At 70.7% G+C, this 41,173-nt stretch carries 42 protein-coding genes; 17 read left to right on the top strand and 25 right to left on the bottom strand.

Annotated elements, in window-relative coordinates; genetic code table 11:
* Nucleotides 1-84 precede the first annotated feature (84 nt).
* The 3 genes from VM306_RS29930 to VM306_RS29920 all read right to left on the bottom strand — a co-directional run bounded on the left by VM306_RS29930 (nucleotide 85) and on the right by VM306_RS29920 (nucleotide 2,115).
* Nucleotides 85-297, bottom strand: coding sequence for a DUF5703 family protein (locus tag VM306_RS29930; RefSeq protein ID WP_325521096.1), 213 nt, complete (start codon nucleotides 295-297; stop codon nucleotides 85-87).
* Entirely contained in the window at nucleotides 294-950 is a 657-nt protein-coding gene (locus VM306_RS29925) for a YncE family protein (RefSeq protein ID WP_414672467.1), read from the bottom strand. Before VM306_RS29925 ends, VM306_RS29930 begins: the two co-directional genes overlap by 4 nt.
* Nucleotides 951-1,149: 199 nt before the next feature.
* Complete coding sequence (locus VM306_RS29920) at nucleotides 1,150-2,115, bottom strand: aldo/keto reductase (RefSeq protein ID WP_325521095.1); 966 nt, start codon at nucleotides 2,113-2,115, stop codon at nucleotides 1,150-1,152.
* A gap of 72 nt (nucleotides 2,116-2,187) precedes the next feature.
* Between VM306_RS29920 and VM306_RS29915 the strand changes: the two genes are divergently transcribed.
* Genes VM306_RS29915 through VM306_RS29905 form a run of 3 tightly spaced genes read left to right on the top strand, consistent with a single transcriptional unit; the run spans nucleotide 2,188 to nucleotide 4,764 of the window.
* Entirely contained in the window at nucleotides 2,188-3,237 is a 1,050-nt protein-coding gene (locus VM306_RS29915) for an LLM class F420-dependent oxidoreductase (protein WP_325521094.1), read from the top strand.
* On the top strand, nucleotides 3,234-4,061 hold the full coding sequence (locus VM306_RS29910) for an undecaprenyl-diphosphate phosphatase (protein WP_325521093.1): 828 nt from the start codon (nucleotides 3,234-3,236) through the stop codon (nucleotides 4,059-4,061). Before VM306_RS29915 ends, VM306_RS29910 begins: the two co-directional genes overlap by 4 nt.
* A 10-nt stretch (nucleotides 4,062-4,071) precedes the next feature.
* Entirely contained in the window at nucleotides 4,072-4,764 is a 693-nt protein-coding gene (locus VM306_RS29905; protein WP_325521092.1) for a histidine phosphatase family protein, read from the top strand.
* Here VM306_RS29905 and VM306_RS29900 read toward each other — a convergent pair.
* Together VM306_RS29900 and VM306_RS29895 are read right to left on the bottom strand one after the other, a co-directional pair.
* Entirely contained in the window at nucleotides 4,736-5,914 is a 1,179-nt protein-coding gene (locus VM306_RS29900) for an RNA polymerase sigma factor (protein ID WP_325521091.1), read from the bottom strand. The two genes, VM306_RS29905 and VM306_RS29900, sit on opposite strands and share 29 nt — an antisense overlap.
* On the bottom strand, nucleotides 5,911-6,285 hold the full coding sequence (locus VM306_RS29895; protein WP_325521090.1) for a YciI family protein: 375 nt from the start codon (nucleotides 6,283-6,285) through the stop codon (nucleotides 5,911-5,913). The genes VM306_RS29900 and VM306_RS29895 overlap by 4 nt, the downstream gene beginning before the upstream one ends.
* A gap of 102 nt (nucleotides 6,286-6,387) precedes the next feature.
* Here VM306_RS29895 and VM306_RS29890 point away from each other — a divergent pair, with 102 nt between their 5' ends.
* On the top strand, nucleotides 6,388-6,837 hold the full coding sequence (locus VM306_RS29890) for a YybH family protein (RefSeq protein ID WP_325521089.1): 450 nt from the start codon (nucleotides 6,388-6,390) through the stop codon (nucleotides 6,835-6,837).
* Nucleotides 6,838-6,914: 77 nt separating this feature from the next.
* On the opposite strand, the gene VM306_RS29885 is transcribed toward VM306_RS29890, so the two are convergent.
* The 4 genes from VM306_RS29885 to VM306_RS29870 all read right to left on the bottom strand — a co-directional run bounded on the left by VM306_RS29885 (nucleotide 6,915) and on the right by VM306_RS29870 (nucleotide 11,441).
* Nucleotides 6,915-8,435 carry a M4 family metallopeptidase gene (locus VM306_RS29885; RefSeq protein ID WP_325521088.1) on the bottom strand — a complete coding sequence of 507 codons (1,521 nt, stop codon included), beginning with the start codon at nucleotides 8,433-8,435 and terminating at the stop codon, nucleotides 6,915-6,917.
* A gap of 364 nt (nucleotides 8,436-8,799) precedes the next feature.
* Nucleotides 8,800-9,918, bottom strand: coding sequence for a site-specific integrase (locus VM306_RS29880; protein WP_325521087.1), 1,119 nt, complete (start codon nucleotides 9,916-9,918; stop codon nucleotides 8,800-8,802).
* Nucleotides 9,915-10,961: a threonine aldolase family protein gene (locus VM306_RS29875; protein ID WP_325521086.1), complete on the bottom strand. Its 1,047-nt coding sequence runs from the start codon at nucleotides 10,959-10,961 to the stop codon at nucleotides 9,915-9,917. Before VM306_RS29875 ends, VM306_RS29880 begins: the two co-directional genes overlap by 4 nt.
* 108 nt (nucleotides 10,962-11,069) lie before the next feature.
* The gene (locus tag VM306_RS29870) at nucleotides 11,070-11,441 is read right to left on the bottom strand and encodes a DUF4180 domain-containing protein (RefSeq protein WP_325521085.1); all 372 of its coding nucleotides are present in this window, start codon (nucleotides 11,439-11,441) and stop codon (nucleotides 11,070-11,072) included.
* A 218-nt stretch (nucleotides 11,442-11,659) separates the two neighbouring features.
* Between VM306_RS29870 and VM306_RS29865 the strand changes: the two genes are divergently transcribed.
* Nucleotides 11,660-12,385, top strand: coding sequence for an alpha/beta hydrolase (locus VM306_RS29865; protein WP_325521084.1), 726 nt, complete (start codon nucleotides 11,660-11,662; stop codon nucleotides 12,383-12,385).
* A 63-nt stretch (nucleotides 12,386-12,448) separates the two neighbouring features.
* On the top strand, nucleotides 12,449-13,423 hold the full coding sequence (gene add / locus VM306_RS29860) for an adenosine deaminase (RefSeq protein WP_325521083.1): 975 nt from the start codon (nucleotides 12,449-12,451) through the stop codon (nucleotides 13,421-13,423).
* On the opposite strand, the gene VM306_RS29855 is transcribed toward add, so the two are convergent.
* Together VM306_RS29855 and VM306_RS29850 are read right to left on the bottom strand one after the other, a co-directional pair.
* Nucleotides 13,390-13,704, bottom strand: a complete 315-nt coding sequence (locus VM306_RS29855; protein WP_325521082.1) for a hypothetical protein — start codon at nucleotides 13,702-13,704, stop codon at nucleotides 13,390-13,392. The genes add and VM306_RS29855 overlap by 34 nt on opposite strands.
* A 71-nt stretch (nucleotides 13,705-13,775) precedes the next feature.
* On the bottom strand, nucleotides 13,776-14,336 hold the full coding sequence (locus tag VM306_RS29850; protein WP_325521081.1) for a DUF4240 domain-containing protein: 561 nt from the start codon (nucleotides 14,334-14,336) through the stop codon (nucleotides 13,776-13,778).
* Nucleotides 14,337-14,674: 338 nt separating this feature from the next.
* Between VM306_RS29850 and hrpA the strand changes: the two genes are divergently transcribed.
* Both hrpA and VM306_RS29840 read left to right on the top strand, forming a co-directional pair.
* Nucleotides 14,675-18,541, top strand: a complete 3,867-nt coding sequence (gene hrpA / locus VM306_RS29845; RefSeq protein ID WP_325521080.1) for an ATP-dependent RNA helicase HrpA — start codon at nucleotides 14,675-14,677, stop codon at nucleotides 18,539-18,541.
* A gap of 43 nt (nucleotides 18,542-18,584) precedes the next feature.
* Complete coding sequence (locus tag VM306_RS29840) at nucleotides 18,585-19,091, top strand: hypothetical protein (protein ID WP_325521079.1); 507 nt, start codon at nucleotides 18,585-18,587, stop codon at nucleotides 19,089-19,091.
* A gap of 99 nt (nucleotides 19,092-19,190) precedes the next feature.
* Here the strand turns inward: VM306_RS29840 and VM306_RS29835 are convergent, their stop codons facing one another.
* The 3 genes from VM306_RS29835 to VM306_RS29825 are packed head-to-tail and all read right to left on the bottom strand — an operon-like array spanning nucleotide 19,191 to nucleotide 21,976.
* Nucleotides 19,191-19,958 carry an ATP-binding cassette domain-containing protein gene (locus VM306_RS29835; RefSeq protein ID WP_325521078.1) on the bottom strand — a complete coding sequence of 256 codons (768 nt, stop codon included), beginning with the start codon at nucleotides 19,956-19,958 and terminating at the stop codon, nucleotides 19,191-19,193.
* Nucleotides 19,955-20,956 carry an ABC transporter permease gene (locus tag VM306_RS29830; RefSeq protein ID WP_325521077.1) on the bottom strand — a complete coding sequence of 334 codons (1,002 nt, stop codon included), beginning with the start codon at nucleotides 20,954-20,956 and terminating at the stop codon, nucleotides 19,955-19,957. Before VM306_RS29830 ends, VM306_RS29835 begins: the two co-directional genes overlap by 4 nt.
* A gap of 3 nt (nucleotides 20,957-20,959) precedes the next feature.
* The gene (locus VM306_RS29825) at nucleotides 20,960-21,976 is read right to left on the bottom strand and encodes a sugar ABC transporter substrate-binding protein (RefSeq protein WP_325521076.1); all 1,017 of its coding nucleotides are present in this window, start codon (nucleotides 21,974-21,976) and stop codon (nucleotides 20,960-20,962) included.
* Between the two features lie 144 nt (nucleotides 21,977-22,120).
* On the opposite strand from VM306_RS29825, the gene VM306_RS29820 reads away from it, so the two are divergent.
* Entirely contained in the window at nucleotides 22,121-23,152 is a 1,032-nt protein-coding gene (locus VM306_RS29820; protein ID WP_325521075.1) for a LacI family DNA-binding transcriptional regulator, read from the top strand.
* Here the strand turns inward: VM306_RS29820 and VM306_RS29815 are convergent.
* The 8 genes from VM306_RS29815 to VM306_RS29780 all read right to left on the bottom strand — a co-directional run bounded on the left by VM306_RS29815 (nucleotide 23,136) and on the right by VM306_RS29780 (nucleotide 31,397).
* Nucleotides 23,136-23,912: an alpha/beta hydrolase gene (locus VM306_RS29815; RefSeq protein ID WP_325521074.1), complete on the bottom strand. Its 777-nt coding sequence runs from the start codon at nucleotides 23,910-23,912 to the stop codon at nucleotides 23,136-23,138. The two genes, VM306_RS29820 and VM306_RS29815, sit on opposite strands and share 17 nt — an antisense overlap.
* 16 nt (nucleotides 23,913-23,928) lie before the next feature.
* Nucleotides 23,929-24,351, bottom strand: coding sequence for a hypothetical protein (locus VM306_RS29810; RefSeq protein ID WP_325521073.1), 423 nt, complete (start codon nucleotides 24,349-24,351; stop codon nucleotides 23,929-23,931).
* Nucleotides 24,352-24,400: 49 nt separating this feature from the next.
* Nucleotides 24,401-25,171: a dienelactone hydrolase family protein gene (locus tag VM306_RS29805; protein ID WP_325521072.1), complete on the bottom strand. Its 771-nt coding sequence runs from the start codon at nucleotides 25,169-25,171 to the stop codon at nucleotides 24,401-24,403.
* 19 nt (nucleotides 25,172-25,190) lie between these two features.
* Nucleotides 25,191-26,159, bottom strand: a complete 969-nt coding sequence (locus tag VM306_RS29800; RefSeq protein ID WP_325521071.1) for a PP2C family serine/threonine-protein phosphatase — start codon at nucleotides 26,157-26,159, stop codon at nucleotides 25,191-25,193.
* Nucleotides 26,159-28,306 carry a serine/threonine-protein kinase gene (locus VM306_RS29795; protein WP_325521070.1) on the bottom strand — a complete coding sequence of 716 codons (2,148 nt, stop codon included), beginning with the start codon at nucleotides 28,304-28,306 and terminating at the stop codon, nucleotides 26,159-26,161. The genes VM306_RS29800 and VM306_RS29795 overlap by 1 nt, the downstream gene beginning before the upstream one ends.
* Nucleotides 28,307-28,315: 9 nt before the next feature.
* A complete protein-coding gene (locus VM306_RS29790; RefSeq protein WP_325521069.1) occupies nucleotides 28,316-29,272 on the bottom strand; it encodes a glutamate ABC transporter substrate-binding protein in 957 nt (318 codons plus the stop codon).
* Entirely contained in the window at nucleotides 29,269-30,525 is a 1,257-nt protein-coding gene (locus VM306_RS29785) for a hypothetical protein (RefSeq protein WP_325521068.1), read from the bottom strand. Before VM306_RS29785 ends, VM306_RS29790 begins: the two co-directional genes overlap by 4 nt.
* A 119-nt stretch (nucleotides 30,526-30,644) precedes the next feature.
* Nucleotides 30,645-31,397 carry a TetR/AcrR family transcriptional regulator gene (locus VM306_RS29780; RefSeq protein WP_325521067.1) on the bottom strand — a complete coding sequence of 251 codons (753 nt, stop codon included), beginning with the start codon at nucleotides 31,395-31,397 and terminating at the stop codon, nucleotides 30,645-30,647.
* A gap of 40 nt (nucleotides 31,398-31,437) precedes the next feature.
* On the opposite strand from VM306_RS29780, the gene VM306_RS29775 reads away from it, so the two are divergent.
* Genes VM306_RS29775 through VM306_RS29760 form a run of 4 tightly spaced genes read left to right on the top strand, consistent with a single transcriptional unit; the run spans nucleotide 31,438 to nucleotide 35,672 of the window.
* On the top strand, nucleotides 31,438-33,759 hold the full coding sequence (locus tag VM306_RS29775; RefSeq protein ID WP_325521066.1) for a DEAD/DEAH box helicase: 2,322 nt from the start codon (nucleotides 31,438-31,440) through the stop codon (nucleotides 33,757-33,759).
* Entirely contained in the window at nucleotides 33,759-34,517 is a 759-nt protein-coding gene (locus VM306_RS29770; protein WP_325521065.1) for an SWIM zinc finger family protein, read from the top strand. The genes VM306_RS29775 and VM306_RS29770 overlap by 1 nt, the downstream gene beginning before the upstream one ends.
* Nucleotides 34,514-35,053 (top strand): sugar O-acetyltransferase, encoded by a 540-nt coding sequence (locus VM306_RS29765; RefSeq protein WP_325521064.1) that lies wholly within the window; start codon nucleotides 34,514-34,516, stop codon nucleotides 35,051-35,053. Before VM306_RS29770 ends, VM306_RS29765 begins: the two co-directional genes overlap by 4 nt.
* Nucleotides 35,043-35,672, top strand: coding sequence for a DUF2238 domain-containing protein (locus VM306_RS29760; protein ID WP_325521063.1), 630 nt, complete (start codon nucleotides 35,043-35,045; stop codon nucleotides 35,670-35,672). The genes VM306_RS29765 and VM306_RS29760 overlap by 11 nt, the downstream gene beginning before the upstream one ends.
* Here the strand turns inward: VM306_RS29760 and VM306_RS29755 are convergent.
* Complete coding sequence (locus VM306_RS29755; protein WP_325521062.1) at nucleotides 35,660-36,679, bottom strand: YafY family protein; 1,020 nt, start codon at nucleotides 36,677-36,679, stop codon at nucleotides 35,660-35,662. The two genes, VM306_RS29760 and VM306_RS29755, sit on opposite strands and share 13 nt — an antisense overlap.
* Nucleotides 36,680-36,720: 41 nt before the next feature.
* Between VM306_RS29755 and VM306_RS29750 the strand changes: the two genes are divergently transcribed.
* The gene (locus tag VM306_RS29750) at nucleotides 36,721-37,197 is read left to right on the top strand and encodes a hypothetical protein (RefSeq protein WP_325521061.1); all 477 of its coding nucleotides are present in this window, start codon (nucleotides 36,721-36,723) and stop codon (nucleotides 37,195-37,197) included.
* A 75-nt stretch (nucleotides 37,198-37,272) separates the two neighbouring features.
* Nucleotides 37,273-37,776 carry a DUF2087 domain-containing protein gene (locus tag VM306_RS29745; RefSeq protein ID WP_325521060.1) on the top strand — a complete coding sequence of 168 codons (504 nt, stop codon included), beginning with the start codon at nucleotides 37,273-37,275 and terminating at the stop codon, nucleotides 37,774-37,776.
* Here VM306_RS29745 and VM306_RS29740 read toward each other — a convergent pair.
* Entirely contained in the window at nucleotides 37,758-38,489 is a 732-nt protein-coding gene (locus VM306_RS29740; protein ID WP_325521059.1) for an SDR family oxidoreductase, read from the bottom strand. The genes VM306_RS29745 and VM306_RS29740 overlap by 19 nt on opposite strands.
* 491 nt (nucleotides 38,490-38,980) lie before the next feature.
* Entirely contained in the window at nucleotides 38,981-39,196 is a 216-nt protein-coding gene (locus tag VM306_RS29735; RefSeq protein WP_325521058.1) for a hypothetical protein, read from the bottom strand.
* Nucleotides 39,197-39,310: 114 nt separating this feature from the next.
* Here VM306_RS29735 and VM306_RS29730 point away from each other — a divergent pair, with 114 nt between their 5' ends.
* Nucleotides 39,311-39,889, top strand: coding sequence for a sigma-70 family RNA polymerase sigma factor (locus tag VM306_RS29730; RefSeq protein WP_325521057.1), 579 nt, complete (start codon nucleotides 39,311-39,313; stop codon nucleotides 39,887-39,889).
* On the top strand, nucleotides 39,886-41,139 hold the full coding sequence (locus VM306_RS29725; RefSeq protein WP_325521056.1) for a hypothetical protein: 1,254 nt from the start codon (nucleotides 39,886-39,888) through the stop codon (nucleotides 41,137-41,139). The genes VM306_RS29730 and VM306_RS29725 overlap by 4 nt, the downstream gene beginning before the upstream one ends.
* Nucleotides 41,140-41,173 lie beyond the last annotated feature (34 nt).

The following is a 41,173-nucleotide window of genomic DNA, read 5'->3' as shown; positions in this document are numbered from 1 at the left end:
CGGCCCCGCCCGAGCGGGGCTTTCCGGCGGACTTCGTCGCGGAGTGCGAGGCGAGTCCGTTCGCGTTCGGCGAGGGCGTGGTGGTCAGGTGATGAGACCTGGTACCAGGTCGGGCTGGCGCTTGCGGCGCAGCCAGACCTTGCGGGACCCGTCGCCGTAGAGCAGCGTGCGCGACAGCTCCCAGCCCGCGAACTCGGCATGGATGGCGAGCTGCGTGGTCGCGGTTCGGCGGGAGACACCCGGCGGCAGGCGCAGCGGCCGGTACTCCCAGTCCCCGTCGATCACCCCTTCGTTCATGGCGAGATCACCTGTATCCCTCCGTTGTCGCCGGACGTGACCGTGACTCGTCCGGTTTCCTGGTCGACGCTGACGGTGTTGGGTTGACGCACGGTGGGGAACCGGTGCTTCTCGGTCGGTTCGCCACCGGCGACGTCGAGTCCGACGACCTCGTTGCGCTCGGTGAGCGTGATCCACGCGATGTCGCGCTTGGCGTCGTAGGCGATGCCGTAGGGGGTGCCGGGCACGGGGTAGCGCTGGCGCATGATCAGCGGGTTGATCGAGAACGCGAGGAACTCGCCGCCGCGGGTGTCGACGACGAGAAGTCGTCCGAAGCGGTCGGGGACGGCGTTGGTGGCGCCGTCGCCCGCTCGCAGGCCGGTGCCCCTGGTCTGGGCGCCCTTGTCGTCGGTGGTCATCTCGAAGACGGCGCTGCGCAACCGGTCCAGTTCGACGTTACGGCCGTTGACCTGGAGTTTCAGCGTGGTGTCGCCCTCGGTGAACGTGCCTCCTGGCGTGATGTCGCCGGGGACCGCGCCGGTCTGGGCGGGGGAGTGGGCGGGCTTGGCGGCCTCGAGGGTCTCCGCGACCTGCAGCGGGTCCTGGGAGCTCTCGCTCTGTCCGCACGCTGCCAGGGCGGCGGTGGTCACGAGCAGAGCGGCGAGCCGGCGCAAGATCGGGTCCTCCTGGGAACGTCGTGGACTTCCAGCATCCACGACGTTCGGTCGAAGGTCACGCAAGGGGTGGGGTGAAACTCATCAGCCGGCGTGTAGTAGTTATCTCTATTATTTCAGTGTTGACTAAATTCAATACCAATTGGCGATCCCGTCCACCTGAACAGCAAGACCGACAATCAGCAAAGAACGAACGAGGTCAGAGCATGGGGCGTTCGGGGTAGGCGAGCTCGATGGCGCTGACGTCGTCGAGTGCGGCGCGGATCGCCGGGGGCAGGGTGAGCTGCTCGGCTTCGAGGGAGGCGAGCAGCTGGTTGGTGTCGCGGGCGCCGACGACGGGGGCGACGACGCCGTTGCGGTCGCGGACCCAGGCGAGGGCGACGCACAGCGGGGAGGTGCCGAGTCCGTCGGCGGCGGTGGCGACGGCCTGGACGATGCGGGCGGCGCGGTCGTTGCGGTGTTGTTCGACGTAGCCGGCGAAGTGGGTGGAGGCGCCGCGGGAGTCCGGTGGGGTGCCGTTGCGGTATTTGCCGGTGAGCACGCCACGGCCGAGGGGGGCCCATGGGAGCAGGCCGAGTCCGTGATGCAGGGCGGCGGGGACGACTTCGCGTTCGATGCCGCGTTCGAGCAGGGAGTATTCGACCTGGGTGGAGATGAGGGGGTGGGTGGTGGGGGTCATGGCGGCGGTGGCGAGTTGCCAGCCGCTGTAGTTGGAGATGCCGGCGTAGCGGACTTTGCCGGTGTTGATGGCGTGGTCGAGGGCGGAGAGGGTTTCCTCGACGGGGACGTTGGTGTCCCAGGCGTGGAGTTGCCAGAGGTCGACGTGGTCGATGCCGAGGCGGCGGAGTGATCCGTCGAGGGCGGTGAGGAGGGCGCCGCGGGAGGCGCCGCCGCCGAAGGGGCCGTCGGTGCGGCGGGCGACGGCTTTGGTGGCGATGACGAGTTCGTCGCGGGGGACGATTTCGGCGAGGAGGGTGCCGAGGATGCGTTCGGCTTCGCCGTTGGTGTAGACGTCGGCGGTGTCGACGAGGGTGCCGCCGGCGTCGGTGAAGGCCATGAGTTGGGTGGCGGCCTCGTCGGCGTCGGTGTCCTGTCCCCACGTCATGGTGCCCAGTGCGGTTCTGGAGACGCGGAGGCCGCTGCGGCCGAGGTATCGCTGTTCCACGTGCGGGATGCTAAGGGGTGATCATCGGCTGAGCCTGGCAATCGGTGTTACTGACCGGTAGGGTCTCGCTGCGTGAAGCTCGGACTGAACCTCGGATACTGGGGCGCCGGCAACGACGCCGCGAACCTTGAGCTGGCCAAGGAGGCCGACCGGCTCGGCTTTTCGGTGGTGTGGGCTGCGGAGGCCTACGGTTCCGATGCGCCGACGGTGCTGGCGTGGGTGGCCGCGCAGACCGATCGCATCGACGTCGGTAGCGCGATCTTCCAGATTCCGGCGCGGACGCCTGCGATGGCGGCGATGACGGCGGCGACGTTGGACACGTTGTCGGGTGGCCGGTTCCGGATGGGGCTGGGTGTGTCGGGTCCGCAGGTGTCGGAGGGCTGGCACGGTGTGCGGTTCGACAAGCCGCTGGCGCGGACGCGTGAGTACGTGGAGATCGTGAAGAGGGCTCTGTCGCGGGAGAAGCTGCGGTACGAGGGTGAGCACTACACGTTGCCGTTGCCGGATGGTCCGGGTAAGGCGTTGCAGCTGACGGTGCACCCTGTTCGTGAGCAGATCCCGATCTACCTGGCGGCTGTGGGTCCGAAGAACCTGGAGCTGACGGGGGAGATCGCGGACGGGTGGCTGGCGATCTTCTTCTCGCCGGAGTTCTCGGCGGAGTCTCTGGCCGGCGTGAGGGCGGGCCGGGAGAAGGCCGGGAAGACGTTGGACGGCTTCGACGTCGTTCCGACTGTTCCTCTGGTGGTGGGTGATGACTGGAAGGCGTGTGCTGACCCGGTTCGTGCGTACACGGCGCTCTACGTCGGTGGCATGGGTTCGCGGAAGCAGAACTTCTACAACAACCTGATGGTGCGCATGGGTTTCCCGGCTGAGGCGGAGGAGATCCAGGAGAAGTACCTGGCGCGGGACTATGGCGGCGCGATGGCGGCGATCCCGTTGGAGTTCCTGGACGCGACGGCGTTGCTGGGTCCGAAGGAGCGCATAGCAGACAAGATGCAGGCTCTCGCGGGCGCGGGGGTCACCACGCTGTCCGTTTCGCCGATGCTGCAAGATCTCGAGCAGGGGATCGCGGGTCTTCGCACCGCGGCCGAGGCTTTGGATCTGGCGGGAGTGGGTAGTTGAGCTGGTTGCAGGCTCTGGTCCTCGGACTGGTCCAAGGACTGACGGAATTCCTGCCGATTTCCAGCAGTGCGCACCTGCGCATCACGTCGACGCTGTTCTTCGGCAACGACGCGGGCGCTTCGTTCACCGCGGTGATCCAGCTGGGTACCGAGGTGGCGGTGCTGATCTACTTCGCGAAGGACATCGGGCGTTTCATCAGTGCCTGGTTCCGGGGTTTGTTCGACGCGGAGGCGCGCAAGGAGAAGGACTACCGGCTCGCGTGGTACGTGATCATCGGTTCCGTGCCGATCTCGGTTCTCGGGTACCTGTTGAAGGACGAGATCCGGACGTCGGCGCGGAACCTGTGGATCACGGCGACGATGCTGGTGGTGTTCGGTCTGCTGCTGGGTTTGGCGGACCACTTGGCGAAGCAGCAGCGTGATGAGCTGCGGATGAAGGACGCGATCGGGATGGGGCTGGCGCAGGCGCTGGCTCTGATCCCGGGTGTGTCGCGTTCGGGTGGCACGTTGACGGCGGGGTTGTTCCTGGGGTTGAACCGGGAGTCGGCGGCGCGGTACTCGTTCCTGCTGGCGATTCCGGCGGTGTTCGGGGCGGGGTTGTTCTCGATCCCGGATGTGCTGGAGCGCAGTGGTGAGGGTGTGCAGGCGTCGATTCCGCAGATGGTCGTGGCGACGCTGATCTCGTTCGTGGTGGGGTACGCGACGATCGCGTGGTTGTTGAAGTACGTGTCGAAGCATTCGTACTCGGCGTTCGTGTGGTACCGGCTGATGCTGGGTCTGGTGCTGATGGGGCTGCTGTCGATGGGGTTGTTGCAGCCGATCTAAGGTGGGTGTCGTGGCCACTGTGATCCTGCTCCGACATGCTCGTTCGACTGCCAACGGTTCCGGTGTGCTGGCCGGGAGATCGCTGGGTGTGGGGTTGGACGAGCGGGGGCGGGCGCAGGCCGCGGCTCTGGTGGACCGGTTGAGGGACATCCCGGTCAGTGCTGTCGTGTCGTCTCCTCTGCAGCGGTGTGAGGAGACGCTGGCGCCTTTTCTGGCTGACCGGTCGCTGGAGGCGGTGGCGGAGCCGGACGTGTCCGAAGTGGATTACGGGGCGTGGACCGGTAAGGCGTTGAAGGATCTGCTGGAAGAGCCGTTGTGGGCGGTGGTGCAGCAGCATCCGTCCGCCGCTGTGTTTCCCGAGGGTGAGGGTTTGGCGCATGTGCAGGCGCGTGCTGTTGCCGCGTTGCGTGCGCATGATGCTCGTATCACCGAGGAGCACGGTCCGGGGGCTGTGTGGGTGTTGTGCTCGCACGGTGATGTGATCAAGTCGATCTTGGCGGATGCGCTGGGTGTGCATCTGGACGGTTTTCAGCGCATTGTCGTGGATCCGTGTTCGATCTCGGTGGTGCAGTACACGCAGACGCGGCCGTTCGTGTTGCGGGTGAACGACAACGGTGGTGATCTGGCGGGTGTGGTGCCGAAGGCGGCGCCGCAGGAGGAGCCGTCGTCGGACGCTACCGTGGGCGGCGCGACCGGGACGTGAGGTAGCGCTGTTCCGGTGCGTTGAGCGTGCGTTTCGCGGCTTTCTCGTATTCGTCGCGGGCTTCGTCGTGCTTTCCTTGCAGGTCCAGGAGATGCGCTCTGACGGCGTGCACCCGGTGGTGGTCGAGGTCCAGTGTGGACAGCTCGGCCAGGGCTCGGGCGGGTCCGTGGACCATGGCGACGGCGACGATGCGGTTGAGTGAGACCATCGGGCCGGGTGCGGTGACGGTGAGCAGGTCGTAGAGGCCGAGGATCTCGTGCCAGTCGGTGTCCTGTGCGGTGGTGGCGTCGGAGTGGACGGCCGCGATCGCCGCCTGCAGCTGGTAGGGGCCGATGGGGGCGGTGCGCAGGGCGTTGTGGATGAGGCCGGTGCCTTCGGTGATGGCGGCCCGGTCCCACCGGGTGCGGTCCTGGTCGGCGAGGGGGATCAGGGTGTTGTTGCCGTCGGTGCGGGCGGGGCGGCGTGCGTCGGTGAGCAGCATCAGCGCGAGCAGGCCGGTGAGCTCGCCGTCGTGTGGTCTTCTGCGGTGCAGCCGGCGGGTGAGCCTGAGGGCTTCGGCGGTGAGGTCGACGCGGACGAGTTCGTCGCCGGAGCTGGCGGTGGAGCCCTCGGTGAAGATCAGGTAGAGGACGTGCAGGACGGCTGTGAGGTCTTTCGGTGGCCGGAAGCGGGCGCCGGACTGCCTGATCTTCTGCTTGGCGCGGCTGATGCGTTGCGCGATGGTGGCTTCGGGGACGAGGAACGCGCGGGCGATCTCCGCGGTGGTGAGGCCGCCGACGGCGCGGAGCGTGAGGGCGATCTGGGAGGCCGTGGTGAGGCTGTCGTGGCAGCACAGTGCGAGGATCGTGAGGGTGTCGTCCTGGGCCGGCACGGGATCGGGCGGCGGGGGCGTGAGGGCGGCGACCTTGTTCTCGCGCTGACGGCGCGCGACCTCGGACCGGTACTGCTCGATCCAGCGGCGGCTGGCGGCGGTGATGAGCCAGCCCTGGGGGTTGTCCGGGACGCCGTCGACGGGCCACTGCTGCGAGGCGGCGAGCAGGGCTTCCTGCACGGCGTCCTCGCAGACGTCGAACTGGCCGTGGCGGCGGACGAGCACACCGAGGACCTGCGGCGCGAGGTCGCGCAGCAGGCCGTCGAGTGGTGCGGTCACAGGTCGTCCAGCACGGAGGGGTCCCAGACGGGCCGGACCTCGATGCCGTCGTGGTGGGCGTCGGGCAGTGTGGCGGCGTGGGCGATGACCTGGTCGATCGAGTCGGCCTCGACGAGGTAGAACCCGGCGAGGTACTCCTTGGCCTCGGCGAAGGGCCCGTCGGTGACGACGACCTCGCCGTCGCGGACGCTGACGCCCTTGCCGGTCTCCGGTCCGGGCAGTCCCTCGCTGACGACGAGCTCCCCGGAGGCGCGCAGCCGGTCGGACAGGTCGTAGTGGTCCTGGCCGAACTGGCGCTGCTGCTCCTCGGTGAGCTTGTCCCACGCGGCCCGTGACCTCGGGTTGCTGTAGATCAGGATCAGGTACTTCACTTCGGCCTCCTGCTCGCTGGCGAGAAATCCTCTCACCGCCATGTCGAGACCGCGGGCTCCGTCTCGACACCGGTGTGTCAGTCGATGTGAGGGAGGTTCCTGATGACTCGGACAGTGGTGCAGGACGAGGCGGCGATCCGCGCGTTGTTCATCGAGCACTCGGAGGGCATGCGGCTGCGGTCGCCGGAGCGGGTCGTGGCCCGCTATGCCGATGACGTGGTGACGTGCACGCTGGCGCCTCCGTTGCGCAACGCGGCTGTGGACGCGCGGGACGTGGAGTCGCTGGCGGGGTGGATGGCCGGGTTCGAGGGGCCGATCACGCTGGAGTACCGGGATCTGACGGTCGTCGTGTCCGGTGACGTGGCGTTCGCGCACGGGCTGGCGCGGCTGGCGGCGGTGCCGGTCGGCTACCCGGAGGGGTTCTCGATGTGGATGCGCACGACCGCGGGGCTGCAGCGGCTGGGTGGGCGGTGGCTCATCACGCATTCGCACGACTCGGTGCCGTTCCACATGGACGGGTCGTTCCTGGCGGCGACCGACCTGGAGCCGTGACACGCGGTGGGACCGTGCAGGGGCCCGGACCGTGCAGGGGGATGCGGTCCGGGCCCCGGTCTCGTGCGTCGGTGCCGCTACTTGACGTTCACCGCGGCCCAGGCGCGGTTGACCGCCGCGTACTCGGCCGAGGAGGCGCCGTAGAGGTCGGCCGCGGCGGCGAGGGTGCCGGTGCGGGCGGCGGCGTACTTGGTGCTGGAGGTGAACTTGGTGGTCAGGGCGCGGTACCAGATCTTCTCGGCCTTGTCGCGGCCGATGCCGGTGACGGGCTGGTTGTCGGCGGTGGGGGAGTCGTAGGCGACGCCGTTGATCGTCTTGGCTCCGCTGCCCTCGGACAGCAGGTAGAAGAAGTGGTTGGCGATGCCCGAGGAGTAGTGGACGTCGACGTTGCCGGCGGTGCTGGACCAGTAGTCGAGGCTCTTGCCGTCCTTGGAGGGTTTGTCCATGTAGCGCAGGGGCTTGCCGTCGCCGCGGATGTTGATCTTCTCGCCGATGAGGTAGTCGCCGGCGTCGGTGGTGTTGGCGGCGTAGAACTCGGTGGTGGAGCCGAAGATGTCGCTGGTGGCCTCGTTGAGGCCGCCGGACTCGCCGGAGTAGACCAGGCCGGCGGTGGCGGAGGTGACGCCGTGGCTCATCTCGTGGGCCGCGACGTCGATGGAGGTCAGCGGGTTGCGGTTCTGGGCGCCGTCGCCGTAGGTCATGCAGAAGCAGGAGTCCGACCAGAAGGCGTTGCTGTAGTTGGTGCCGTAGTGGACCTTGCTCAGCGCGCCCTGGCCGTTGTTCTTGATGCCGTTGCGGCCGTGGACGAACTTGTAGTAGTCCCAGGTCTTGGCGGCGCCGAACGCGGCGTCGACGCCGGCGGTGGCCTTGTCGGTGTAGGTGCCGTTGCCCCACTTGTTGTCGGCGTCGGTGAACAGGGTGCCGGTGCCGGAGCCGTTGTTGAGGTTGTTGACGGCCTGGTTGCCGCGGGCGGGGTCCTTGAGCTGGAACGTCGACCCGGACTGGGTGGTGTTGAGGCTGACGGTGCCGGTGTAGGTGGACTGGCCGGTGCCTTCGACGTGGTGGACGTCGTCGTAGGTCAGCAGCGTCTCGCCGGTGCGGGCGTCGGTGACCGTGTGCAGCTCGGACGGCGTCTGGTCGTCCTTGACGCTGTGCTGGACCGTCTCCCACGCCAGCACGGGCGCGTGGTCCAGGGCGAACACGACGAGCTCACCGCCGGCGGCCGAGACGGCGGGTGCGGTGGTGTCGAGGCCCGCGAGGGTGGCCCCGGACGCCTTGGTGACGCTGGTGACCTGGCCGGCCTTCTGGGCGACGACGAGGTCGCCGCCGATGACCTTCAGGCCGTTGAGGGTGCGGTCGAACCGCAGGTGCGCGGTGCCGTCGGCGTCGCGGACGACGTCGCGGGGGACGAGCCGCTCGCCGCCGGACAGGCCGAGTGCGGTGGAGATCGTCCCCGCCTGCTCGGCCGCCGCGTGCAGCGCGTCGGGCTGGGTGAGATCCCGCGGCTGTGGTGCGGCGCTGGCTCCGAGGGTTCCCATGGCGGCCAGGGCCGCCGTGGACAGCAGGGCGGTGGTGACGCCCAGGGTCGTGCGCTTCATGAACGCTCCTGTTCCGGTGCAGGGAGTGATCGCTCCGGCGTTACAGGGGTGCCGGGGCGCTCACCGTGGAACAGCCCGGCCGGTGTCGATGACCGGGCGTGGCGATCGTATTGCTGTGAGTGCATGCGACCAGCTGTTCCCAAGATGCGAGATCAGTTCACAAATGTGGCCGCGCCGCTGGTCAGAGGACCCGATTTTGTCCGGATGGCGGGACAAACCCGCAGCTCACCGCACGGGGAAACAATACGGAAACGATCAGGACCGTTAGCTGCGGTCGGAGCAGTGGGCTGCTCCGACCGGCACGGCCCGACCGGAGGGGATCTTGTTTACGGTCAACCCGTGAACTGAGAGCCCGGTCACAGGTTCACAGGCCCAGGCGGGTGACCGCGTTGTCCTCGAGGGGGTTCGCGGTGCGGATGTAGCGGTGCACCGTGCGCGGGTTGGTCCACCGGCCCTGCCGCATGATCTCCCGATCGCTCGCCCCGCCCAGCGCCGCCTGCGTCGCGAACCCCGCCCGCAACGAGTGCCCGCCGAACAACGCCGGGTCCAGCCCGGCCTTGAGCGCGTAGCGCTTCACCAGCTCCGCCACCGCGCGGCCCGACATCGCCTTCCCGCCGACGCCACCGTGCCGGTTGATCACCGGGAACAGCGCGCCCGAGCGCGCCGAGCCCGCGAAGCCGTGGCAGCGGTGCAGGCCGTTCTCGGTGACCTGCCTGCCGTCGAGCACATCGGACCAGTCCGCGAACGCGCACACCGGGCACGTCGGCCGGCGACTGCCGCGCGGCAGTACCACCGACTGCTGGTGGCGGCCGGTCTGGTCGGTCTTGGTCGTGCCGAGCCGGACCAGCAGCAACGGCTCGTGCGTGCGCGGGTCCACGTCCACCGAGACGTCCTCGAACCCGATCGCCGCCAGCTCGCTGCGCCGCAACGCCCCCGCGAACCCCACCAGCAGCAGCAGCGCGTCACGGGCGCGCGCGGGACCGTCCGCCGGGCGTTCGTTCAGCAGCGCCTCGAGGGTGTCGAGCAGAACGGGGCGTTTGCGGCGGGGCTGCGACTTGCGGCTGCGGCGGATACCGCGCAACGTCAGCCGCACCACGTCGCTGCGCGTCGGGCTCGGCAGGCCGTTGGCCGCGTGCACCGCCGCGATCGCCGCCGACTTGCGCTCCAGCGTCGAGGCCCCGAACGCCGCCGACCCGTCCGGCTTCACCGTGTCCGCCGCGGCCGCCAGGTACACCGCCACGTCGAGCGGGTCCGCGGGCAGCGCCTGGCGCCCCTCGGCCTGGCACCAGCCCGCCCACGCGATCCAGTCCGACCGGTAGGCGCGCACCGTGTTCGGCGACTGAGCGCTGCGCAGATACCCCGACAACGACGCCGCCTGCTCGTCGTCGAACCTCTCGCGCACCCTCGCGAGCGCGTCGACGTCGATCAGCACCGAGTGCGACACCCTGACCAGCGCGTGCTGGACGGGTTCGGGCAGGCTCACACCCGCGATGGTAGCCCCTTGATCAACTCCACCACCTCGGCCGGCGTGAACCCCGTCCCGCTGGTTCCCACGCTCACCTCGAAGCCGCACCGCCGCGGATCCGGGTTCGACCGCGCGTACAGGAACAGCCGGATCCCCGTCTCCTCCAGCAGATCCCGCGCCGCCCGCTGCGCGTCCTCACGCGACAACGGCAGGTGCACGTGGAACAGGGGAGTAGCGGGCACCTCCGGTGTCGTGTGCGCGAACCCGTCGGCGTTGATCGCCTCCGCCAGCGCCCGCGCGTGGGCCCGGAACTCCGCCATCCTCGGCAGGACCTCGTCCAGGCCCATCAACGCGGCCGCCGCCAACGGCCACGCGTCCACGATCGCCCCGCCCAGCCGGCGCCGCCACACCGCCGCCTGCGCGATCGTCTCGTCGTCCCCCGCGAGCACCGCGCCCCGGATCCCCTCGAGTCCTTTGTAGAGCGACACGTACACCGTGTCGAACAACGCCGCGATCTCCGCCAGCGACGCGTCGTAGCCGGTCTGCGCCTCCCACAGCCGCGCCCCGTCGCAGTGCACCGCGGCACCGCTCTCCCGAGCCCACCTCGCCTGCGCCGCCAGGTCCTCGAACGAGGGCAGCAGACCGCCGATGTCGCGCTGCGGCAGCTCGATCACCACCGCCGCGAGCGGTTCACCGGCGGTCTTCAGGTCCTGCAGCGTCATCAGCTCGTGGCGGTCGCCCACCGGGTGCAGCCGCAGGCCGTGCACCGCGCTGTAGCCCTGGTTCTCCCACGCCTGCAGGTGCGTCTGCGGATGCGCCGCGAACGTGCGCCGGCCACTGCGCTCGGCGTGCACCCGCAACGCCACCTGCTGCGCCATCGTCCCCGACGGGAAGAACAACGCCCCCGGCTTGCCCAGCAGGCCCGCGACCCGCTCCTCCAGCTCCCGCACCGGGTCCTCCGGCCGCGTGCCCGGACCGACATACGCGGTCAGGCGGCGCAGCACCTCGTGCGGCGACCGGCCCGGACCGCTGTGGTGCGACAGGGAACGACGAATCTCCATGACCCGGACACTACCTATTGCACATCACTTGCAACAGAGCCGTTCGCCGTGACCAGGCCGCTGTAACTGAGCCGCCGTGACCAGGCCGCTGTAACTGAGCCGCCGTGATCAGGCCGCCGCCGCGAGCCGCGCGTCCAGCTCCGCCTCGTCCGCGACGAACCACAGCTGCCGGCCCCTGTTCGACTCGTAGACGAAGTCCCGCAACGCCGTGCTCGCCGCCACCTGCGCGGTGACGTCCCCGACCACCACGAGCCGGAACCCGTACTGCTGGAACTTCTGCACCACCGCGCCCGCGACCCTCGTGCGCAACACCAGAAAATCCTCGCTCAACCGCGCCAGCGGCAGCACCAGCCACTGGACGTCCTGACCCCACAACGTCCCCACCAGGTCCACAGCGGACTGCTCGTCCACGATCGGCGGACCGTCCGGGGCACACATCAACACCGTCGCGCCATGGCGCGTCTGCACAACATCAGGCATGACACCGCAACCTAATGCCGGACCAGCCCCGGTGTCGCCGCAATTGCGGCGCCGACCACCACGGCTTGATAAGGTCACCGGCACGCGAACGACCCGAGGAGGTGAGTCCCATCAACGCGGTGAACCCGGATGGGCGCTCCTCCACACACACGGCCTGACGCCTTCGGCGCGCGTCGCCACGGGGAGCGCTCCAGCAGCCACCCGAAAGGCGAACGACCATGCGCTACACCTCGGAGACCACCTCCCCGGACGGCACCACCGAACGCGGCTTCGACCACGACGGCGTCCCCGGCGTCCTGTGGACCCCCGCCGGCGACATCACCGGCCTCGTCCTCGGCGCCCACGGCGGCGGCCAGCACAAACGAGCCCCCCGCACCCTCGCCCACGCCCACCGCTGCACCGCGGCCGGACTCGCCGTCGTCACCCTCGACTCACCCGGCCACGGCGACCGCCCCCGCACCCCCGACGACGACCACTTCACCCGCGAGATCCGCGCCCGCATCACCGCGGGCCAGGACCCCGGCCCTCTCCTGGCCGAGTACAACGCCCTGCAGGCCTCGCGGGCGGTCCCGGAATGGCGCTCCGTCCTCGACGCCCTGACCACCCTGGACGCGGTACCGGGCGTCGGCGGCAACGTCGGCTTCTGGGGCATGTCCATGGGCAGCGCCATCGGCATCCCGCTCCTCGCCGCCGAACCCCGCATCCGCACCGCCGTGGTCGGGCTCGTCGGCGCCACCGACGACCTCGTGCGCGCCGCCGCGACGATCACCGTGCCCGTGCGGTTCCTGCTGCAGTGGGACGACCAGCTCATCCCGCGCCACGCCGGACTCGCCCTGTTCGACGCCTTCGCCTCCCACCGCAAGTCCCTGCACGCCAACCCCGGCGGGCACGGCGACGTCCCCGAGCACGAACTCGACAGCGCCGTCCGCTTCCTCGCCGGATAACACCCCTACGCCCGACGAAAATGCCGGGCGCACCGCGGGCGGGCCTGGGTAGCGTCGCGCTCCATGCGTGACCTCGCGACGTTGCCCAAAGCCCACCTGCACGTGCACCTGGAAAGCACCGTGCGCGCCGGCACCCTCGCCGAGCTCGCCGACCACCACGGCGTCGGCGTCCGGGCGCGGACAGGGCCGTTCGACGACTTCACGCAGTTCGCCGCCCACAACGGCCAGGTACGGGACTGCCTGCGGCGAGCAGAGGACTTCCACCGGATCGCGTACGAGTTCTGCGCCGAGGAAGCAGCGCAGGGGACCCGGTACGCGGAGGTGACGTTCACCGCGGCAGCGCACGGAGAACGGCTCTCGGATCCGGACATGCCGCTCGACGCGGTGTTGTCCGGGCTCGCCGCAGGACAGGCCGCCCACGGCATCGAATGCCGTGTGATCGTGGACCACCCTCGCAAGAGGCCGGTCGAACGCCTCGAAGCCTCACTCCGCCTCGCCACGAAGCACCCACAGGTCGTCGCGATCGGGATGGCCGGTGCGGAGGACTACCCCCTCACCCCGTTCGCCGCCGTGTTCCGTGCCGCGCGCGAAGCCGGGATCGGGCTCGTGCACCACGCGGGAGAGTGCTGCGGAGCACCCAGCGTGGCCGAAGCCGTGACCGTCGGGCTCGCCGACCGGATCGGCCACGGGTTCCGCGCCCTCGACGACCCGGAAGTCGTCGCACTGCTGCGCGACCGCGCCACACCACTCGAAGCGTGCCCATCGTCCAACGTCGCGTTGGGACTGGTCGAATCCCTCTCCTCTCACCCGCTGCCACTGCTGCTCGACGCCGGGCTGACCGTCACGCTCAACACCGACATCCCCTCCACCACCGGCACCACGCTCACCGGCGAGTACCAGCTGCTGCGCGACGAGCTCGGCTTCGACGACGACACCCTGGCCACCCTCGCGACCAACGCCGTCGACGCCTCCTTCGCCCCCGCCGCCACGAAAGCGGCGCTGCGTCAGGACATCGCCACCTGGCGCGCCGGCTCGTAGCACACCAGCCCGTGCCGGGCCGCCAGCAACGACACCAGGTCGAGCACCCGCTGCTGCCCCGGCCACACCACGTGCACGATCACCGCGTCCGTGGCCACCGTCAGCGCGTCGTTCCACGACAACGGCGACGACGGATCAGGCGACGTCTGCCGTAACTCGCGCACGAACGCCGCCACCGACGGCTCGAACGCTCCCAGCGGCGAGGACCGCAACTCCGCGTACCGGGCCGCGGCCTCCGCCGACGACGCCGGACCAGGAGCCCGCCACACCACGACGTCCACCGCCACACCCGCAGGGACATCCGCCGGGTCATTCACGGGGTCATCTACTGGGACACCCACCGGAACGTCCATCACGCCACCTTCCCGAACAACGCGCCCAGCCGCGGAACCCGCGCCGAGATCCCGGCCGGATCAGCGAAGTCGAACTGCTCACCCTCCGGCTCCGGAGACGACGGCGGCTCCAGCCCGCGCGCGGCCAGCACCGCCTCCAGATCACCGTCGAACGCCTCACCCGCCACGTGGTCGAGGCCCTCCCAGTCCGGCCAGTCCTCATCCGCCCACGCGTGCACGCCACCACGCGAGGCCAGCAACCGGACGTGCGGCAGATCGGCCAGCGCGTCCGGCTCCGCCGCCACCGCGTCGAACACCGACCGCCCCTGCCCGACCAGCCACGCCTGGAAGTAGAAGAACCCGTCGTCCGAACACAGCCCGCCGCAGATCAGATGCGCCGCCTGCCAGTGCTCCCACGTGTCGACCCGGCGCCGCACCTCGCCCAGCCGCACCGCGAACTCCACCACCTCACCAGGAGGCAGCGCGGCCAGAGCAGCCGTCAGCCACTCCAGCCGCTCGTCCTGGCCGGAGGTCTCCGCAGCGGAGGACTCCACCAGGCCCCAGAACGCGTTCAGGTCCATGCCGAGCACGCTAGCGAGAGGGTCTGACAATTTCGGACGCCCCGGCATCACCGCAGCTCAGACCAGACGACGAGTCACCCGACCGAGGGACAGGCAGACGGGACAGGCAGACGGCGCGGCGGGTGTGAGCGGGCCACGCGGGCATCCGCGAACGTGCCGAGGCCGGCGTCGTGGAGCACCGGCCGCACGACGCACTCCGCCAGTGCACGCACGAGGTGACCGACCGGGCGCGGACCGACCCGCCGCGCCCGCCATCGGCCCAGGTCAGCCCTGTTCGGCCCACCTCACACCGTTATTGGCGCGAACGATTCGCATCGCCTGACTATCCTGGAACCCAAATGGACACCCCGCTCGCTGAACTGCACAAACGCCTGCCCGAGCTCATGCCGCGTGATCAACGCCGGCTCGCCAGGCGCCTCGACGGCGCACGCAAGGTCAAGGACCCGCTCGCCCGCAGGAAGATCACCGAGGAGATCGCCTCGCTGATCGACGAGGCCGCCCTCAAGGTCGCGCTGCGCAGGGAGTCCGTTCCCAAGATCAGCTACCCGCAAGAGCTGCCGGTCAGCCAGCACAAGGACGACATCAAAGAGCTGATCGCGCGGCACCAGGTCGTGATCGTCGCCGGGGAGACCGGGTCGGGCAAGACCACCCAGCTGCCCAAGATCTGCCTCGAGCTCGGCCGCGGCATCACCGGCCAGATCGGCCACACCCAGCCGCGGCGCATCGCCGCGCGCACCGTCGCCGAACGCGTCGCCGAGGAGCTGGGCACCAAGCTCGGCGACACCGTCGGCTACAAGGTCCGGTTCACCGACCAGTCCGGTGACGAGACGCTGGTCAAGCTCATGACCGACGGCATCCTGCTCGCCGAGATCCAGACCGACAGGACCCTGAGCCGCTACGACACGATCATCATCGACGAGGCCCACGAACGCAGCCTCAACGTCGACTTCCTGCTCGGCTACCTCAAGCAGCTGCTGCCGCGCCGCCCCAACCTCAAGGTCGTCATCACCTCCGCGACGATCGACCCGCAGCGGTTCAGCCAGCACTTCGACGACGCCCCGGTCATCGAGGTCTCCGGCCGCACCTACCCCGTCGAGACCCGCTACCGGCCGCTCGAGGAGGACGACGACCAGACCCAGGGCATCATCAACGCCGTCCACGAGCTGCAGGCGGAAGGCCCCGGCGACGTGCTGGTGTTCCTGTCCGGTGAACGCGAGATCCGCGACACCGCCGACGCCCTCAAAGCAGAAGACCTCCGCAACACCGAGATCCTGCCGCTCTACGCGCGGCTGAGCGTCGGCGAGCAGCACCGCGTCTTCCAGCGCCACACCGGGCGGCGCGTCGTGCTCGCCACCAACGTCGCCGAGACCAGCCTCACCGTGCCGGGCATCAAGTACGTCATCGACCCCGGCACCGCGCGCATCTCCCGCTACAGCCACCGCCTCAAGGTCCAGCGCCTGCCGATCGAACCCATCAGCCAGGCGTCGGCGAACCAGCGCAAGGGCCGCTGCGGACGCGTCAGCGAAGGCATCTGCATCCGCCTGTACTCCGAGGAGGACTTCGAGGCCCGCCCCGAGTTCACCGACGCGGAGATCCTGCGCACCAACCTCGCCAGCGTCATCCTGCAGATGACCAACATCGGCCTCGGCGACGTCGCGCGGTTCCCCTTCATCGACCCGCCGGACTCGCGCAACATCAACGACGGCATCGGCCTGCTGCAGGAGCTCGGCGCCATCAACGCCGCCGAGAAGACGCTCACCCCCACCGGCCGCAAGCTCGCCGCCCTGCCCGTCGACCCGCGCCTGGGCCGCATGGTGCTGGAGGCCGACACCACCGGCTGCCTCAAAGAGGTCATGATCATCGCCGCGGCGCTGTCCATCCAGGACCCCCGCGAACGGCCCGCCGACCAGCAGGAGGCCGCCACCCAGCAGCACGCGAGGTTCGTCGACAAGGAATCGGACTTCATCACGTTCCTCAACCTCTGGCAGTACCTGCGGGACAAGCAGAAGGAGCTCAGCGGCAACCAGTTCCGCAAGCTCTGCAAGAGCGAGTTCCTCAACTACTTGCGCGTGCGCGAGTGGCAGGACATCTACCTGCAGCTGCGCCAAGTCGCCAAGCAGATCGGCATGCACCTGGCCGAGCAGCCCGGCGACCCCCGCAACATCCACATCGCCCTGCTGTCCGGGCTGCTCAGCCACATCGGCGTCAAGGACGTCCTCAAGAAGCAGGCGCCGAACGAGAAACGGCGCCCGCTGACGGAGTTCCTGGGCGCCCGCAACGCCAAGTTCGCGATCTTCCCCGGCTCCGCCCTGGCGAAGAAACCACCGCAGTGGGTGATGGCCGCCGAGCTCGTCGAGACCAGCCGGCTGTGGGGACGCATCGTCGCCAAGATCGAACCCGAGTGGGCCGAGCGCCTCGGCGAGCACGTCGTCAAACGCCAGTACTCCGAACCGCACTGGGAGTCCACACGCGGCTCCGTGGTCGCGCTGGAGAAGGTGACGCTGTACGGGGTGCCGATCGTCGCCGGCCGCAAGGTCAACTACGGCCGCATCGACCCCGCGCTGAGCCGTGAGCTGTTCATCCGCCACGCGCTCGTGCAGGGGGAGTGGACCACGCACCACCGGTTCTTCCACACCAACCGCGCGATGCTGGAGGAGGTCGGCGAGCTGGAGAACCGGGCGCGGCGGCGGGACATCGTCGTCGACGAGGAGACGCTGTTCGAGTTCTACGACAAGCGCGTCGCCCCCGAGGTCGTCTCCGCCCGGCACTTCGACTCGTGGTGGAAGAAGCAGAAGGACAAGAACCAGCTCACCTTCACGCTGGACATGCTGGTCAACGACCGCGCGGACGTGCACCCCGACGCCTACCCCGACCAGTGGCGCCAGGGCGAGCTCACGCTGCCGCTGAGCTACCACTTCGAGCCGGGCACCAAGAACGACGGCGTCACCGTGAAGCTGCCGCTGCCCGCGCTCACCGCGATCGACGACGACGCGTTCTCCTGGCAGATCCCCGGCCTGCGCCACGACCTCGTCGTCGCGCTCATCCGGTCGCTGCCCAAGCAGATCCGCCGCAACTTCGTGCCCGTCCCCGACGTCGCCACCGCCGTCCTGGCCCGCATCAAGCCGGAGGAGACGTCGCTGCTCACCGGCGTCGAACGGGAGCTGCGGGCGCTCACCGGTGTCACGGTGCAGCGCGAGGACTGGCAGCTCGACGCCGTGCCCGACCACCTCAAGCTCACCTTCCAGGTCGTCGACGAGCACGACCGCACCCTCGCCGAAGGCAAGGACATCGCGGCGCTGAAGGACAAGCTGCGCGACGAGGTCCGCGAGTCGCTCAGCCAGGCCGCCGGGCACCTCGAACGCACCGGTATCACCACCTGGGACTTCGACGCCCTGCCCAGGACGATCGAGCAACGGCAGTCCGGCATCACCGTCACCGCCTACCCCTCGCTCGTCGACCGCGGCGACACCGTCGCGATCAAGGTCCTCGACACCCCGGGACGGCAGACCTACGCCCACCGCCGCGGCGTGCGCCGGTTGTTGCTGCTGGGTCTCAACTCACCGGTGAAGCACCTGCAGCGCCACCTCGACAACGCCGCCAAGCTCGCCCTGACCCGCAACCCCCACGGCGGCGTCGCCGCGCTGCTGTCGGACTGCATCACCGCCGCCGTCGACCGGCTCATGGGCGAACCCGCCTGGGACGCCAAGTCCTACGCCGCGCAGCTCAAGCGAGTCCAGGCCGCGCTCAACGAGACCACGTGGGTCGTCGTGCAGGAGGTCCGCAAGGTCCTCGAGGCGGCCCACGAGGCCGAGCTGAAGCTCGCGGGCCCCAAGGGCGCCCCCGACTCGGTCAACGACATCCGCGGACAGCTGAACTCGCTGGTGTACAAGGGTTTCGTGACGAACACCGGCTACGACCGGCTGCCCGACCTCGTGCGCTACCTCAAGGGCATCGCCCGGCGGATCGAGAAGCTGCCGGAGAACCCGCGCCGCGACCTCGAGTGGACCGCCAAGATCCACGAGGTCCACGCCGAGTACCGGGACCTGCGAGCCCAGACCCCGGCCGACGAGCCGTCGCCGGAGCTCGACGAGATCCGGTGGATGATCGAGGAGTTGCGGCTGTCGTACTTCGCGCAGACCATCGGCACCCGCTACACCGTCAGCGACAAGAGGATCTTCAAAGCGCTGGACGCCGTGCCGCTGTGAGCCGCTACCGTGGAGCATGACCTTCGCGGGGGATTCCACGTGGGTGATCTCAAGCGGTGACGGCGGCACGTTCGCCCTGTTCGTGCGGGACGCGCTCGGCATCAGCACACCGACGGCCGACGCCATACCTCGGCTGGTGCCGCCGGTCCCGCGCCTGGAAGGCGCCCTGTACCCGCCCGGGCTCGTCGAGGACTGGGACCGGTGGTGGCGCGACTGCACCTCGTCCGGAGCCGGCCGTGAACCGGTGGGCCTGCCCGTGCGGCTGCGCGAGGCCTACCGCGACTGGGGCGCCTTCACCGCACCGGAGAACACCCAGCGCCGTGACGAGGTCCGGCGCGGCTTCACCGACGCCGTCCAGGAAGTCGTCGTCGACCTCGAACACGAACGAGGCCACCGGCCGATCTTCACCCTCGACGTGCTGCAGGTCCCCCTCGAAGGGCAGTTCTGGCGCCGGCTCAGCCGCGGCAAGGTGCTCGTGTCCGAGGAGCTCATGCTCTCCCGCAACGTGATCGCGCCGCTGGAGTCGGTGATCCGCGACCTCCTCCGGTAGGCACACCCGCACGAGCAACGACGGGTACCGCCACCGGCGTCGCCCGCGGGGCAGTGGACGGCCGGTGGCGTACGTGATCGACACCCCGTTCGGCACGGCCTACCCCTGCGGCGGCTCCATCGCCCCGGTCATGATCGCCACCGCGTCCGACATCGACACCGACTTCGGGTCCACGACCGCCTTGCGGCGTCCGAGGCGCTGGATGTGGATGCGGTCGGCCACCTCGAACACGTGCGGCATGTTGTGGCTGATCAGGATCACCGGCAGGCCCCGCTCCCGCACCTGCAGGATCAGGTCCAGCACCGCGCGGGACTCCCGCACACCCAGCGCCGCCGTCGGCTCGTCCATGATCACCACCCGGCTGCCGAACGCCGCCGCCCGCGCCACCGCCACGGCCTGGCGCTGGCCACCCGAGAGGGTCTCCACCGCCTGGCCGGGGTTCTGGATCGTCATGATCCCCAGCGCGTCGAGCTGCCGGCGCGCCTCGTCGCGCATGCCCTGGCGGTCGAGCATGCGGAACACCGAGCCCAGCACACCCGGCCGGCGGCGTTCGCGGCCCAGGAACAGGTTCGCGGCGATGTCCAGCGACGGCGCCACCGCCAGCGACTGGTGCACCGTCTCGATGCCCGCCCGCCGCGCGTCCAGCGGCGTCGGGAACGACACGGGCTCGCCGTCGAGCAGGATCTCGCCCTCGTCCGGCACCACCGCCCCCGACAGGGCCTTGATCAGCGACGACTTGCCCGCGCCGTTGTCACCGATCACCGCGAGGATCTCGCCCGGCAGCAGCTCCAGGTCCGAGCCTGCCAGCGCCGTCACCCTGCCGTAGCGCTTGACCAGGCCTCTGGCCTGCAGGATCGGGGTGGTCATGCCTTCACCTTCCTGATCCACTGGTCCAGCGACACCGCCACGATGATCAGCACACCGACGGCCATCGTCTGCCACAGCACGTCGACACCGGCCAGCGCGAGGCCGTTGCGGAACACGCCGACGATCAGCGCGCCGATCAGCGACCCCACCACCGCGCCGCGGCCGCCGAACAGCGACGTCCCGCCGATCACCACCGCCGTGATCGAGTCCAGGTTGTCGGTCTGCCCCGCCTGCGGGCTCGCCGACGCGATCCGGCCGATCAGCGTCCACGCCGCCACCGCGTAGATCAGCCCCGCCGTCGCGTACACGCTCAGCAGCACCCGCGCCGTGCGGATGCCCGACAGGCGCGAGGCCTCCACGTCGTCACCGGTGGAGTAGACGTGCCGGCCCCACGCGGTGTTCTTCAGCACGAACGCCATCGCCGCCACCAGCGCCACCAGCATGATCGAGCCGTAGGTGATGCGCGTGCCGCCGACGGTGACCGTCTGCCCGGTGAACAGCAGCAGCGACGGCATGTCCGTGCCCCGGATCGTGGCACTGCCCGAGTACCAGAGGTTCAGCGCGAAGAACACGTTGAGCGTGCCCAGCGTGACGATGAACGGCGGCAGCTTCAGCCGCGTCACCAGCAGCCCGTTGAGCAGCCCGCACAGCGTGCCGACGACGAACCCGAGCAGCAGCGCCGGCAGCCCCGGCAGGCCGGTCTCCGACGCGACCTTCGCCATCACGATCGAGGTCAGCACCATGATCGCCCCGCACGACAGGTCGATGCCCGCCGTCAGGATCACGATCGTCTGCCCCACCGCGAGCGTGCCGACCACCGCGACCTGCTGCAGGATCAGCGAGATGTTGCCCGGCGTCAGGAACCGCTCCGACAACAGTGCGAACACGACCACCGACACCAGCAACACCACCGCCGGCCCGATCGTGGCCTGCGCGTGCAGCAGGTGCTGCACGCGGCTGAGCGGCGACCGGTCCCGTTCCTCCACCGCGGCGCTCATCGCTCAGCCCCAGCAGTTCTGCAGGCCGAACGCCGAGTCCTTCGACTCGACGCCCTCGGCCGGCTGGTCGGTGATCAGCGTGACGCCCGTGTCGGTGTTCCGCGGCTTCGAGCCGTCCTTCGCGAACTTCGTGACCGCCTCCACGCCCAGCTGCGCCATCTTCAGCGGGTACTGCTGCGAGGTCGCCCCGATCACCCCGCCCTTGACGTTGGTGACACCGGGACAGCCGCCGTCGACCGACACGATCACGACGTCCTTCTCCTTGCCCGCCGCCTTCAACGCCTCATAGGCCCCGGCCGCCGCGGGCTCGTTGATCGTGTAGACCAGCGTGATGCCGGGGTCGCGCTGCAGCAGGTTCTCCATCGCCGTGCGGCCACCGGCCGGGTCGCCGTTGGTCACGTCGTGGCCCACGATCCGCGGATCGGACTCGTCCCCGATGCGGTTGCGGTCCTTGACGTCGACGCCGAAGCCCTCCAGGAACCCCTGGTCGCGCTGCACGTCCACCGACACCTGGTTCGGGTTGAGGTCCAGCAACGCGATCTTCGCCTGCCTGCCCTCCTTCGCGAACTTCGCCTTCGCCCACCGCCCGATCAGCAGACCGGCCTGGTAGTTGTCGGTCGCGAACGTCGCGTCGGCCGCGTCCGCCGGCTCCAGCGGCGTGTCCAGGGCGATCACCAGCAGGCCCGCCGCACGCGCCTTGTCCACCGACGGCACGATCGCCTTCGAGTCACTCGGCGTGATCAGGATGCCCTTCGCACCCGAGGCGATCAGGTTCTCGATCGCGTCGACCTGCGACTGGTTGTCACCGTCCTGCTTGCCCGCGAACGACTGCACCGTCGCACCCGAGGACGAGGCCGCCTGCTGCGCGCCCTCCTTCATCTTCACGAAGAACGGGTTCGTGTCCGTCTTCGTGACCAGCCCCACCAGCGTCGCACCGCCGGAGGAGCCGCCACCACCCCCGCACGCCGTGACCGCCACGAGCACCGCCACTGCGCTGACAACCCCGACAGTTCTGCGCATGACCACTCCTACGTCATCGTTGACGTAACCGCCCGTCCGCATTCCCTCTGCCGTGAACGGGAGAGCAGCTACGCGAGCTAGTCAATCGGTATACCGTTGCGTCATCGTTGACGCAAGGGTCGTTGGAAGTGGGAGCGGCGGGACATGGCACAGGTGCACGGGCGCCGCGAACCGACGATGCGCGACGTCGCCGCGCTGGCGAAGGTCAGCACCAAGACCGTCTCCCGCGTCATCAACGGACTGCCCGGCGCCGGCACCGAGGTCGCCGACCGGGTCCGCGCCGCCGCCCGCACCCTCGGCTACCGGCCGAACCTCACCGCCAGCAGCCTGCGCCGCTCCGACCGGCGCAGCGCCACCATCGGCGTGCTGTTCGAGGACCTGTCCAACCCCTTCGACGCCGCCCTGCTGCGCGCCGTCGAGGACCGCGCCCGCCACAACGGCGTCCTCGTGCTCGCCGGCAGCAGCGAGGACGACCACCAGCTGCAACGCGAACTGCTCGTGTCGCTGTCCGCGCGGCGCGTCGACGGCGTCGTCGTCATGGCCGCCGGCGGCCACCAGGACGCCCTGCAGCAGGAACGCGAACGCGGCACCCCGATGGTGCTCGTCGACCGGCCCCCCACCTTCGGCGGCACCGACTGCGTCACCACCACCAACCGCGACAGCTCCCGCGACGCCGTCCTGCGGCTCGCCGCCCTCGGGCACCGCGACATCGCGTTCCTCGGCGACCGCCGCACCCTGTGGACCAGCCAGGAGCGCTACACCGGCTACCTCGAAGGCCTCGCCCACACCGGCCTCACCCTGCGCGAGGAACTCGTGCGCACCGACCTGCACGGCGCCGGCCTCGCCGAGACCGCCACCGCGTCGCTGCTCGGCCTCGCACAGCCGCCCACGGCGCTGTTCACCGCCCAGAACCTCGTCACCGTCGGCGCCATGCGCGTGCTGCGCGCCCGCGACCTGCACCGCCGCGTCGCCGTCATCGGCTTCGACGACTTCCCGCTCGCCGACATGCTCGACCCCGGCATCACCGTCGTGCGGCAAGACGTCCCCGGCATCGGCCGCAAAGCCGCCGAGCTCGTCTTCGCCCGCATCGACGGCGACACCTCACCCCCGGTGCACGCCGTCGTCCCCGCGGCGCTGGTGTGCCGCGGCTCCGGTGAGATCAGGCCGCCCGGCTGACCGACAGCACCGCGTCGACGACCTGCGGACCCCAGTTCAGCACCGCGTCGTTGTGGTCCGCGCCGGCGATCTCGACCAGCTTCGCCCGCGCCGCCGTCGCCACCTCACGGCTCTGCGCGGGCGGCACCACCGAGTCGGCCGTGCCCAGCAGCACCACCGTCGGGACGTCCACAGCGGACACCCGTTCCAGCACGGGATACTTGTCCTGCAACAGCATCCGCACCGGCAGCCACGGGTAGTGGTGCGACCCGACCGCCGCCAGCGACGCGAACGGCGAGCGCAGCACCAGGCCCTTCGGCGCGCGGTAGGTCGCGAGCTCCGCCGCCACCGCCGCGCCCAGCGACTCGCCGAAGAACACCACCGGCCCGTCCACCAGGTCCAGCGCCGCCCGCGCGTCGTAGGCCAGGCCCTCCTCGGACGGCTTGCCCGGGTTGTCGCCGTAGCCGCGGTAGTCGAACAGCAGCACCGACAGCCCGCGCGCGGTCAGCTCCCGCGCCAGCGGCGCACGGCCGGCCCGGTTGCCACCGTTGCCCGGGAACACGACCACCGTCGCGGGCGCGCCGGGCACCTCGAAGTGCCAGCCGCCCAGCAGCAGACCGTCCGCCGTCACCAGCCGGACATCCCGTCCGCCGGGCAGCACCTCCCCGGCGGACGGCAGCGGACCGGGGGAGGGGAAGTAGACCAGCTTGCGCTGAAAGGCGAAGACCACGGCGACGATGGTGACAACCACCGCCACCGCGACCAACACCGGCCCTCTCATCACCCCATGATGACGCTCAGCACCGCTTCTCTGTCTTCACCGTGTGCGCGTAGTCCGGGTTGCTCACGAAGTCCACCATCGACCCGGCCGCCCGCGTGCACACCGACAACGTGTCCGTGCCCTTGGACCACACCGCCTGCTGGTTGCGCGGCGCCTTCACGTACCCGTTCATCGTGGTCGTCTCGACCCACGTCGCGATCTGGAAGTCACCGACCCGGTCGACGAACGAGTCCCACACGTACACGTACGACCAGTTCTTGCCACACCCCTTGAACTGCTTCACCGACGCCCACGCACTCGACGAGGTGCCGTTGATGTAGGCGGTGGCGCCGATCTGGGTGACCGGGCCGCAGCCCGGCGCCGACTCCGCGTGCGCGACACCCGAGGACAGACCCGCCAGCACGACCGCGGCCACCGCCGCGACAGGAACGATTCTCACACCGGCCGACCCTGCCGCGCCCCGGTTAGCCGGAGGTTAATCCCACAGGTCAGCCCTGCCGGGGCGTGAGCGTGCGGGAGAACAGGGCCAGCAGCTCGGTCCAGTGGCGTTCGGCGGCCTCGGCGTCGTAGGCGGCCGTGTCGGCCTGGGTGTAGCCGTGGTGCGCGCCCGCGTAGACCTCGCAGCGGTGCCGCACACCCGCGTCGGTGAGCGCCCGCTCCAGGCGCCGCACCTGCTCCGGCGGCATCGAACTGTCCTGGTCGGCGTGGGCGAAGTACAGCTCCGCCGTGACGTCGCCGGCCACGAGGTGCGGGCTGTCGCCGGCCTCGGAGGCCAGGTTCGCGCCGTGGAAACCCGCCGCCGCGGCCACCCGGTCCGGGTAGGTGCCCGCCGTGCGCAGCGCCAGGCCCGCGCCCATGCAGTAGCCGGTGATGCCGACGGGTCCGTCGACGGTGAGCGGACAGTCGTCCAGCCACCGCAGGTACGCCCGCGCGTCGCTCATCAGGCTCTCCGGCGTCAGCGACCGCAGCATCGGCATGATCTGCTCGAACAGCCCCGGCCTCGCCGCCGGGTCGACGTAGTCCGGCAGCTCGACCACCGGGGCCCTGCCGGCCCGGTAGAACACGTTCGGCACCAGTACCAGGTACCCGGCCGACGCGAGCCGGTCGGCCATCGTCTCCAGGTGCGGGCGCAGGCCGAAGGCGTCCATGTAGAGCAACACGGCGGGAAACGGGCCCTCACCGCCGGGATGGACCACGTAGGCGTCCGCGACGCCGTCCGCGGTGGTCACGTCGACGGTCGTTCCGCGCACAGCACTCACGTCGCTTCTCTCCCGGAAATCAGTCCACCGGGGTGAACGGCACCAGCACCACGGTGATGTTGTCGTGGCCGCCCGCGTCCAGCGCCACCTTCACGTACTCCTCCGGCCCCGAGCCCAGCAACGGCTCCAGGTCCTCCGGCTCCGGCCGATAGTTGTGCAGCCCGTCCGAGCACAGCAGGAACACCCCCGGCGAGGTCAGCGGCAGCGTCACGACCTGCGGCACCACCGGTCCCGCGTCCGCGCCGATCCACCGCGACAGCACGTGCGCGCGACGGTCCGTGCGCGCCTGCTCCTCGGTCAGCACACCCTCCGCGACCAGCTGCGCCGCCCACGTGTCGTCCGTCGTGAGCTGCTTCGAGCCCTCCGCCGACAACCAGTACGCCCGGGAGTCACCCACCCAGCCGACCGTCGCCGCGTCCTCGGTGACCAGCACCGACACGAACGTGCACGACGGGGCGACACCCCGGCCGCCCGCCTCCAGCGGCTCGGCCTCCACCAGCTGCTCCACCGCGAAGCACGACGCCGCGACGGCGTCCACCATCGCCTGCTCCGGGTCCGCCGAGTCGATCAACGCGTTGATCAGCACGTCCACCGCGGCGTCCGCGGCGGCCTGGGAAGCCTGCTCGGCGCGTTCCGACGACGCCACACCGTCGCACACCACCGCCGCGACACCCTTGCCCGCGACCGTGCCGAACGCCATCGAGTCCTCGTTGCGGGCCCGGCGCTTGCCCCGGTCCGACACACCCGACACCGCGCCCAGGGCGTACTCGACCCGGTCACGCGCCGAGGGCTGGTGACGGCCGCACTGGGTGCAGTAGTCCTCGTCGTCGATGTCGGGCGAGCCGCACAGGATGCACGACGCCTGCGCGGGACCGGTCGGCCCGCCCAGCGGCGTGCGGCGCACGAGCAGGTTGCGCCCGCACGCCTCGCAGAACCGGTCTTCCGGGGCGACGGGCGCGAAGCATTCCGGGCACTTCAGGGTGTCCATCAAACCAACGTCCTAGGCCTTACCGCGTTCGCGCGGTCCACCAATGCGATCCGTTCCTCCGGCGTGGCCGCGAACCGGGCCAGCGTGCGGTAGCGCCGCTCGAGACCCAGCCGAAGCTCGTGTTCGGAGAGTGCACAGTCCAGCACCCTGCCCTCGGCGGCCTGATTGCGGGTCACGTACTGGTACGCCGCCTCCAGCACCTCCGCCGACAGCTGCGTGTGCGAGTGCACGTCGATGTCCAAGTCCCGCAACCGTTCCCCGGCCGCGACGAGGTCCTCGGCACCGCAGTCCCCCAGCTGCGCGCGCACCGCCGCGATCTGCGCCGGCAAGTGTTGCGAAGATGTGTCCGGGACCGACAGCAGCACCTCGACCGCTCGCGCACGGTCACCACACGCGAGCAGCACCCGCGCCAGCCCGAACGCCGCCGACACGTACGCGTGGTCCGTGCGCCACACCAGCTCATACCAACCGGCCGCGGCTTTCAGGTCACCCGTCGCCTCGCAGCACACGCCCAGCGCGAGCTTCGCCGCCGCCTCACCCGGCACCGCCGAGCACACCGCGTCGAAGAACCGCAGCGCGTCCTGCGGCCTCTGGTCGACCAGCGCCGCCAGCCCCCGGTACCAGTCCGGGCGCCAGTCCTCCGCGGGGTCGAGCTCCGGCTCGTCGAACATCGACGGCGCCGTCAGCGCCTCCAGCTCCCGCATCGCCGCCGCGGTGTCACCGGACTCGATGAGCACCCGCACGATCCGCAGCCGCACCTCGACCGTCACCTCCGGTGCCTTGCGCAGACCCTCCGGGTCCGACGTCGTCGTCGCCGTCGCCAGCCACGACGCGGCCGCGTCGGAGGTGTTCACGCTCGGCGCGGGCAACGCCAGCGCCACCTCCGCCAGGTCCAGCCCGCCCTCCACGCCGAACCGGCGTCGTTCCGGCGTGAACTGCCGCGACGGGCCCGGCCGCGGCACCCCGTCCTGCAGCGCCAGCACCTCGCGCAGCACACCCGTGAGCTGCTCGGCCATGTCCTCGGCACTGCAGAACCGCAGCTCCGGGTTCGGGTTCGTGGCCCGCAGCAGCAACCGGTGGAACGACTCGAACCGCGCCAGCAGCGGTTCCTCCTCCGCCGTGGGCAACCGGTCCTTGCAGCGGCCGCGGAAGTCGAACGGGAAGCTCATCACCGCCAGAGCGCGCCCGACCGTGTAGATGTCGGAGAACACCGACGGCCCGATCGTGCCGATCTCCGGCGCCTGGTAGCCGACCGTGCCGTAGATGGGGGAGTGGTGGTCGTCGATGCGCCGCACCGCGCCCAGGTCGATCAGCTTGAGCTGCTCCTCGGTGTGGATCATGTTGTCCGGCTTGAAGTCGCAGTACAGCAGCCCCACGCCGTGCAGGTAGCCCACGGCCGGCAGGATCTCCAGCACGTAGGCGATGGCCTGCGCCAGCGGCAGCGCCTCGTCCCCGCGGCCTTCCCGGCGGCGGCGCGTGATCATGTCCTTGATGGACTCGCCGCCCACGTACTCCATCACGATGTACTCGACGAGCTTGTCGCCCTCGCGCTGCTCGTGCCGGATGAAGTTGTGGATCTTCACGATGTTCGGGTGCTCGACCTCGGCGAGGAACCGCCGCTCCGCCAGCGCCGCCGCCATCGCGTCGGCGTCACCTGAGTCGAGCAGGCCCTTGAGCACCACCCACCGGTCGCTCACCGCGTGGTCGAGCGCCAGGTACAGCCACCCCAGGCCGCCGTGCGCCAGACACCCCAGCACCTCGTACTGGTCGTGCAGCACCTCGCCCGGCGCCAGCTTCGGCGTGAACGAGTACGCGTGACCGCACTGCGGGCAGAACCCCTCCACCCGCCCCGGCTTGCCGTGCCTGGCCCGACCTACCTTCTTGCCGCACTTCGAGCAGAACCGCTTCGCCTCCGGCACCTCGGGGTTCTCCAGCACCGCCGTCGCCGGGTCCCGGTACGGCACCCGCGGCACCTCGACCAGCCCCGCGCCCAACCGGCCGCGGCTCATCGACCGCGCGCTGCCCCGCCGCGCCCTGCCCGAACCCGGCCGCGCCACCGCCTGCGACGCCGACCACGGCGCGGTCCCCGGCGCCGTGCCGGGCGCGGTCGACGGCCCCGTCTCCGGCAGCTCCACCTCGTCGCTCATCCCGACCCCCTAGTCCCGATAACGACCGACCGGCGGCGTCGGTGCCGGACCCAGCCTGCTCAGCCACCGGTCGTAGATCCCGCGCCACGTCCCGTCGACGCGCATCCGCTCCAGCACGCCGTTGACGAACCGCACCAGGTCCTGCTGCCCCTTCGGGATCCCCACCCCGTACGACTCGTCGGTGAACCGCGACCCCACCACCTCGGTGTACGGGTCCTGCGCCGCCAGACCCGCGAGGATCGTGTCGTCGGTGGAGATCGCGTCCGCCTGCCCCTGCTGCAGCATCACCAGGCAGTCCGTCCAGTTCGGCACGCTGACGGTCGTCCTCGCCCTGTTCACGACGTTGCCCAGCGACGTCGACCCCGACGCCACGCACACCCTCCTGTCCGCGAGCCCGTCCACGCCGGTGATGCCGGAGTTGCGGCGCACCAGCACCCGCTGCCCCGCCTGGTAGTAGACCTGCGAGAAGTCCACGTCCTCGAGCCGGTCGCACGTGATGGTCATCGTGCGCACCACGACGTCGACCGCGCCGCTCTTGAGCATCGGGATCCGCTCGGCCGACGTGACGACCTTGAACTGCACCTTCTTCTCGTCGCCGAACAGCGCCTTCGCGATCTGGCGGGCCACGTCGACGTCGAAGCCCTCGATCTCGCCGGTGAAGGAGTTGCGGAACCCCATCAGGTACGAGTTCTGGTCCACCCCGGCGATCAACCGGCCGCGCTGCAGGATCCGCTCCATCGTCGAGCCCGCCGGCATCTGCCCCGCGGGCGGCACGGCACCCGGCCGCAGGCTCGCCGTCGCGTCGCACGACGGCGCCGGGTCCGGCCCGCTGCTCGGCGCCGCCGTCACCGTGCTCACGTTCGCCGGCTGCGGCGCCGGGGCGCTGCGCGGCACGACCTCGCTCGGTGCCGGGCCCGCCGCGCACGCGCCCAGCAGCAGCACACCCGCCAACGCCAGTCGCTTCACCGGTACTCCTTCAGGCGCTGCCACAACCCCATCGTCGACCCGGCCGCGCTGATCAACGCCAGCACCAGCACCCCCACCACCGTGCCCGCCAGCGACGTCCGCGCCACCGCCACCTCGTCGCTGAAGTCCTGCCGCGCCGCACCGATCGCCCGCACCAGCGCCTGGTCCAGCGAGTCGAACGACGGGGTGTCGATCAGCTTCACCGCGTCGCTGTACTGCCCGGCGTCGTCGGCCTCGCGGATGCGCTGGTGCACCTGCTGCCACTGCCGGAAGTGCTCCGACGCCGCCGCGACCGCCTCGGTGTCGTCCAGCCGCCTCGCCTGCTCCAGCAGCCCTTCCAGCCGCCGCGACACCTCGACGAAGTTCTTCTCGTAGGTCTGCCCCGCGCCCCGTGCGACCAGGGTCAGCGTCTCCTCACCGCGCGCGGTCAGCGTCGCGATCCGCGCCCGCGCCAGCACGTCGGCCTTCGCCGACGCCGTGCGCGAGTCCGCCACGTCGTTCATCACCAGCACCGACACCGTCGTCACCCACAGCAGCGACAACGCCGCCGCGCCCGTGGCCACCAGCAGGCCGACGTTGAGCAGCCGGTTCGTCTTGCGCGTCAGGTACCGCTGCGCCAGCACCAGCGCGATCACGAACGCCAGCGCCACCAGCACCGGCGCCACCGGGAAGTTCGCCTCGTCCTGGGCGCGCGCCACCCGGTCGGTCTCCGCCCGGTACAGCTCCTGCGCCGCCGGCAGCAGCTGCGTGCGCATCAGCCCCGACGCCTCGCGCAGGTAGGCCGCGCCGACCGGGAAGCCCTGCCGGTTGTTCGACCGCGCCGTCTCGATCAGCCCCGTGTACACCGGCAGCTGCGCCGCGAGCGTCGTGGTGAGCTCGGGGGAGGAGGCCGTGGCCACCGACAGCGCCGCCTGCGCCTGCGCGATGTCCTTCTCGTAGCGCTCCCGCAGCTGCGGCGGCTCCAGCCCGCCGGACAGGAACGCGCTGGCCGCCGTCGCGTCGGCGTCCTGCAACGACCGGTAGACCTCCTGCGCCGCGTGCGCGAGCGGCTCCGACCGCGTCGCCAGGTCCTCCAGCGCCCGTTCCTGCCGGTTCACGCTCCACGTCGACAGCCACCCGCTCGCCAGGCTCGCCACGACCAGCACCACGGCGATCAGGCTCAGCCGCCCCGGCGTCGACCGCGCCAGGCCGGTCACCCGGCGCACCAGCGCCTGCCGGGGCTGCGAGTCGATCACCACGAGCAGGCCTCCCACGGCAGGTTGATCGGCGTGGCGGTAACTGTAGGCATCCGGACGACAGGCACGTGCGAAATGGTGACGCGTCCCGCGAGGTGTCACCCGGCTGTAACCAGCGACGTTCCGGGCCCACGCCGCTAGCCCCGTGACCCGACCAGCCGTTCGACGCCGTCCAGGATCATCTCCAGCCCGAACTCGAACGAGTGCTCCGGGCTGAACGCGCTCTGGTGCGCCTCCCCGACGGCGCCGCCGACCCGTGCGGCCACCGGGTAGCGGGCCGGGTCGAACACCGTCATCAGGAACGGCGCCGCCGCGTCCCACCACTGCCGGTCGGTCAGCCCGGTCTCCTTCTCGGTCACCGCCGCCGCGGTCAGGCCTCGCGCCGAGTTCTGCACGTGCCCGAGCACCAGGTTCAGCACCGAGTCCATCTCCACGTCCGACAGGCCGACGCCCTCCAGGCCGCGCAGCTCGAAGTCGTACTTCGCCGCCACCTGCGGGCCCAGCACCGTGCGCGACGGCGCCACCCGCAGCAGCCACGGGTGCCGCCGGTACAGGGCCAGGTTCTCCCGCGCCACGTACACCAGGTGCTCGCGCCAGCCCCCGGCCGCCTCACGCCCGGTCGCGGCCTGCACGGTGTCGACCATGACGTCGACCAGCTCGCCCTTGCCCGGCACGTAGGTGTAGAGCGACATCGTCCCCACGCCCAGCGACTCGGCCACGCGTCGCATCGACAGCGCCTTGAGCCCGTCGGCGTCGGCCAGCGCGATCCCCGCCCGCACGATGCGGTCCACGCTCAGGTCCGGCTTGCCCTTGCGGCTGGTCCGCTCCTGGGTGCGCCACAGCAACGCGAGCGTCCGCGCCGGGTCACCGCTGCCCGTGTGTTCGATCACGACCCGACCCTACCGTACCGTATGGTGTACGGTACAAGGTGTGTTCACGCCTGCCGACCCACCCCGACTCGGCCAGCTCCACGGAAAACCCCTGCTCGAAGCCCTACCGGAAGCACTGCGCACCGACGACTACTGGGGAGTGGCCGCCGCCACCGCGCTCAGCCTCGTCGCCCGCGGCCGGATCGTCCCCGGCGTGACGCCCGCCTGCCACGACACCTGGCGCGTCGGACCGCTCGACCACGCCGACGAGCTGCACCTGCGCCGCCTCGCCGCCCACGGCGACTACGACGAGCTGCGCCAGTTCCTCGACGCCGTCGCCGACACGCTGCCCCGGGGTGGTGGCGACGGGCCGTTCGCCGGCACCGAGGTCCACCACGTTCCCGGGCTCGCCGCGTGGGCCGACGAGCAGATCACCCTCTCCCTGCGCATCGAGACGACCGACGACCTGCGGTTCCGCGCGATCGTGCAGGTCCGCGACATCACCGACCCCCACCCGCGCGACGTGCGGGGCTCCGGCCGCGAGCTCGACGCCATCCGCGCGATCGCGCGCGTCGACTGGCCACCGCTGCAGCGCCTGCTCGACCAGGCCGACCTCACCGACGACGAGGTCACCGAGCTGCTCGGCACCGGCATCGAGGTCCACTGGCCCCGCGACCTCACCACCACCCTGTCCGCGACGGCCGTCATCGGCGAGCACCACGGCCGGTTCGACGCCGGCGACCTGCTCACGTTCCGCTGGCAGCTCGCCCTCGGCGACGACACGCTCACCGACGCCGAGATGGACGCCATCGCCGAGGCCAGCCGGCCGGTCATCAGGCTGCGAGACCAGTGGGTCCTCGTCGATCCCCGCCTGCGCGACCGGGTCCGCCGCGAGCTCGCGCCGATCACCGCCGTCCAGGCCGTCACCGCGGCGCTCACCGGAACCGCGATCATCGACGGCGACCACGTCGCCGTCGCCCCGCACGACCTCACCACCGCGATCACGACCGTCCCCGAGTTCCCCCAGCCGGAGGCACTGCGCGCCCAGCTGCGCGACTACCAGCTCCACGGCCTGCGCTGGCTCGCCCACATGACCGGCCTCGGCCTGGGCGCCTGCCTCGCCGACGACATGGGCCTGGGCAAGACCATCACGCTCATCGCCCTGCACCTGCACCGCGACCACGAGCACCCGACGCTCGTCGTCTGCCCGGCGTCACTGCTGGGCAACTGGGAACGCGAGATCCACCGCTTCGCCCCCGGCACCCCGGTCACCCGCTACCACGGTCCACACCGGACCCTCGCCACCTCCGGCGTCGTCCTCACGACCTACGGCACCATGCGCCTGGACGCCGACACCCTGCGGCACCACCAGTGGGGCATGGTCGTCGCCGACGAGGCCCAGCACGTCAAGAACCCGCACTCCGGCACCGCCAAGGCACTGCGCCGCATCCCCGCGGCCGCCCGCGTCGCGCTGTCCGGCACCCCCGTCGAGAACTCGCTGTCGGAGCTGTGGTCCATCCTGGACTGGACGACACCGGGCCTGCTCGGCACGCACCGCGCGTTCCGCACCCGCTGGCCCCGGCCCGACGACACCCTCACCAAGGTCGTGCGGCCGTTCCTGCTGCGCCGCCGCAAGTCCGACCCCGGCGTCGCCCCCGAACTGCCGGCCAAGACCGAGACCGAGCTGCCCGTCCCGCTCACCACCGAGCAGGCCGCCCTCTACGAGGCGCTCACCAGGCAGACCCTCGACCAGATCGCCGCCAGCGACGGCATGGCACGGCGCGGCCTGGTGCTGAAGCTGCTGACCGGGCTCAAGCAGATCTGCAACCACCCGTCGCACTACCTCGGTCACGACGAGCTGCGGGGCACCTCCGGCAAGCTCGACCTGCTCGACGAACTGCTCGACACGATCGTCGCCGAGGACGGCTCCGTGCTCGTCTTCACCCAGTACGTCGGCATGGCCCGGCTCCTGGAACGGCACATCACCCACCCGACCCTGTTCCTGCACGGCGGCACCCCCGTGCCCCGGCGCGAGCAGATGGTCGACGACTTCCAGCAGGGCCGCGCCCCGGTGTTCCTGCTGTCGCTCAAAGCCGCCGGCACCGGCCTCAACCTCACCCGCGCCGACCACGTCGTGCACTTCGACCGCTGGTGGAACCCCGCCGTGGAGGACCAGGCCACCGACCGCGCCCACCGCATCGGCCAGACCCGGCCCGTCCAGGTCCACAAGCTCGTCACCGAGGGCACCGTCGAGGAACGCGTCGCCGCACTGCTGCAGGACAAGCGCGACCTCGCCGACGCCGTCCTGCACGGGGGAGAAGCCGCCCTCACCGAGCTGACCGACGCCGAGCTCGCCGACCTCGTCCAGCTCAGGAGCTCCTGATGACCGCACGCGGGTTCGCCGCGTTCCCGAAGGTGAAACGCCGCGTCGCCACCACGTGGTGGGGCAAGGCCTGGGTGAAGGCCCTGGAGGACACCGCGCTCGACAACGCGACGGTCCGCCTCGGCCGCCGCTACGCCCACGCCGGCGTCGTCGGCCCGATCACCGTCAGCCCCGGCCGCCTGCACGCGCAGGTCCACGACGACCACACCGTCCACAACACCACCGTCGACGTGCCGGCGCTCACCGAGGTCCACTGGGGACGGTTCCTCGACCGCGTCGCCGAGAACCCGGCGCACATCGCCGCCCTGCTGGACAACGACATGCCCCGCGACCTCGTCACCGCCGCCGAGGAGTCCGGTGTGGACCTGCTGCCCGGCATCGGCGACCTCGAACCCGACTGCGACTGCGACGGCTGGGAGCTGCCGTGCCGCCACGCCGCCGCACTAGCCTTCCAGGTCGGCTGGCTGCTCGACGCCGACCCGTTCGTCCTGCTGCTGCTCAAGGGAAAACCCGAACAGGAACTCCTCGACGCCCTCAAAGACCGCGTCGCCGGACCCGTCGGCACCAGAACACCTGTGGTGGTTTCGCCAGAAATCGCAGGTCAGCTGCCCGCTCGTCCCACACTTCCGACCACCACACCTGTGGTGCTCGCGGTCGAGTCGCCACCGGGGTTCGAGGCCGCGGACCTCACCGCGCTGATGGAGATCGCCGCGACCAGAGCACGCGCATTGCTGCGTTCGGGCACTCTCGCGGAATGATCACCGAGAAGCAGAAGATGATGACCGGCCGGCTGTACAAGGACTCCGACCCCGAACTGGTCGCCGAACGCCTGAGGGCCCAGGCACTCGTGGACGAGTTCAACGCCACCCGCGACGGCACGGTCATCGCCCGGCTCTTCGGCTCCCTCGGCGAGGGCTCGTGGGTCATGCCCCGGTTCCAGTGCGACTACGGCTACCAGATCCACCTGGGCTCCAACAGCTTCCTCAACTACGACGCCATCCTCATGGACTGCGCCACCATCACCATCGGCGACGACGTCTCCATCGGACCCCGCGCCCAGCTGCTCACCGCACTGCACCCCGTCGAGGACCACGAGGCCCGCCGCCAGCGCTTCGAGACCGCCGCCCCCATCACCATCGGGAACAACGTGTGGCTGGGCGGCGGCGTCATCGTGTGCGCGGGCGTCAGGATCGGCGACAACGCGGTGATCGGAGCCGGTAGCGTCGTCACGCGCGACATCCCGCCGCGCGTGCTCGCCGTCGGCAACCCCTGCAAGGTGATCCGTGAGCTCTGAGGAACGCACCGCCGCGGAACCGTTGGTGCTGCTCGCACTGACGGCGGCGGCGCTGGTCGCGTCCGGCATCGGCCCGCACGACCGCGCGACCTGGTACCTCGAGGTGGGACCGGTGGTGATCGGCGCGGTCGTCCTGGCCGCCACCTTCCGCCGGTTCCGGTTGACGCCCCTGCTCTACCGGCTGCTGTTCCTGCACGCGCTGGTGCTCGTCCTCGGCGGCCACTACACCTACGCCCGCGTGCCACTGGGCTTCTGGGCGCAGGACTGGTTCGACCTCGCGCGCAACCACTACGACCGCCTCGGTCACTTCGTCCAGGGCTTCGTGCCGGCCGTCCTCGCCCGCGAACTGCTGCTGCGCAGGACCCCGCTGCGGCCGGGCGGCTGGCTGTTCGTCCTCGTGGTGAGCGTGTGCCTGGCGTTCAGCGCGACCTACGAGCTCCTCGAATGGGCCTCGGCCGTGCTCGGCGGGTCGGCCGCGGACGACTTCCTCGGCACTCAGGGCGACATCTGGGACACCCAGTGGGACATGTTCATGGCACTGCTGGGCGCGATCGCCGCGCAGCTGACGCTGGCGCGGTGGCACGATCGGCAGCTCGCGCGGTTCGGTCACGTCAGGTAGATCGACGCCAGCTGCCGCACCACGGACGCGACGTGCGCGCGCAGCTCGTCCGGCTCTAAAACCTCGACCTCGCCGCCCATCCGCAACACCATGCCCGCCGCGTGCCCGACCGACTCGATGGGGATCGTCACCCGCACCCACCCGCCATCGTCCACAGCGGACCGCTCCGCCGCCCGCGCCACGGCGGGCAGCACGTTCGACGCGAACGACTCCCACCCCCGCGCCGACAGCCGCACGACCGCCTCGCCGGTGAACTGCCGCGACTGGAAGTCCTCCAGCGACGCCGCCCAGTGCGCCGCCAGGTCGAACCCCTCCGGCCGCGCGAACGACTCGTCCAGCACCGACACCGCCTGCATCTGCGCCACCCGGTACGTCGAGATCCGCGACGACCCCAGCGCGACCAGGTACCAGCGCCCGGCCTTGAGCACGAGCCCCAGCGGCTTGAGGACCCGCGTGACCTCCTCCGGCGCCTGCCAACGCCGATAGGTGACCTCCAGCAGCCGCTCCCGCCACACCGCGTCCGCCACCGGCCCCAGGAACGGCGAGCGTTCCGGGTCGGAGTACCAGGACGGCGCGTCGAGGTGGAACCGCTCCACCGTGCGCGAGGCCCGCACGCGCATCGACGACGGCAACGCCGCCATCAGCTTGAGCTGCGCCGCCGACACCGCGTCCCCGAGCCCCAGCTCCGCCGCCGGACCCGGCAGCCCCGCCAGGAACAACGACTCGGCCTCCTGCTCGGTCAGGCCGGTCAGCCTCGTGCGGTAGCCGTCGAGCAGCTGGTAACCGCCCGCAGGACCCGCGTCGCCGTAGAGCGGCACGCCGGCGGCGTGCAGGGACTCGACGTCGCGGTAGATGGTGCGGACCGACACCTCCAGCTCGGAGGCGAGGGCCTGCGCGGTCATGCGCCCCTTCGTCTGCAGGAGGAGGAGAAGGGAGACGAGTCGGCTCGCGCGCACGGGGACACACTGACACAGCGATGTCAGTGGTGCGGCAGACGCCCGCAGCATCACTGACGCACCCTGTCAGTGATAGCTCATACGTTCGACGCATGGCTTTCTACGAGAAGCAGCTGGCGGTCAAGGAACCGCTGGTCATCGCGGGCAGGCACGTCAAGCGCTACGAGGTCGTCACCCCGGGGCTGGAGATCACCGACGACGTCCGCGCCGCCGCGTACGCGTTCCTGCCCACGATCTACCCGGACTTCGAGGACCCCACCCCGCCGGCCACCGTCACCGTGCTGCACCGCAGTGCCGCGGGCATGTACCTCAACGCCTACAACTGGGTCTGGGACAACGTCCTGCACTGCCGCACCGCCGTGTCCGGCGACCAGCCGTTCCTCGGCTCGACCGACCCGGACCTCACGCGCTTCAGCGTCATCCCGAAGGACCTCATCGGCTGCGTGTGGGAGCTGCCGCCACTGGAGCACGAGCGCCGCGCGTGGGTGCGGCACGTGCTGGAGCCCGGCGCGCCCGACCTCGAGGCCTACCTGCACGACGTCATGAGCGAGGGCCTGGTGGGCAGATGACCGACTGGCAGGGGGCGCCGTCGCGGTAGAGCGTGGAGCCGTAAACGGGTGGACGGCGGCGTTAGGTTCGCAGACATGACCACTCCGGAGACCGTTGTGCGCGTGCTGGCCGAACCGGCGAGGCTGCGGGCCTTCGCCGCCGTCGTCCTCGGGGCGGGGACCCTCGCCGACATCGCCGCCGCCTCCGGGGTCTCGGTCAAGGACGCCGCCACGGCGGTGCGCAAGCTCCGCGAGGCCGGGCTCGTCGAGGGCGACCCCGCCCGGCCGGTGGACCTCAAGCCGCTCGCCGCCACGCTCGCCGAGGTGGTGCCCGCCGACGGGCTCGCGCCGTTCGTGCGCGGTGACAAGCTGATCTCGCTGCCGGTCGCGCACGAGCGGCGGCGCAAGATCCTCGAGCACGTCGCGTCGAAGGCCTTCGTGGCGCGGACGTACTACGAGGAGTCCGAGATCAACGAACGGCTCCAGGCGTGGTGCGACGGGGGAGAGGTCGACCACGTCACCATCCGCCGCTACCTCGTCGACTTCGGTCTGCTGGAGCGCGGCGGCGGCATGTACCAGGCTCAGCCCCTGCCGATGTAGGGCATCGTCGTGGCCATCACGGTCATGAACTGCACGTTCGCGTTGAGCGGCAGCTGAGCCTGGTACAGCACGGCGTCGGCCACGTGCTGCACGTCGAACGTCGGCTCCGCGGCGACCTCGAAGTTCGCCTGCAGCACGCCCTGGCCCATCCGCTCGGTCAGCGCCGTCGCCGCGTTGCCGATGTCGATCTGCCCGCACGCGATGCCGAAAGCACGGCCCTCCAACGACAACGACTTGGTCAGACCGGTCATCGCGTGCTTGGTCGCGTTGTACGCCACCGCGTGCGGGCGCGGCACGGCGGCCGAGATCGAGCCGTTGTTGATGATCCGGCCGCCGCCGTGGGTCTTCATCACCTTGAACGCCTCACGTGCGCACAGGAACGCGCCCGTCAGGTTCACGCCCACGACCTTCTCCCACGCGCTGAGGCTGAACTCCTCGATCGGCGTCGGCCGCACGTTCGTCCCGGCGTTGTTGAACAACACGTCCACACGGCCCCAGCGCGCGACCACCGCGTCGAACAGCGCCACGACCGAGTCCTCACGCGACACGTCCGTCGGCACGACGAACGCCGAGTCCGCGAAGCCCTCCCCGGTCTCGGTCAGCGCGTCCTCGCGCCGGCCCGCCAGCGCGACCTGGAACCCCGCCGTCAGCAGGGTTCGCGCCGCCGCGCGTCCCACTCCGGACCCCGCTCCCGTCACCACCACGACTGCCATCGGGTTCTCCCCTCGATCAAGCGATTGCCCGGCGTGTCCGGTGTGGAGTACCAACCTGGTGTGGAGCGTGAAGAGGACCTCTGCCCGTTGTGCGCGGGGTCCGGGACGATGTCGTGGCAACAACCGGTTCCCGGTCCGGAAGGCCTTGTGCTGCACGAGATGTCACATCCGTGCCCGCGCGGCTGCTCTGGCTGGTGGAGACTCCCGCGCGGGGAGAGCCGCAGAACCGTACCGGGAAACGTCGCGCTCGCCAACGAGATTCCAGCCCGACCGTTCACCCAGGCGTGATCACCGAGCGTGAACGATGGGGGTCACCCATTATTGCCGTGACCGTCCCTGCTTGGCGGCTGCGGCCACACGGAGCAGAAGCGGACACTGTTCTTCTGTGAAGGAGTGCAGCCGTTGCCATGGTTCTGGGCTCAACGAGGACCGGACCGCCTGCCGGGTCTGCGGCGGGTTGGGCCAGGTCCCCGACCGGTAGCCGCGTGAGCCTATTTCTTCGTCATCAGGGTAGGGCCGAGGATGCGGCGGGCGAGCCGCCTGGTCAACGACCTGGGCGCCGGACGCGCGGGCGCCGGCGCGGGTGCTGATGGAGGGGGCGTGACCGGGGCGACTCCGGGAATGGTCGCCGCTTCCGGTACCTCGGTCGGGATCTTCGCGAACACCTGGGTCTCCGGCTCGACACTGCCGGGCTGCTCGATCGGCACGGCACGATCTTGCCATCGCTGTCATTCACCCCTCGTATGAGGGGCAGGTCCCCCGGCAGGGTGTGACTGGCGTCACGCAGCACAGCGGGTAGTGGTGGCCCCAGGCGGAGTGTGATGACTGAGACGACCGAGTGCGCGGACCTCGGACCGCCGGACTCGCGCCTGTGGGACCGGATCGCCCAGGGCGACCACGCCGCGTTCACCGAGCTGTTCGAACGCCACGCCGAGGCGGTCTGGAACTACGCCTACCGGCTGACCGCGTCCTGGTCGCAGGCAGAGGACCTGCTCTCCGCGACGTTCCTGACCGCGTGGCGCAAGCGCGGCGAGGCCCGGCTGGTGCGCGACTCGGCGTTGCCGTGGCTCTACACCGTGACGGCCAACCGCGCCCGCACCGAGTGGCGGGCCTCGCGGCGCGCGGTGCGGCTGGTGTCGAGACTCGCCCCGCAGCACGAACGCGACCACGCCGACGAGGTGGCCGCCCGCACCGACGCCCAGCGCCGCCTGGCCGTGGTGGTGACCGCCATCGCGACGCTGCCGCCGTCCGAACGCGAGATCGCCCAGCTCTGCCTGCTGGGCGACGTGTCCACCGCAGACGCCGCCACGCTCCTCGGGATCGCCGAGTCGAGCGTGCGCGCCCGCGTCTCCCGCACTCGCGCCCGCCTGCGCGACCTGACCCCCGAGGACACCCTGTGATCGACCAGCTGCCCGAGCACCGCCGCCTCCCCGACGACGTCCGCATGCGGGCCCGCCGCCGCCTGTCCGAAGGTATGCAGCCCGCCCCGCGCACCGGCCGGCCCGCCCTGATCGCCGCCGGTGTCGGCCTGCTCGCCGCAGGCGCCGTCTTCGCGAGCCAGGCGCTCCTCGGCGGTCCGGCCCAGGTCGCCGCCCCGTCCTACCCCTACAACGGCGAGTTCGCCGGCAAGGACCGCGCGGTCGTCGACCACGTCGAACGCGGCACGGTGAACCCGGACGCGCTGGCCCGGTGCGCGGCCGCCGCGGGGAAGCACCCGCCCGCCGGTGAGTGGCAGACCATCGCCACCAGCCGCAAGAACGGCACGGTCCTCACCGCCTTCCGGGTGCCGGCCGGGGTGTTCTTCTGCGCGAACACCACCACCACGACCACGATCTCGGAGCCGGACCCGGCTCAGGTCGCGGCGGGCTCGCGCCAGGTGAAGGTCCTGTTCACCACGCCGACCGGCGCGATGGCGGGCCTCGTCTCGCAGGACCTGAGGTTCCTCAGCCTGTCCCGGATCGGCGACAGGGGGGTGAACACCGCCGCGCCCGCGCTGGTCGACGGCCTGTTCCTCGCCCCGAGCGGCTTCACCAAGGCCGAGAACGGCACGCAGGCGCTGGCCAACGGCGAGGAATCCGCCGTGCGCGGCGTCCCGAAGCCCACCCGGTCCGTCGTCGACCGGCCGCTGCCGCCCGCCGACCGCGGCACGCCCGACGCCCGGAGGTTCGGCGAGTGCCTGCGCGACCGCCCCGTCCCGGACGCCGAGCAGTTCGCGCACACGCTCACCGTCCGCCTCGGCGCCACCGACAGCGTGCACGTCGGCCGGTTCGAGAACCTGCTGCTCTACTGCCTGGACGCGCCCGGTGAGCCGGTGCGCGGGACCGTGTTCGACACCGACGACCTGGACGAGGTCCGCGGCGCCACCGTCGCGGCGCTGGCCGCGTTCCACGACTTCGGGCCCGACAGGTCGCCCGAGGGCGTCGCGTACGAGAGCAGCAGGAGCTACGCGGCCGTCGGGCTGGTGACCGACTCGCGGGTCGGCTCCGTCACCTACACCCGGCCGGGGATGGCCGACGTGCCCGCCACCGTCGCCGACGGCACGTTCGTCCTGGCCGCGCCGCTGATCGACCGGCACCCCGACGCGCGCGTGGTCGTGCGGGACACCGCGGGGACCGTGCTGGAGACGATCAAGCCGAAGGACACCCCGTAGACAAATCGCTTGGCATGGCTAAGTGACTGTCGGG

The sequence above is a fragment of the Lentzea sp. genome, assembly GCF_035525475.1.
Taxonomy (GTDB): Bacteria; Actinomycetota; Actinomycetes; order Mycobacteriales; family Pseudonocardiaceae; genus Lentzea.
This window is presented reverse-complemented; position numbering and strand designations above follow the sequence as displayed.

Coding starts and splice junctions, on each gene's coding strand:
- hrpA (WP_325521080.1), top strand. CDS start 14,675: ATGGACACCCCGCTCGCTGAACTGCACAAACGCCTGCCCGAGCTCATG.
- VM306_RS29750 (WP_325521061.1), top strand. CDS start 36,721: ATGGCTTTCTACGAGAAGCAGCTGGCGGTCAAGGAACCGCTGGTCATC.
- VM306_RS29755 (WP_325521062.1), bottom strand. CDS start 36,679: ATGCTGCGGGCGTCTGCCGCACCACTGACATCGCTGTGTCAGTGTGTC.
- VM306_RS29850 (WP_325521081.1), bottom strand. CDS start 14,336: ATGGACCTGAACGCGTTCTGGGGCCTGGTGGAGTCCTCCGCTGCGGAG.
- VM306_RS29765 (WP_325521064.1), top strand. CDS start 34,514: ATGATCACCGAGAAGCAGAAGATGATGACCGGCCGGCTGTACAAGGAC.
- VM306_RS29740 (WP_325521059.1), bottom strand. CDS start 38,489: ATGGCAGTCGTGGTGGTGACGGGAGCGGGGTCCGGAGTGGGACGCGCG.
- VM306_RS29800 (WP_325521071.1), bottom strand. CDS start 26,159: ATGGACACCCTGAAGTGCCCGGAATGCTTCGCGCCCGTCGCCCCGGAA.
- VM306_RS29830 (WP_325521077.1), bottom strand. CDS start 20,956: ATGAGCGCCGCGGTGGAGGAACGGGACCGGTCGCCGCTCAGCCGCGTG.
- VM306_RS29890 (WP_325521089.1), top strand. CDS start 6,388: ATGACTCGGACAGTGGTGCAGGACGAGGCGGCGATCCGCGCGTTGTTC.
- VM306_RS29835 (WP_325521078.1), bottom strand. CDS start 19,958: ATGACCACCCCGATCCTGCAGGCCAGAGGCCTGGTCAAGCGCTACGGC.
- VM306_RS29930 (WP_325521096.1), bottom strand. CDS start 297: ATGAACGAAGGGGTGATCGACGGGGACTGGGAGTACCGGCCGCTGCGC.
- VM306_RS29825 (WP_325521076.1), bottom strand. CDS start 21,976: ATGCGCAGAACTGTCGGGGTTGTCAGCGCAGTGGCGGTGCTCGTGGCG.
- VM306_RS29815 (WP_325521074.1), bottom strand. CDS start 23,912: ATGAGAGGGCCGGTGTTGGTCGCGGTGGCGGTGGTTGTCACCATCGTC.
- VM306_RS29770 (WP_325521065.1), top strand. CDS start 33,759: ATGACCGCACGCGGGTTCGCCGCGTTCCCGAAGGTGAAACGCCGCGTC.
- VM306_RS29870 (WP_325521085.1), bottom strand. CDS start 11,441: ATGCCTGATGTTGTGCAGACGCGCCATGGCGCGACGGTGTTGATGTGT.
- VM306_RS29745 (WP_325521060.1), top strand. CDS start 37,273: ATGACCACTCCGGAGACCGTTGTGCGCGTGCTGGCCGAACCGGCGAGG.
- VM306_RS29820 (WP_325521075.1), top strand. CDS start 22,121: ATGGCACAGGTGCACGGGCGCCGCGAACCGACGATGCGCGACGTCGCC.
- VM306_RS29865 (WP_325521084.1), top strand. CDS start 11,660: ATGCGCTACACCTCGGAGACCACCTCCCCGGACGGCACCACCGAACGC.
- VM306_RS29885 (WP_325521088.1), bottom strand. CDS start 8,435: ATGAAGCGCACGACCCTGGGCGTCACCACCGCCCTGCTGTCCACGGCG.
- VM306_RS29875 (WP_325521086.1), bottom strand. CDS start 10,961: ATGGAGATTCGTCGTTCCCTGTCGCACCACAGCGGTCCGGGCCGGTCG.
- add (WP_325521083.1), top strand. CDS start 12,449: ATGCGTGACCTCGCGACGTTGCCCAAAGCCCACCTGCACGTGCACCTG.
- VM306_RS29730 (WP_325521057.1), top strand. CDS start 39,311: ATGACTGAGACGACCGAGTGCGCGGACCTCGGACCGCCGGACTCGCGC.
- VM306_RS29795 (WP_325521070.1), bottom strand. CDS start 28,306: ATGAGCGACGAGGTGGAGCTGCCGGAGACGGGGCCGTCGACCGCGCCC.